Here is a 57671-nt window from a genome sequence, read left to right on the forward strand (position 1 = left end):
CAACACCCGCACCACGCTGGCGACCTACGGCATCAATTTCATCAATGAAGATAATGCAGGGAGCAGACTTTTTAGCTTGCTCAAACATGTCACGCACTCGAGATGCACCAACACCCACAAACATTTCAACGAAGTCTGAACCTGAAATGGTAAAGAAAGGCACTTTAGCTTCACCCGCAATGGCTTTAGCAATTAGCGTCTTACCGGTACCTGGTGGGCCAACAAGTAACACACCAGTAGGAATTCGTCCGCCTAACTTTTGGAAACGCGTTGGCTCTTTTAAGTAATCAACCAATTCTTTAACGTCTTCTTTCGCTTCGTCACAACCAGCAACGTCAGCAAAAGTCGTTTTAATTTGGTCTTCGCTCATCAATTTGGCTTTACTCTTACCAAATGACATTGCGCCTTTACCACCACCGCCTTGCATCTGACGCATGAAGAAAATCCATACCCCGATAAGCAGCAGCATAGGGAACCAAGAGATAAAGATTTGAGTTAAGAAACCCGACTCTTCTGCTTCTTGTCCTTTCATCATAATGCCTTTACGGGCTAGATCATTGATCAAGTCAAGATCTGGCATTGGCATAATCGTGGTGAACTTCTCTCCAGTACGCTTTGTTCCTTCAATCGTACGTTGATCGCTTTTCACTTCGACAGTATTAATCTGCCCGTCACGAACATCGTCTAAAAAGGTAGAATAATCCATCTTCTGCTTGGTAGAAGAAGAGGGGGAATAGCCCTGAAACACTGCCATCAACACAACCGCGATGACAACCCAGAGAATTAAATTTTTAGCCATGTCACTCAAATTACTCGACCTCTTTTTAAAGTCTTTCGAAAACTAATGTTAGAGTACTTACGATAGATTACTATAACTTGTACCCCGTCGCCACAAGATAGACCTCACGTGATCGTGCTCGCGATGAATCCGGCTTACGTGTTTTAACGGTTTTAAATGCTTGTTTAACTAATTTCATGTACTCGTCAAAGCCCTCCCCCTGAAAGACTTTAACAGCAAAACAGCCATTAGGTGCCAAAACTTGATGGCACATATCTAATGCGAGTTCGACTAAATACATAGCACGAGGTTGATCGACCCCGCCAGTACCACTCATGTTTGGCGCCATATCAGATAATACGACATCCACTTTAGCATCACCAACTCGCGTCAGCAGCGCTTCAAGTACGTTCTCTTCGCGGAAATCACCTTGTAGGAAATCGACCCCAACAATCGGGTCCATAGGTAAAATATCGCACGCGATCACTTTACCTTTGTCGCCAGCAAGTTTAACAACCACTTGCGACCATCCTCCAGGTGCTGCGCCTAAATCGACCACAGTCATGCCGGATCGTATAAGTTTATCTTTCTCTTGGATCTCCTCTATCTTAAAGGCCGCTCGCGACCTAAAGCCGCGCTTTTGCGCTAACTTGACATAGTGATCATCGAAATGTTCTTGCATCCAGCGTGAAGAGCTGGCGGTTCGTTTTTTACCTGACATTTAAAATCCGCAACAATTGAGAGTTACACAAAGCATATATAAGGGTAGAATAGCGGCTTTTCAACAGTAACTCAGCATAAAGTTGGTATAAATGAACTTAACAACCAAACAAAAACAGCACTTAAAGGGCTTAGCGCATAATTTAAAGCCTGTAGTGATGCTTGGTGGCAACGGCCTGACTGAAGGTGTACTGGCTGAAATTGATAGTGCACTCTCTCATCATGAATTGATCAAAGTGAAAGTAGCCTCTGGTGACAGAGAGCTTAAAAATGCAATCGTCGACGCCATCGTACGTGAAACCCAAGCTGAAAAAATACAGCTTATCGGTCACGTCTTAGTACTGTTCCGACAGTCTGAAGAAATGAAAATTGCTGTGCCTAAGGCAAAGTAATTAGCAAAGTTTCTTTTAAAAAAGAAAAGTTTGCAAGATAAATAAAAAAAGCCGCTGATTATTCAGCGGCTTTTTTTTGTGTTTTTTTATGGAGCGTCACATATAGGCTTTACTTTATAATGCTCGGAGTTAACTTTCAGCAACTCAGGCAAGCTGGTCCCGATAGAAATTGACGAGAAGGTACCAATCAGAATGCCAAGAAACATTGCTATCGAAAAACTCTCTAAAGGGCCACCGCCCATTATCCACAATGCAGAAACGGTGATTAATGTTGTGCCACTCGTCACCATGGTGCGAGAGAATGTCGCCTGTACCGCTCGACTGCATACCGCTTCAACCGCCATTTTAGGCTTAGAGGTTAATAGCTCTCTGATCCGGTCTGCGATAATAATAGAGTCATTTAGCGAATACCCCAAAATAGCTAACACTGCTGCGAGTACAGTAAGGTTAAACTCCATCTGAGTTAACGCAAAGAATGCCAAGACAAAAGCCACGTCATGAAATAGTGCCAATAGTGCACCACTGGCGAGACGCCATTCAAAACGAAAACTTAGATAGCCGAGGATACATAACATCGCAACCAAAAGTGCTAAGCCTCCCTGCTCTGCTAACTCTTGGCCTATTTGCGGCCCAACGATACTCGAATTGAGCACTTCTATATTATGAGTCAATGGCGCCAGAACACGGGTGATACTCGAACTAGATTCAGCGTTAACTTGGCTATATCTCAGCACCCAACGTCCAGCTTCACCCGCCGAAATAACACTCACATCTTGATCTGAGTGTTGCGCTAGTAGCTCACTTATCTGAGCGGCCTTGATATTGCTATCAAGCTTCACCTCTGTAACCACACCGCCGGTGAAGTCTAAACCCCAATTAAAACCATTAACCAAGATAATTCCGACGGAGCAGAACATTATCACTAAAGACATTAGGCTAGATAAGTAGCGCGCTTTAGTTAACTTACTCAATTTTTTAAAATTCATATTACACCTTCACATCGCGACTAAAATCGCGTCCATAAACCCAATTAACTAATGCTCTTGAAGCAAAAATACCGGTGAACATACTCGTTAATAACCCCAGCCCTAAGGTCAAAGCAAACCCTTGAATAGGACCATTACCGATTGAGTACAACACTATCGCGGTGATCATCGTGGTAAAATTGGCATCGATGATGGTGGACAAAGCGCTGTCAAAGCCTCTATCAATCGCATGCGCAAAGCTCTTCCCCTCTTTTAACTTATCTTTAATCCTTTCAAAAATAAGTACATTGGTATCAACCGCCATACCAACCGTTAATACCAGTCCCGCAATACCGGGTAAGGTCAACACTGCCCCAGGGATCAACGCTAACAGGCCAAATAGCAAAACCATGTTTGCAACTAACGCAATATTTGCTATCCAACCGAGTCGACGATACCAAAGCCCCATAAATAACAAGGTAAACGCCATTCCTAAAGCAAGTGCCGAAAAGCCATTAGTAATGTTTTCTTCGCCTAAGCTCGGGCCAATAGTACGCTCCTCAACGATAGTCACTGGCGCAGTCATAGAGCCTGCTCGAAGTAATAAAGCCAGCTGCTGTGCACTGGCATAGTCACCCGCACCCGTAATGCTAAAACGATCACTAAGCTGAGACTGAATCGTTGCTACACTAATCACTTCTGTGGTTTGCCTTATCTGGCCTTTATCATCTCGGCTATATTCACTGTATGAGGTCGCCATTGGTTTGCCGATATTGTCACGAGAGAAGTTCGACATGATTTTTCCACCTTCACGATCGAGGTGAATAACGACTTCCGGTAAGCCCATTTCACCTAAAGATGCCCTAGCATCAATGATGTGCTCGCCACCTAAAACTGGCTTCCTTGCCACATAGACTGGTGCTTTCTGCTCATCAGATAACACTTTGGCATTCACAGAGCCCGGTTGCATAACCTGATAAAAGGCTAGGCTCGCCGTTGCGCCAATGACCGATTTAGCGGCTGCTGGATCTTGCACGCCTGGCAGCTCAATTCTTATGCGGTGCTCGCCTTGACGCTGCACAACAGCTTCAGTTATCCCGAGCTGCTCAATACGGCTGCGCATAATTTGCAGGTTTTGTTTTACGATCAAATCGCGAATATTAATTTTTTCACTCGCTAATAGATCCACATTAAGCGCACTATCCCCCGCATTCGTTACCTGCCAATTTGGATATTGCTGCTTAACGAATTGTCTTAGCGCCTGCCTTTGGTTTGGATCTGAGACTGAGATGTTTACCTTTCCACTCGAGTGTTGCTGAACCTTGGCGCCATAAAGAGACTCCCCGCGAATAAATTGCCTCACTGATTCAACAAGAGCGTCGTAATGCACTGTGTAAACAGGTTCAATTTCTACATCAAGTAAGAACTGCACTCCACCTCTAAGATCTAAGCCAAGTTTAATTGGCGAAAAGCCTAGAGATAGCAACCAATTGGGTGCATCAGGTGCCAGTGTTAGAGTCAACTCTGAAGGAGCTGCAACTTGCTCGGAGAGCATCGTTTTAAGCTGGGACTGCTGCGAGTTATCATCGAGTACGATCAGTGTTTCCCCCTTAGCTTGGTCAATACGTTTGACGTTAACGCCCTGGGACTCCAGCAAATGGTGTAACGCTAAAGAGTTAACTTTTAGACCCGCTTTCGCACCGATTTGCACGGCGGCATCTTCACCATAAAAAGTGGGCAATGCACTGAATAACATAATGATAATAGTGACTAGTAACAGCACATACTTCCATGCACTGTAATGATTTAAAATCGTCGATTTTTTATTTTCTCTCATATTGTCTTGCTCTTTATATTCACTAGTAACGCGATAAATATTGGCAGTTATCCCAGTAGGTACTGGCAAATGCAATATTGCTTTATTAGCTATCGAGAGAGTGATTTAGTCCAAGCTTACTTGGCATCAAATTCCAATATAAAAATCAGACGCGGATATATAATCGACATAAAACGTCAATTTCAAACGTCTAAAACAGATATTGATGACAATTAGGCAACAAAGGACAAATACAGTTTCACCAGTGACCGCTCACATCTATTCACGATGGAGCGCTAAGTGTAAATTTGACTTTGGAATAACTGCTAGCAACCGTTCTCGATAGTTAAGCCAACGGGCTTATCGATACTTAGCTAAGGGAGCGGGAGTGAGAAAAACGGTAGAGTAAATTAGATTCTTTCCATGCAGAAAGTCGATGAGAAGCGCTTTCAATATGCAGCAACCAATCCACGGTAGGCTTGACATCTATTCGATATCCAACAGTTAAAGAAGGGATCGGGGGGGATAAAAACTCAAAGGCTAACAGATAGCTTGGACGATTTCGTAGCGGATCGTGTTGCGAAAAACTGATAAAACGTTGCGACACCAACGGGGCATATTCAGAGCCGTCGCCTTCAGTCTGCTTGGCTTGCTTGTTTTGAAACCTTAAAAGCATATTGCTGGATAGATTATGCAACTGCTGGCTATCTGGAGCGATCGAAGTGTGACTATAAAATCCAAGCGCCACTTCAGACAGAGTAAGATCTAAAGTAACAAAGCCGATGTCATTATTTTGATTTGGCACTGATGCACTCGCAGACATAGGAGTGAGAAATAATCCCCCTATGAATAGCAAAATGAATCCAAACCGCCAAAATAACTGCACTATTTTTTGCCTATATTCAGGTATATCTATTAAGATTTATATACTAAGCGTAGCGCTCAGCTTATACAAACTTTTAATAGCATCACAATAAAAATCTCATAAAAAAACCGCTAAACAGCGGTTTTCTTTAATATCTAATCAATTAAGTTAGATATATTGGACTTTAATAATTTCAAAGTCGTTGGTACCACCGGGTGTAGTGATCGAGATTTCATCATCAACACTCTTACCAACCAAACCACGTGCGATAGGTGAGCTCACTGAAAGTAAATTCTCTTTCACATTAGCTTCATCTTCACCCACGATGCGATAGGTCACTTCTTCATCAGTATCGACGTTTAAGATCGTCACTGTAGTACCGAAAATAACTCGACCTGTATTAGGCATGTCCGTCACATCAATAACTTGTGCATGAGACAGTTTACCTTCGATATCACGAACTCGAGCTTCACATAGCCCTTGCTCTTCTCGAGCAGCGTGGTATTCAGCGTTTTCTTTCAAATCGCCTAGCTCACGTGCTTCACCGATTGCTTGTGCAATTTTCGGACGACGGTCAAATTTCAAAATCTCTAATTCTTTACGTAGTCGTTCAGCACCGACGACTGTCATTGGAACCTTACTCATAAGCTTCTTTCGTCTCCTTTAAAACAAAAGCAGTCCTCGCTGACGGGTCAATTTGTCAACGTGGCAATAATCTGTGGAATTGCGCTATTGTAAACGCTGAGGGCAAAAGTTGCACCTGCAGAATTTATAGAGCTTACTCAACCTTGGCAATACTTACTAGCAAAGTCAGATAAATCTTTATTAATCGAGAGTCCGTTCACCTAATTTGCACCTTTACTTCTACCTCAGCTTTATTCGCCTGCGCTGAGCGCTAGTAACATAGAAGTTGTACCGGGGTTTCTATCCATATCTATCGTTTCGGTATAATCCCGTAAATAAATCATAAAAAAGGCCGCAAAAAATGCGGCCTTTTTTGCATCACTTAAATTTACTTAGTAATACGTTTATGTAGCTCTTGCACTGACGTCACATTTGAACGGGAATCGGCAGCATGCGCCATACACGTTGCAAATGCAGCATTCAATGTCGTGGTGTAATTCACTTTATAGCGCAGTGCACCGCGGCGAAGTTGACGTGAATCTTCAATCGCCTTACGACCTTCAGTGGTATTAACAATGTAGGTATATTCGCCATTCTTAATACGGTCAAGAATATGCGGACGACCTTCGTGTACCTTGTTCACTAGACGTGGGTTAATACCCGCTTCGCCTAAAATAACTGCAGTACCGTGAGTCGCATCAATTTCATAACCCAGCTCAATCAACTTAGCGGCTAAATCGGCAACGCGCGCTTTATCACTGTTACGAACAGACAATAATGCACGGCCTGATTTTGGCACTTCACACGTCGCACCAAGCTGCGCTTTAGCATAAGCTTCGGCAAATGAGTCACCCACACCCATCACTTCACCGGTAGAGCGCATTTCAGGGCCGAGCAATGGGTCAACACCAGGGAACTTATTAAACGGCAATACCACTTCTTTTACAGAGAAAAACGGTGGGATCACTTCCTCAGTAATATTCTGTGACTTAAGGCTTTGACCCGCCATAACACGTGCCGCAATCTTGGCTAACGGGACGCCTGTCGCTTTCGATACAAAAGGAACGGTACGCGCTGCACGAGGATTAACTTCAATCATGTAGATTTCGTCATCTTTGATGGCAAACTGTACGTTCATCAAACCGATAACGCCAAGTTCCATGGCTAACTTACCCACTTGCACACGCATACGATCTTGAATATCTTGGCTCAAGCTATATGGAGGTAAAGAACAACCAGAGTCACCAGAGTGAACGCCCGCTTGCTCGATATGTTCCATGATAGAACCGATAACTACAGTTTCACCGTCACAAATTGCATCGATATCGACTTCAATCGCATTATCAAGGAATCTGTCTAGCAATACTGGTGATGCATTTGAAACACTCACTGCTTCATTGAAATAACGACGCAAATCTTGTTCATCATAAACAATCTCCATTGCGCGGCCACCCAATACATAAGATGGACGAACCACTAATGGATAACCGATACGCTCGCCAGAGATCACAGCGCCTTCAACGGTCGTTACCGTATCATTTTCAGGTTGCTTCATGTTTAAACGCACAATCGCTTGCTGGAAACGTTCGCGGTCTTCAGCACGGTCAATGGCATCTGGACTGGTACCAATAATGGGTACGCCAGCGGCTTCAAGATCACGGGCTAACTTAAGCGGTGTTTGACCACCGTACTGCACGATAACGCCTTTTGGCTTCTCGATACGCACGATTTCAAGTACATCTTCAAAAGTAATAGACTCAAAATACAGACGATCTGAAGTGTCGTAATCGGTAGATACCGTTTCAGGGTTACAGTTAACCATGATGGTCTCGTAACCGTCTTCACGTAACGCTAACGCCGCGTGTACACAACAGTAATCAAATTCAATACCTTGACCGATTCGGTTAGGTCCGCCGCCCAATATCATGATTTTTTCACGATTTGATGGGTTAGCTTCGCACTCTTCTTCATAAGTTGAGTACATGTATGCGGTATCGGTTGCAAACTCAGCGGCGCAAGTATCAACACGCTTGTAAACCGGATGAATTTCAAAACGAGTACGTAATTTACGCACTTCAGTCTCGCTAACACCGGCAAGCGCTGCTAAGCGCGAATCGGCAAAACCCTTGCGTTTAAGCTTACGTAAAGTATCTTTGTCTAAACCCGCAAAGCCCGCTTCGGCAACTTGTGTTTCAGACTTAAGTAAGTCTTCAATTTGCACTAGGAACCAAGGGTCAACATTGGTTAAACCAAAGATATCCTCAACCGACAAACCTAAACGGAATGCATCAGCAATATACCAAATACGCTCTGCACCAGGTTCTTTTAGCTCATGACGAATACGCGACATAGCATCAGGTTCAGTGATATCAATCTCTGGACAAAGACCGTTTTTACCAACTTCAAGACCACGTAGTGCTTTTTGCAGTGACTCTTGAAAAGTACGGCCAATCGCCATCACTTCACCGACTGACTTCATCTGTGTTGTTAGACGGTCATTAGCACCGGCAAACTTTTCGAAGTTAAAGCGGGGTAATTTAGTCACAACGTAATCAATTGCAGGTTCAAAAGATGCTGGCGTAGCACCACCTGTAATGTCGTTGCTTAGCTCGTCTAACGTATAGCCAATCGCCAACTTGGCAGCGATTTTAGCGATAGGGAAACCTGTCGCTTTAGACGCTAATGCAGATGAGCGCGATACACGTGGGTTCATCTCGATGATAACCATACGGCCATCTTCAGGGTTGATACCAAACTGTACGTTAGAACCACCGGTTTCAACACCAATCTCACGTAGCACTGCAAGTGATGCATTACGCATCAATTGGTACTCTTTGTCAGTTAAGGTTTGTGCTGGAGCAACGGTGATGGAATCACCGGTGTGCACACCCATTGGGTCGAAGTTTTCAATGGCACAGACAATGATACAGTTATCATTACGGTCACGTACCACTTCCATTTCGTACTCTTTCCAACCAATCAAAGATTCGTCGATAAGCAGTTCGCTGGTCGGAGAAAGATCCAGACCTTGAGAACAGATATCTTCAAATTCTTCTTTGTTGTACGCGATGCCGCCACCGCTGCCGCCCATGGTGAATGATGGGCGAATAATACATGGATAGCCGACTTCTGCTAATACAGCGCGAGCTTCATCCATATTATGAGCGATACCGGCACGAGGACATTCAAGTCCAATCGACTTCATCGCCTTATCAAAACGGCTGCGGTCTTCCGCTTTATCGATTGCATCGGCTGTAGCGCCAATCATATCGACATTGAACTCTTTTAGTACGCCACGGCTTTCAAGCTCGAGAGCACAGTTAAGTGCAGTCTGGCCACCCATTGTTGGTAAGATCGCATCTGGGCGCTCTTTAGCAATAATGTTGCGTACTACTTCCCAGTGAATCGGCTCGATATAAGTTGCATCGGCCATCTCTGGGTCAGTCATAATCGTTGCAGGGTTAGAGTTAACAAGAATAACTCGGTAACCCTCTTCGCGTAGGGCTTTACAGGCTTGAGCGCCTGAGTAGTCAAACTCACAGGCTTGGCCAATAACAATTGGTCCAGCCCCTAGGATAAGAATACTCTTTATATCGGTACGTTTTGGCATTGCTTAAATCTTCTCCCGGATGAGGTTACTACTTGGCGTTCTGGCGATACAGTTCAATCAAGTCAATGAAATGATTAAACAATGGCGCGGCATCATGTGGTCCAGGGCTTGCTTCAGGGTGACCCTGGAAGCTAAACGCTGGCTTATCAGTAAGGTGAATACCTTGCAAAGAACCATCAAACAGTGACTTGTGAGTCACTTTAATATTGGCTGGCAGTGTTGTTTCATCTGCAGCAAAACCGTGGTTTTGACTGGTGATCATTACATTGCCTTGCTCGATATTGCTCACTGGGTGGTTTGCACCGTGATGACCAAATTTCATTTTCAAGGTTTTAGCGCCTGAGGCTAATGCTAATAACTGGTGACCTAAACAGATACCAAAAACCGGAATTTCAGTCTTTAAAATCTCTTGAATCGCCGTAATTGCATAGTCACATGGTTCTGGGTCACCAGGACCATTTGATAGGAAAATCCCATCTGGGTTCATCGCTAACACTGTCGATGCAGGTGTTTGTGCCGGAACAACAGTGACGTCACAGCCACGGTCGACTAACATGCGCAAAATGTTACGCTTAACACCGTAATCATAAGCAACGACTTTATACTTAAGCTCTGCTTCAGTCTTATCAGACGGTAAACCGCCCACAAGACGCCAGCTACCGCTACGCCATTGATAGGCTTCAGTGGTGGTGACTTCTTTGGCTAAATCCATGCCTTTTAAACCAGGGAACGCTTTAGCAGCTGCTAGCGCCTTGGCTTCATCTAAGTCACCCACAAGAATACATCCTGCTTGGGCGCCTTTTTCTCGTAAAATACGAGTCAATTTACGGGTATCAATATCCGCAATACCAACGACGTTGTTGGCCTTTAAGTAGTCACTTAAAGATTGCTGATTTCGAAAATTACTTGCGGTAAGCGGCAAGTCTCGAATAATAAGACCACAAGCATGAACAGATGACGACTCAGTGTCTTCATCATTGGTGCCAGTATTACCGATATGTGGGTAAGTTAAGGTTACGATTTGACGTGAATACGATGGATCAGTCAAAATTTCTTGGTAACCAGTCATTGAAGTGTTAAATACCACTTCACCAACAGACATCCCTTCAGCACCAATTGCAGTGCCAGAAAAAACGGTTCCATCTTCAAGTACGAGTAAGGCAGACTTTGTCAACGCGACCTCCGGAAAGAGCCAAATCATTGAAATACAATGTTTTTTGTGTTTTTTTAAAATACCAACTTTCGATAAAATACGAAATTTTGACAAATTCCGCCGAGTTTATATGGAAAATGGGTATTCGTCTATAGCGGAACTGTGCTTTTAACAAAAATAACTGTTCGCGCAAAAAAAAACCGCTAATAGCGGTTTTTAATATTTATTGTTTTAGGCCAAGGACTTGCTGCATATCATAGAGCCCTTCGCCCTGAACGACCAACCAGGATGCAGCCCGCATCGCTCCATTAGCAAAGGTCATTCGACTCGATGCTTTATGGGTTATTTCGAGTCGCTCGCCAATATCGGCAAACATTGCAGTATGTTCACCAACGATATCGCCAGCGCGTATGGTAGAAAAACCAATGGTTTCTCTATCGCGCTCACCAGTGATTCCTTCTCTGCCATATACGGCACATTTATCCAGATCACGGCCTAACGTTTCAGCGATGACTTCACCCATTTTGAGTGCAGTCCCTGAAGGGGCGTCTTTCTTATAACGGTGGTGGCCTTCGATAATCTCGATATCACTATAATGACCCATCACTTCGGCAGCCACTTCAAGCAGCTTCCACATGAGGTTTACGCCGACAGCCATATTAGGCGCCATCACAATTGGCACTTGTTTAGAGTATGCTGAAATTTGCTCTTTTTGAGCATGATTGAATCCGGTTGTGCCGATAACAATAGCTTTGCCATTGTTAGCACACCAACCAGCATGGATGACACTAGCTTCAGGCGAAGTAAAGTCGATGAGCACATCAAAATCATCAACGGCCTTGTCTAGTGAGTCGGTAATCGCAACATTCATTGCGCCCACACCTGCAAGTTCTCCCGCGTCAACACCCATCAACGTAGAACCCGCACGCTCAATCGCAGCACCTAACAAAATGAGATCATTCTGTTTAGCCGCTTCAATAAGAGTACGTCCCATACGACCACTGCCGCCGGTAATAGCCACTCTTACTTTTTCAGTCATCTCGGTCACTCCTTACAAATGTCAAAAAAAAGCCTAAGTATTAACTTAGGCTTATTGGCTAACTTAGATAATATCTAACAATTCAACTTCGAATACCAAAGCTGAATACGGTGGAATTGAAGCACCCGCTCCACGCTCACCGTATGCTAGGTGATGCGGCACGAACAACTTCCACTTAGAACCGACAGGCATTAGTTGTAATGCTTCAGTCCAACCAGCGATAACGCCAGACACTGGAAATTCAGCAGGCTCGCCACGAGCAACTGAACTATCAAATATATTACCAGAGATGAAAGTACCGTGGTAATGAACACGTACAGTTGAATCATAATCAGGCTTGTCGCCATTACCTTCAGCAATAATTTCATACTGTAGGCCAGATTCAGTGGTCAATATTCCGTCACGTGCAGCGTTATCAACTAGGTACTTATCACCCTCTTCTGATGCAGCGGCAGCGGCAGCTTCTTGCACTTTCTGGATGCGTTGGCTGATTTCAGTAAATGCGACTTGCATATCTTGCATATCAACAATACTTTCTTTACCTTCAAAAGCGTCAGATAGACCCAATTGAGCAGCTGAAATATCGATACCCTCAAATGAGTTAGCAGCGAGTTGCTCACCTAGTTGACGACCAACACCGTAACTTGCTTGCTCTTCAATTGTACTGAACTTATCAGACATAATGATTATTCTCTTAATGATTCAATGAATTTTCGCGCGAAACCTTAGCATATTTTCTGTGATATAGCCCTAAAAAGCGCAGCTATTTTGGCCTTTGACAAGTATCTTTCACACTAACACGGTTAGCCTCATAAAGATGTTGAGCTTTAGCCTGCATTTCCTGTAATGATTCAATGCGCTGGCCATATGATGGGTGGGTAGATAGTAATTCAGGACCTTGTTCACCACCCGCTTTGGCCATATTACGCCACAGTGCTACACTTTCTGCAGGATTAAACCCTGCAGAAGCCATCAATTGTACCCCCATAATATCGGCTTCACTTTCTTGCTCTCGACCATAAGGCAACATATACCCCACTTGAATGCCTAAATCTAAGGCGGCCATATACCCCTCTTGATTTGAAACACCACCAACATCTAGAGCAAGATCCGCAAACTGCATTCCTATTCCAGTCATTTTCGCGCGCGATACTTGCTCATTGCTATGATTAGCCAGAACATGGGCAACTTCATGGCTAATAACCGTCGCCAATTGATCTTCATTGATGGCAACGTTGAGTAAGCCAGTGTAAACACCTATATGCCGACCAGGCAGTGCAAAGGCATTCACTTGTTTAGAGTCGAACACAATAACCTCCCAACGCTGACCTTGCTCTGGTAGTGCCCGTGTAATTCGAGCCGCCACACAATCAACAAATTGGTTCAGTTGAATATCATCGCTAATTTTTTCTGTCTTTTTAAGTTCAACAAAAGATGAGTCCCCTAGCTGCGACATCTCTTGAGCAGAAAACAGCAGTGTTTGATTTCGGCCTGTCGGGGAGTGATGCGTCGCGCAACCTGATATTAGCAATAAGGCGCTAACAATTAGGAGTAATCCTTTCATCGTGGGTTAAATCCATTATTTTTAAGTAAAAAAAAGCCTCGCTATGCGAGGCTTTAGTCGTTCTAAATCGGCCAGTCGATGACTTTTATTAGCTATTCAGATCTTGGAAAAACTTTTTAACACCGTCAAAAAAACCGTCAGCTTTAGGGCTATGTTTTTTTGATTCGCCAGTGAGTGTATCTTCGAATTCACGAAGTAACTCTTTCTGACGCTCATTAAGGTTAACCGGAGTTTCCATTACAACCTTGCATAACAAGTCACCAACAGCGTGACTGCGTACAGACTTAACGCCTTTACCGCGCATACGGAACATACGGCCTGTTTGCGTTTCGGTTGGGATTTTAAGATTAACCTTACCGTCTAATGTCGGTACTTCAATCTCGCCGCCCAACGCCGCCTTGCTAAATGAAATTGGCACTTCGCAATAAAGGTTATTGCCATCGCGCTGGAAAATAGCATGTTCACGTACACTGACCTGAACATATAGGTCACCAGCAGGTGCACCAAACTCACCCGCTTCGCCTTCGCCAGTTAAACGAATACGATCGCCGGTATCAACCCCTGCTGGGATCTTAACAGCCAAGGTTTTGCTCTTCTCAACACGACCTTCGCCATGACACTTATTACAAGGATCTTTAATGATCTTACCGCGACCATGACAAGTAGGACAAGCTTGCTGAACCGCAAAGAACCCTTGACGCATCTGCACTTGGCCTTGGCCATGACAGGTACCACAAGTGGTTGGTGATGAGCCTTTCTTAGCACCACTACCATTACAAGGTTCACACGCGACCAATGTTGGAATGCGCAGTTCTTTGCTTAAACCTTTAACCGCTTCTTCTAAAGACAGTTCAAGGTTGTAACGTAGATCGCTACCGCGTGCAGCTTGACGTTGTCCGCCGCCGCCACGACGGCCACCACCGAAGATATCACCAAATACATCGCCAAACACGTCGCCAAAATCAGCACCGCCTTGACCGCCACCACCACGATTAGGATCAACACCAGCATGACCAAACTGATCATAGGCGGCTTTCTTATCGCTGTCGGTAAGGATTTCGTAAGCTTCTTTAACTTCTTTAAAGTTAGCTTCTGCTTCTTTATCACCTGGGTTGCGATCTGGGTGAAACTTCATTGCTAAACGCTTATAAGCTTTTTTCACTTCGCGTTCGCTGGCGTCACGTCCGACACCTAATACTTCGTAAAAATCTCGCTTTGACATAATCTCATGCTTTCTTTGCTGGAGTTACACGAACGGGCGTTAGAGTTTCCTCATAACGCCCGCTAGAATAAATTAGGAGTTATCCGGCATTATTTTTTGTCGTCTTTCACTTCTTCAAACTCAGCGTCAACAACATCATCAGCTGCGTGAGCGTCTTGTTGAGCTTCGTCTGCGCCTTCTGGTTGACCTTGCTGTGCTTGCGCTTTAGCTTGGGCAATTTCCATTAGCTTAGAAGAGGCTTCCATTAGCTCTTGAGTCGCTTTTTCAATCGCTTCTTTGTCATTGCCTTTAGTGGCAGTGTCAACAGCAGCCATTGCAGCTTCAATCTTCTCTTTTTCGTCAGCAGGTAATGCTTCACCGGCTTCTTCGATTTGCTTCTTCGTTGAGTGAACCATGCCATCGGCTTGGTTACGCGCTGTGACTAGCTCTTCGAACTTAGCATCTTCATCAGCGTGAGCTTCAGCATCACGAACCATTGCTTCAACTTCTTCATCACTTAGACCTGAAGAGGCTTTAATCGTAATGTTCTGTGCTTTGCCCGTTTTCTTGTCTGTCGCTGAGACATGCAAGATACCATCGGCATCAATATCGAAAGCAACTTCAACTTGTGGCATGCCACGTGGAGCTGGCTCAATACCTTCTAGGTTGAATTGACCTAGAGACTTGTTACCGCTTGATTGCTTACGCTCACCTTGAAGTACGTGAATAGTCACAGCACTTTGGTTGTCGTCAGCAGTCGAGAACGTTTGTGACGCTTTAGTCGGAATAGTGGTGTTCTTCTCGATAAGCTTAGTCATTACACTGCCCATAGTCTCAATACCTAGAGACAGTGGCGTAACGTCTAGTAGCAATACGTCTTTAACGTCGCCAGAAAGTACGCCCGCTTGAACAGCTGCGCCAATAGCAACAGCTTCATCAGGGTTAACATCTTGACGTAGCTCTTTACCAAAGAAAGCAGAAACTTCTGCACGTACTTTAGGCATACGAGTCTGACCACCAACAAGAATCACTTCGTTGACATCAGAAACTTTTAAGTCAGCATCTGCTAGAGCAACCTTTAGTGGCTCAAGCGTGCGAGTAATCAAGTCTTCAACCAGTGACTCAAGTTTTGCACGAGTGATCTTAACCACTAAATGCTTAGGACCTGTTGCGTCAGCTGTGATGTAAGGCAGGTTAACTTCAGTTTGAGTAGTGCTTGAAAGCTCAATCTTCGCTTTTTCAGCAGCTTCTTTAAGACGCTGCATCGCTAGCGGATCGTTACGTAAATCAAGACCCTGTTCTTTTTTGAACTCATCCGCAAGATACTTAATCATACGGTTATCAAAATCTTCACCACCTAAGTGAGTGTCACCGTTAGTCGCAAGCACTTCGAAAGTCTGCTCGCCATCAACGCTGTCGATTTCAATGATAGAGATATCAAATGTACCACCACCTAGATCGTATACAGCAACGATGTTATCGCCTTGCTTCTTATCAATACCGTATGCAAGTGCAGCAGCAGTAGGCTCGTTGATAATACGCTTAACTTCTAGACCAGCAATACGGCCAGCATCTTTAGTTGCTTGACGCTGTGAATCGTTAAAGTATGCAGGAACAGTAATAACAGCTTCTGTGACTTCTTCACCTAGGAAATCTTCTGCTGTCTTCTTCATCTTCTTCAAGATTTCAGCAGAGATTTGTGGTGGAGCCATTTTCTTGCCTTGGGCTTCAACCCAAGCATCGCCGTTATCTGCGCCAACAATTTTGAATGGCATGATGTCAACGTCACGTTGAACTTCGTCATCTTTAAAACGACGACCAATAAGACGCTTAATAGCATATACGGTGTTCGTTGGGTTTGTTACAGCCTGACGCTTTGCAGGTTGGCCAACGAGAGTCTCATCTGCAGTGTATGCGATGATTGAGGGTGTAGTACGATCGCCTTCAGCATTTTCTAATACGCGCGCTTTGCCGCCATCTAATACTGCAACACAAGAGTTTGTTGTGCCTAAATCGATACCAATAATTCTACCCATGGAGTCCTCCGAAATATGTCTTAACTAAATTTGTTATCTGGTAATAGAAATGGGGTCAGACTGAATCGTTTTCAAGTCTTACATGTTGTCCATTTCGTCTCTTGGTTACCTATATTGGGACGTTTGAAACGAATACAAGGGAAAAATGTAAATTTTGTCATTTGATTACAAATTTTTGATCTCACACTCTGTTTAAACCCGTTACCGATGTATAATGCATACAATCGAAGAAAGTGTCGTTCAGTTTAACAAATGTGATAACTGAACAAATGAATGTAGTCTCGAAGTAGAGTGATTAAAATTGAAACAGTCCCATCAAGCATATGCTTTCGGCATAGGTGCGATATTGCTATGGTCAACCGTAGCGACGGCTTTTAAAATAGCCCTGACACATTACACCCCTTTACAGCTGGTATTTATTGCTGTTACGACCTCTATTGTGGCGCTCGGAACCATCCTGGTGGCACAAAATAAATTATCGCTGGTTAAGAAGCAATTTGTCAGCCGGCCACTGTTTTATTTACAAACCGGTTTGCTCAGCCCTTTCTTGTACTATTTAGTATTATTTAAAGCCTATGACCTATTACCCGCACAGCAAGCATTGTCGCTTAATTACACTTGGGCTATTTTGCTGCCTTTACTGTCAGTGCCTTTATTGGGGCAAAAGCTAAGAAAGAGTGATCTCGCTGCAGCCCTCGTTGCCTACTTGGGTGTATTTACCATTGCAACTAAAGGCAATTTGACTGGGTTTGAATTTGAAAGCACCACTGGAGTGGTTCTCGCGCTAACCAGTACGCTGCTATGGTCTCTCTATTGGATCGTCAACACCAAAGATAAAGGTGACCCTGTGGTGAGCTTATTACTCAGCTTCCTTGTTGGGTTGCCATTTATTGTCACGGCACTGATGATGACGCAGACCCTGCCGACTTGGAATGTAGAAGGCATGTTAGCCGGTATGTATGTTGGTCTGTTTGAGATGGGTGTGACCTTTGTTCTGTGGCTTATTGCGTTGAAGAAAGCACTGCGGACCGCCAGCATTACCACACTGGTGTTTATCACTCCCGTGTTATCGATAGGCTTTATCGCTTGGATCTTGCATGAGAGTATCGAACGTTCGACTTATATAGGCTTAGGCTTGATCTTATCCGCTCTCGCACTACAGCAAGTACTTCCTAAGCTTGGCCAGTGGCGCAACAAAAAACGGGTGCCAGTGCAGTAACATCATCAGCCCCCCTTCAAATGAAGAACACCCATATGAAGAATTCACAAACCGGCGACTATGCCGGTTTTTTTATGGGTAACTCTATCGAACAGCGGTTGAATACCTTGCTGCTATAGCTTAACGACCACGATTTCACCGACGCCAACATCAACTGACAACGTTGACTCTCCGATCAAATTTTTGTTTGAATATGACTGGGCTACCAAGTTTTCTGTTACTGCTAAGTGCTTTCCCTGCTCCGAAATTGAAACTTCGCCGATACCAGAGCCAAGCTCTACCGTATTAAATAACGTTTGATGCTCAACTCTTGCACTACCGATCCCGAGCGCGATATCAATGTTACTAGACAAGCCCGTGACTTCAATGTCACCGATGCCGACCTCCAATGATAAAGCCGCTTGTTTTGGCAAATAGACTATCCATTGTTGCTCTATATTGTCTTGCTCACTTAGCGTTAAAGTAATTTCACTAGCCGTGGCAGTGGATTCAATCGATACGGCATCCAGATCGGTATCGCCCCAGAAAAATAACCAGTTAGTGTCTGCGCCCTCAACGATGACTTCAATTTTTATCTCATCGTTATCAGTGGCAATAAACTTTGCAGAACCAATGTCCATATCTAAATTAACTGACTGGCCGTTATAAGCATAAGTCTGGTTAAGCGTTCGTGTTTCTGCTGCTAAAGTGCCCGTTGATACCATCGCCACTAAAAGACCCATTGATGCCAGAATGCCTGTTGCTCTTTTAGTCTTAGTTTTTATTATCGTCATGGTAAAATCCTTTTGATGTGATTCATTTTTACTACTAACAATGAATTGCAATCTACAGGCCAACTTTAAACACGATATATATCAATAAGATAATAAAATAGAGATTCCATGTTTATTGTAACAGTAGTCTTATACACTAATTAATCGCTATTTTTACCCGTACTGCAGCGTATATAAATAGGTGAAAAAGATAAGCTATATGGAATAGAAGGGTTTATATGGCGCGCAATACCATTGAGGTAAATAAAAAGGCCGCATTAGCGGCCTTTAAAAACCAATGAGTGATTACCCTCTTACGGTGTAATCTCCCCAAGCTAACCACTTATAGGTTGTCAGCGCTTCAAGCCCCATTGGCCCACGAGCATGTAACTTTTGCGTGCTTACAGCAACTTCAGCGCCAAGGCCGAACTCACCGCCATCAGTAAATCGGGTACTTGCATTGACGTAAACAGCTGCAGAATCTACCGCGTTCATAAATTCACTTGCGGTATGAATATTGTCAGTCAAAATGCCTTCAGAGTGGCCACTTGAATATTGACGGATATGCGCAATGGCTTCATCAAGCGTGCCAACAACTTTTATCCCCAGATTTAACGACAACCATTCGGTTGAATAGGTCTCATCTGTGGCAGCTAGCACTTGTTGCTCGTGCATCGCCATAACAGCTTGAGTTTGCTCACAGCCATAAAAGCTAACACCTTGTGTTGCCAAGTGCTTGCATAAAGCCGGGATAAAACGCTGTGCATTTTGTTGGTGCACCAATACTGTGTCCAAGGCATTACACACCGTTGGGCGCTGTACTTTGGCGTTTTCTACAACGGCAATCGCTTTTTCTAGATTGGCCTCTGCATCAACAAAAAGGTGACAGATCCCGATGCCGCCTAAAATAACCGGAATAGTCGCTTGCTCAGCACATAAGCGTTGTAAATTTTGCCCGCCTCGCGGCACGATCATATCGACATATTTATCCAGCTTTAATAAGCCTGTTACCAAACTTCTATCGGGATTATCGATAAGCTGAACACTGTCTTCAGGTAGCCCTTGCTCAACCATTGCGCTGCGAATAACTTTGCACAATGCTCTGTTTGACGCCAAGGTTTCTTTGCCGCCACGCAGTATCACTGCATTACCGGTTTTTAATGCTAAGACGGCGATATCAACGGTGACGTTCGGCCGTGCCTCATAAATAACGCCTATAACTCCCAGTGGCACGCGACGACGAGATAAGCGCAGACCATTATCAAGCACTCGGCTATCAATCTCGCTACCTACTGGATCGGTTAACCCCATCACATTATCAATATCGGCAATGACGCTGAGTAACCTATGCTCATCCATTAACAATCGATCTATCATCGCTTCAGACAAGCCGTTAGCTTGTGCCTGTTCGACATCTTTTTGATTAGCAGCAATAATGTCAGACTTTGCATAGGTTAGCTTACTGGCGATACAACGTAATAAAGCCGTTTTTTGTACGCCTGTTAAGCTCGCTAACGCGTAGCTTGCCGTTTTTGCCTTTTGGCCTAGGCTGTTTAAAAATTCACTATTATTCATAACACCACCATATCGTTGCGATGAACCACTGCATCACCGTAATCATAACCGAGCACCGACTCGATGCTATCTGAATGTTTGCCCGCTATCAGGCTTAGATCTTTAGCACTATATCGACTCATCCCTTTCGCGCAGACTTTACCGCTGGTATCAGTAAGCTCAACAGTATCGCCTCGTTGGAACTGCCCTTTTATGCCAGTAATGCCCTTAGACAGCAGGCTTCTGCCTTTATGAGTGACCGCTTCCACCGCACCGGGATCCAGTATCAATTGTCCACGCGTAGCGGGGCCCGCAAGGATCCATTGCTTGCGACTTTCTAATGGATTTTCTAAGGCGGTAAAATGGGTACCCACGGGGATTGAACACACCACTTTTTGAATAACATCTTTATGATGTCCCGACGCAATCACCACCTCAACGCCTGCTCGCCTTGCAATATCTGCCGCTTCTAGCTTAGTCGCCATTCCGCCCGTACCAAGCCCGGAAACCGCTCCACCAGCAAGCATGCGCAGGCTGTCATCGATAGTATCAACTTGCGTGATTAACTTTGCATTGGGGTCTTTGCGAGGATCTGCGTCAAACAACCCTTTTTGGTCAGTCAATAAAATAAGTATGTCGGCATCACAAAGCAAAGCTGCTCTGGCCGATAGATTATCGTTATCACCGACTTTAATTTCAGCGGTTGCGACGGCATCATTTTCATTGATGATCGGGATTATGCCATGGGCTAACAGTGCATTTAACGAGTCTCTTGCATTAAGGTAGCGCTCCCTGTCGTGCAGATCTGCTCGGGTCAATAGCAGTTGGCCAACGTGTAAACCATAAATACTGAATAACTGAGACCATGCAAGGATCAATTGGCTTTGGCCAACGGCTGCCAATAATTGCTTACTCGCGATGGTATCGGGGAGTTCGGGGTAACCTAAGTGTTCTCTTCCTGCGGCGATAGCACCAGATGTACACAGTACAACCTCGACACCAGACTTCATCAAACTGGCCATTTGACGTGCAAGTTCAACTAAATGTGCTTTGTCTAACTTACGGCTGCCCGAGGTCAGCACACTCGTTCCCAGTTTTACCACCACACGGCGATAAGCAATCTCACTTAAGTTCATTATTATCTAGCTAAAATGCATTGAATAAACCTTATACCCAATCTCGGTTTGAATTGGTAGTGAGTACCCACAAAGAGCCGTAAATAAATAAGATGAATTGGATATATCTCATATTATTGGTATTTAACCTGCCATATATGGCCAAAAGAGACGTAAATGTTAAAGCTGGCAAAAAAGCCACGCATAGTGCGATTAAACTTATTGGCATTTTTATTTCTGGCCTATCTTGAGGCAGACGCTTGACCATCCGAGGGAAATACCGAGTTCGTCAAAGCTCATATCATGAGCTAAAGAAGCATAAAAAAATCCGAGACCTAGAGATAGGACTCGGATTCTTAAGCATCTAGAAGATCAGTCAACCGCTCGATAAATCATTAAATAAACGGCATTACAGTCACATGACTGACTTTCTAATGGACTCAGCTAAACGGGTAAATGTTAAGCTTCTTCGATGACTCCTTCATCACCTTTGCCCTTTGTCTTAATCATCACCAATGAGGTAATGACAGCTGTAGAGACAAGTCCCGCGATGGTTGAAATAGTGATAGGCAGCCCTGCACCTAAGGTGTGTGAGCTCAACAGGAAGCTAATCACTACCGTCGTCATGAACATGGCCGGTGCCGTACAGATCCAGTGGAACTTGTTGTGTCGCAGCAAGTATGCAGAGGCAGTCCATAGCATCATGACCGCAGTAGTTTGGTTTGCGACACCGAAGTAACGCCAGATAACACCGAAGTCAACTTGAGTCAGAATTGCACCCATGATGAATAGGGGGACGGCTAGCATTAAACGCTTAGGTAATTCAGTCTGTGGGATCTTGAAAAATTCAGCCAAGATTAAACGAGCCGAACGAAAGGCTGTATCGCCAGAGGTAATTGGCAGAACAATAACGCCCAAGATTGCCATAAAGCCACCCACAGTGCCTAGAAGCCCAGTTGATGCTTCATATACAACGTTTGCTGGGTTACCCGCCATCCCTTCGTTAAGGCCTTCAACACCACCAAAGAAAGAGAGAGCAATAGCACACCAGATAAGCGCAATGACACCCTCACCGATCATAGCGCCGAAGAAAACAAAGCGACCGTTAGTTTCACTTTCTACACAACGAGCCATTAAAGGAGACTGAGTCGCATGGAAGCCAGATACCGCACCACAGGCAATAGTAATAAACAATGCAGGCCACAAAGGCATATCATTGGGATTAAGGTTAGTCAGAAAATCACTGGCTTCGAAGCCAGGTAATAATGTGTATTCACTCGAGACCATGATGGCAATCGTCAGGCCGATTGACATAAAGAGCAGCAGCGCACCGAAGAATGGATAGAGTCTACCGATAATCTTATCGACAGGGACAATCGTAGCGATAAGATAGTAAGCAAAAATAACACCGAGGAAGATTGATACGTCCCAACCGGTAAGCTTTCCTAGTAGTCCAGCAGGCGCTGAAATAAATACCACACCGACAAGCAATAATAAGATGATGGCAAATACGTTCATAAAGTGCTTAGCACCTTTACCTAAATATTTACCCGCCAGGTTTGGTACTGACTGGCCGTTATTGCGAACAGATAACATACCCGAGAAGTAGTCATGAACGGCACCAGCAAAAATACAACCAAAAACAATCCATAACATGGCAGCTGGGCCATAAAGAGCACCGAGAATAGGGCCAAATATCGGTCCCACACCTGCGATATTGAGCAGTTGAATAAGGTAGACCTTACCCTTAGACATTGGCACGAAATCAACACCGTCTGTTTTAGTAAATGCCGGTGTTTGGCGTTGAGCATTGATACCGAAGACCTTCTCTACGAAAGCCCCATAGATAAAATATCCGCCGATAAGTAGGCCGACACACATTAGAAACCACATCATAATTACACTCCCCCATTTTGAATTGCAGTCAGTGTAAAGAGGTTTGTCATTTAGAAAATGGGGAATCAGGTGAGTGGTCAAATGGAGAGGGTTAACGGTTTTATATTGACCCTAAGTGGTTTTGGCTTGTTACAGAACTGACGCTTTTTTTCTGCCTAAATGTTAAACCACCTAAAAGCTGAGCTTAATAAGCGCCAGCTGCGATCGTTGCTTTCGACAAACGTTTCAATCATACGATTCGGCTAAAAAACCCAACAGACTATAGAAAACCGAATATCTGCTTCAGTGGTTTTAAGTAACGCCTTGAAACAGGCACTTTAGCGCCTGAGACTGTCGTAACTTCGGCTCCGGTTTCCTGGATCTCTATTTCAGATATTGCTTCAGGGCTTATCAGGTACTGTCGATGACATTTGATTAATGAGGTTTTTTCTTCCAGTACTTTTAAGGTCAAATGTGTATGTACTTGCTCCTTATCAGTTGCAACATTAACACCACAGAGATCGCTAAATACAAACTCTACCTCTTTAATCGATATCACCTTAAGCTTACAGCCGCTATAGCAAGGCAGATGAGTTAGCTGCTCAGGTGTAAGAATACTGACAGATCTTGGTTTAAGATCTTTTCTGACTCGATTTAATGTCTGTTGAAGCCTTTTTTCATCGATAGGTTTTAACAGATAATCGAAGGCGTGATTATCGAAGGCCTTGATGGCAAATTCATCGTAAGCGGTTACGAAAACAATACGTGGCATGATGTCGGGATCAAGCATGCCAATGAGTTCAATACCGCTGATCCTTGGCATTTGAATGTCCAGAAAAATCAACTGCGGCTTAAGCTTTGTGATCATCTGCAATGCTTCGATAGCATTACTGCATTGGCCGATGATCTCTATATCTGAGTTTTCACTCAGTAGGTCGGCTAACTCTTCTCGAGCATAATGCTCATCATCGATAATAAGTGATGTGATCACGTTTCGGTTTCCGTATATGGTAGCTTAATACTGACTCTGGTGTATTCATCTTTGCGACAATCGACATCTATACCAAATTCAGATCCAAACTGATTTTGAATTCGTTTATGAACCAAATTCATCCCCAGCCCTTCCGAATTGTTATCTAACTTGTATAGCCCTGCATTATCAATTACCTCTAATATTAATAAATCATCGTGGATCTTGCCAGTAACGCTTATAACACCCCGTTCTAGCATATGGCTGGTACCATGCTTAACTGCATTTTCAATGATGGGTTGTAACGTAAATGCGGGAAGGCGAAAAGGGAGTAACAGTTCAGGGATATCTATCTCAACGTTTAGCTTATCGATAAAGCGTGCTTTTTCGATGGTCAGATATGAATCTATATGCTCAAGTTCGTCAGCAAGAGTCACCAGTCCAGTGGTACGTTTGAGGTTAATTCTTAAAAATTGAGATAATTGTTGGATCAACTGCCTTGCCTTTAAGGGATCTCTTTTTGTGATGGCGGCAATGGTATTGAGCGCATTGAAGAGAAAGTGAGGATTAACTTGAGCCTGTAATAACTTCAGCTCTGCTTGAGTGAGCAGATTTTGTTGACGTTCGAAGTGACCAAATAAGATTTGGTTCGACAATAATCGACCAATTCCTTCACCCAGTGTGCGGTTAATGTTAAGAAACAGCTTATTCTTTGGCTCGTAAAGTTTAATGGTTCCAATGACCTCATTTTCATAACGAAGCGGGATCACTAAGCTGGAGCCGAGTCTACATTGTGGCGAGACAGAACAGGAGTAAGCCGTATTGACCCCATCGGCAAACATGACACAATTATTATCAATGGCATCTTGAGTTATTTTCGATGATATCGGAGTACCAGGAATATGATGGTCGGCGCCGGTCCCGACAAAGGCCAACAGGCGCTCTCTATCGGTTATCGCAACCGCTCCTACATGGGTTTCTTCAATGATTATTTGGGCTACCTGAGCACTGCTTTCTTGATTGACCCCCTTCAATAACACCCCGACGCTTCGCTCGGCTATTTTTAAAGCTTGAGTTGAGAATGTAGATGAGAGTTTGTCGAACATGGTTTTTTGATCTCTTACCATACTCATAAATAGGGCTGCACCAATAGAGTTGACTAAGAGCATTGGTAAGGCTATCTGTTTGACCAGTGCCCATGCATCATCAAAAGGTTGAGCGACGAGTAAAATCACTCCCATCTGCAGCATTTCGGCACAAAAAGTAACTAGGCAGACCAACAAAGGGGCGTAAATCAGTTCACTTTTATCTTGCCCACGTAAATAGAGACTAATTATGCCCGCTGAAAACCCTTCTAGAGTCGTAGAAATTGCGCAGGCCACATCGGTAAAACCTCCTAGGCTGTAGCGGTGTAATCCTCCGGTAAGTCCTACTAAAAAGCCTGTCACTGGACCGCCTAAAAGTCCGCCTAAGACGGCTCCCATAGCACGGGTGTTGGCAATAGCATCGTTTGTCTGCTCACCAAAGTAGGTTGCCATGATGCAAAAACCTGAAAAAATCAGGTAGATGAATATTTTGTGAGGCAAGCGGGTTGCAGCTTCTGCAAAAAACTTGAATAAAGGGGTCTTACTGACAAGATAAACCATCACCAGATAAAGGCACATCTGTTGGGTTAAAAGTAAAATCAACGACATGATAAGTATTCCAATGAGTCATTCTTGGCATTCAATAGCAAGATAGGCAGGATCTCAATTCAAATTTTGCTTGAGATCTCTCTGTGAGTGTAAGGTCAAAGTCCAACTTTCAAAAATCATTTATTAACGATATAAATAATTTATGAGACAACCTATACCGAAATCAGTAGATAGCCATTAAGTCATGGCATTAATGTTAACCCTAGGGAAAGCGATTAGCAAAGAGGCGTAAACTTTAAAGCAGGCAAAAAAAAGCCACACAAGGTGGCTTTATCATTTATCGTGTCAAATGGCAGTCACTCTTCAGCTTCCGTGACTCTTAGCCATACATAAACTTAGCCACAAACAGCGCTGCTAGAATAACCACGCCAACACTTAAATCTTTATAGCGGCCGCTCATCAACTTAATCACAGCGTAAGAGATAAAGCCCATGGCGATACCGGTAGCAATTGAAAACGTCAGTGGCATTAAAATACAGACCACGACTACGGGTGCAGCTTCGGTAATATCTTCCCATTCGACATGCACCAGTCCAGACATCATTAAAATGGCCACATAGAATAACGTTCCGGCGGTGGCGTATGCAGGCACCATCCCCGCAAGAGGTGAAATAAACAGTGACCCCAAAAAGAGTAAACCAACCACGACCGCGGTTAGGCCAGTTCTGCCGCCCGCGCTCACACCCGCCGTACTTTCAATATAACTGGTGGTGGTAGAAGTCCCGAGCATCGCCCCCGCAATAGTCGCTGTACTGTCCGCCGTTAGCGCTCTATTTAATCGTGGTAATTTACCTTTGTCATCTAAAAACCCCCCACGCTGCGCGACAGCAATTAACGTGCCTGAAGTATCAAACAGGTCGACAAATAGAAATGCGAATACCACCGACAGCATACTCACTTCGAGCACACTCGAAAGATCCATCTTCATAAAGGTAGGCATTATTGAGGGCGGCATAGCCACCACCCCTTGATACTGCACATCGCCAAATAACAGCCCAAGTCCAGTCACCGCTAAAATGCTAATAATGACCGCAGACTTCATCCCTCTATGCACCATGGCAATGATCAAGAAAAACCCAAGTACTGCCATCACCGCAGGAAATGCAGTCACATCGCCCATGGTCACCAATGTTGCAGGGCTTGCCACCACAATCCCAGCACTTTTCAAACCAATTAGCGCTAAAAACAAGCCGATACCCGCCGCAATCCCTAAGCGCAAAGACATAGGAATACTGTTCACAATCCACTCACGAATACGCACAAGTGACAGGACTAAAAAGCAGACTCCCGAAAGAAACACAGCGCCTAACGCGGTTTCCCACGAATAGCCCATTTCGCCAACAACGGTGTACGTAAAAAAGGCGTTTAAGCCCATTCCTGGCGCGAGTGCGATCGGATAGTTAGCCACTATTCCCATAATCAAGCAGCCAATAGCGGCCGCTAAACAGGTGGCCACAAACACTGCACCATGGTCCATTCCTGCATCGGCTAACATCATCGGGTTAACAAATATAATATAAGCCATGGTTAAAAAAGTGGTTAACCCGGCAATAACCTCTTGTTTTAATGACGTTTCATTTTCTTTCAGTTTGAATAGTTTTTCTAGCATGGAACAAGGTTCCTTGATTTTATGATGTAGGCACTATTGTTATGACTAATGTTAACGCACCGTTAACAAAGCCTATTTTTAGCCGATTATACGGGCAGATAATAATTCAGGCTAGCTATTTACCATACGCTAGAAGAGCCTAATTTTTATGCCCTTTTCGCATAAGTTCCCTCCAGCCTCTCTTAGCTAAAAAGCAAGGTTTCATTAATGAGTCGGTGACAATCACCATATCATCGCTGGCGTTGTATTTAGCGAAGATCCTCTACAAATTCTTACGCTAAATTCACAGTTCCAGATTTACGGATAACCTCTGGTAAAGCATATAACCAGAAGTCACTACTTGGGATTGGGACAGTGATGCTTGATTTCGAGGCAAAGCGAGAACATTTTTTGGTTAGATTGAATACCAGAGTAAAAAACTTGAGCTTAGCTAATAACAGGCCTTGAACTGAAAATTCAATACAAAGCCATTTATGCACTCACTAACTTTTGATAACTTGTTGTTATTGCTCTGATACTTTTAGGACAATTTTACCTACGTGTTTCTTTTTCAAGAAAATGTCTTGAACCTTATTTATCTCTTTCAGTGGAAAAGTTTGTGCAATGATTGGGTTAATTTTACGTTGTTCGATATAGCTAACTAAGTTTCGGAATACTTCAGGTTCAAGCACTGTGCAGCCGAAAAAGCTTAGATCTTTTAAATACAGCGTTCTGATATCCAACTCAACCAAGGCACCTCCAATCGCACCAGACACGGCATATCGGCTGCCTGGTCTTAACAATCGTAAAAACTGCGGCCACTGCTTTCCAGCAACGAGATCGATAACGACATCAAGACTGTTTTCACCTAGATTCTCGATTAAGTCAGCATCGCGTGATATGACTTGGTCAGCTCCCAGATCCAGCAGTTGTTGGTTTTTGCTTGGGCTGGTAATAGCGATAACATACGCTCCGCGAGCTTTAGCAAGCTGAATGGCTGCTGAGCCAACACCGCCAGAGGCACCAGATATCAACACTGTATCATGTGAGGTGACGTTTGCTCGGGTAAGCATATTCTCTGCTGTTGAATAAGAGCAAGGAAATGAAGCCAATTCGATATCAGTAAGAGCGCTATTCACTGCATAGGCATGCTTGGCTGTGACGACAGTATATTCAGCAAACCCTCCATCACATTCTGAGCCATAGTACCAAGGAGAGTTAAGTGGCTGACCGTGGGCTTCGCTAAGACAAGGTTCGATAAGAACTCGTTCACCTATACGTTCTTTACTGACGTTATCACCTACGGCGACTATAGCACCGCAGACATCTGCACCTTGAATACGAGGAAAAACCATCGCAGTACCAGACCAGCCTACATCAGAGCTACAACCATCCTTATTCGAGTACCAGGCAGTTCTGGTGTTGATGTCGGTATTGTTAACACCAGCAGCAGAGACACGGATCAGTACCTCATTTGAAGTGGGCGTGGGTACAGGAATATCATCACGGTATTCGAGCATTTCTGGGCCACCATGACCAACAAGCTGAATACCCTTCATTATTTTTGGAATAGTAGTCATCATGAATGTTCCTCTAAAAGTTGTAATAGCGCCTTTTGGGCTGATGTTACCGCGTTTCGCCCCAGCACGGGCCATGCGCTTGATACACCTTCATGCAGTAAAAAAAGAGCCGTTGCAAGATCTTCTCTCTGGCTTTGGAGGCCTAAGAACTGGCGAACATCTTCTTTGTGTTCTTTAACGGCTTTGTTAATAATTGGATTGTCGGGAAAGGCCGCAATAGCGCTCATAGACAGACAGCCATGTGGTGAAAATTCTTTCATCCATTGTTCAAGTTTATTAAAAATATGCACAACAGACTCAACACCACAAGCAGGCGACTCGTTAAGCAGAAAAGTGAGGTATCTTTGATGACGATACGTCAGCGCACCGACGATCATCGCTTCTTTGGACGGGTAGTGTTTGTATAGGGTTCGCAAGCTGACATTACACGCAGTCTTTAACTGAGCAACGCTCGGTTCGGCGAAACCATATTGACTGAACGCCTCTTCAAGACTAGCGGCAATTTGTTCTCTAAGCATAATGACCCTATAGGTAGAATGTTCGCTCTACCTATAGGGTAGAGTGTTCACTCTACCCCTGTCAATGCATTGTGTTAGATAATAGGGATGTACTGCTGAATTTGGCTTGCTTTGGGTACTTTCGTTCGTCACGGATAAACTGTCTGACATGAGTTATTATAGTGCAAATAGGCTGACACTATCTGGCTGTGAGTTAAAACCCTAAATGGAAAAGGGCAATACTGAGTTACCTTCAGCTCAAAACGCTCCAATTGCCTACAGTGAGCGCATGTACAAACGCAACTGAATCTCGTTGCAACTCTTTATTATAGGGAGAAAATTCCAAATTCTGTAGGGAATAGAATGGGCCTTGATTTCAACTGTCTTGGACGCATCTACACAGGGTTAGAAAAGCGCAAACCATTGGCATTTGAGCTTCATATAGGAACTTAATGAAATGATATTTCACCCGACTGACAAACTAAACTCATGACTTAAAGATAACAATCTTCCTCGTTGGAAATTTTTGATTTTCAGACAATTTCGTCAGCACGCTGAGGGTTCTACTCTTATGAAATCAAGAGCAGGTACAAGCGCTTTATCCCTTGGCTCAGGTGTGGGCGAACGCCACGACTTTGATTTAGATTTAGACAAAACAGCTGATAGAGCAGTCAAATCGTTTTGGGTCACTTCCAAGTTAGACATAAATTCACAGTAGCCTAAATGAAAACACCAATAATCAAGTGTAGATACGGCCTTGACCGTCCATGACATGGACGTCATGGTCGAGCTTCCAAGGATGGACTTGCAGCGTGTTAAGGCTGTGTCTGCAATATGCCTGCTACTTCTCGTTTAATAAACGAGAAGTAGAAGCAAAGAATTTACCCTTTGCCAAATTGTAGGCAAAAAAAATGCCAGCTCAAAGAGCTGGCAGACATATTCAAGTGTTCCAATCGGAAATCGGTTAGCGCGCTAGCGTTAATCAATGGCGTATCAACAAGGTCAATACACAACTTGCGTCTAAACACACCCAGAAGGTGCTATAAGGTTGATGGATATGGAACTACTTTAAAGGAGGGTTAGCCCTAAAAAGTCATGGCGAATAAACCGCCACGCAAAACATCTGTATTTAACCAAGAGCTTTGCGAATAAATAGTACTACTAGCTGTAAATAACATAATCATTACTCCTAAACAAAGTTGTAAAAAATACTCAAATCAATTTAATTACGGGGTTGAGTCCAATTAAACTGATGAGTCAACTTGTCGCTCGATTCCTTGGAGAATTATCCTTCCTGGATAGACTAACCTTGGTAGGCATTCACCCTAACCAAGAGTTGCTATTATAGGTTTTTGTAATTTAATTACAACTATTAATTGCGAATAATGCCAAAAATAGGCTTTAAAGGTAATTTAACCACACCAATTGTGTGCCTAAGTCACAAAAACAGCTGCTTTTGTAAACCAACGCCTAAATGTTAACAGTTTAGGATCAAAAAAATTACGATTAAACAACGATAATCACTAACGCTCAACCTGATGAATTCCTGTATAGCAAACCAACAGATAAAAAAAAGCCCACTCTATGAGTGGGCAAGACGTATTCAAGTGTTCCTACTGGAAATTGGTTAACGCGCTAGCGGTAATCAATTGCAAATTGATACTCAATTCACAACTTGGTCTATAAGCACCTAAAAGGCGCGATAAAGATGATGAAAACTAAAAGCCTACAAGAAGGATTAGCCCTTGTATGCCATGGTGTATATACCACCACGCAAAGCATCTGTGTTTAACCAAAAGCTCTGCGAATAAATAGTGCTACTCATTGTAAAAGACATAATCAATACTCCTAACTAAGTTGAATTCCAAATACTATGCTTGTTGTTACAACCCATCTTGGGTTAAGCAAAGTCAACTTGTCGCTCGATTCCTTGGAGAATTATCCATCCTGGATAGACTAGCTCGATTAGGCACCTGCCTAACCAACGAGAATCATTATAACGAAATGTAATTTTATTACAAGTATTTCCATCAAAAAAGCCAATAGAGCACTTTTTACGTAATTTAATTACACTAATATCCAGTAAAAAGCCGACATTTTAGTCGGCTTCTGAAAATTACTGACTATCGACCATATAGTTAAATAGCCCGACCAAAGGCGTTGCCGTTGGGCTGCCGTATTGTGGGTGCCCTTCTGTGGCACTGCCTGCAATGTCTAAATGTGTATAAGCGATAGGCTTGTCACTATTCAAGCCATGACGGCTTAAACCCGATGCTTGGATTAAAAATGCAGCAGGATATTGATGCCCTCGCGCAGTAACCGAAGAGGGAGCATTATTTGACGAAAGCATATCTGCAGCGCCAGATGGGTCCACTATTTTGCTAAAGTCATCTCGACGCAATTGTGACACTTCTATAGGTTCGCCCCAAACAGCCGCTTTTTGCTGCATACGTTCAGCCACATTTGCTTGCTTAGCCACACTATTTTCTACCGCCGCGGTATAACCACCAAAACAACGAACGACATGTCCGGTTAACGTCGCCACTGAGAACATTTCAGGATTCACCGCAGACTCCGCTTTAATACGCAGATGAGACAGCAAGTCGGCTAAAACAAGTCGCCCTTCGGCATCGGTATTACCAATTCGAACCCGCTTACCGGCATGGCTGGCGATAATTTCATCGGTGACAAACGCTTCGCTACCAATACTATTTCGCACTAAGCCTAACTCAGCAACAATGCGTATGCCTTTAGGTTTAAGCATACTCACGGTTTTCATTAAGCCCGCAACGGCAGCAGCGCCACCTTTATCTCGACTCATGCCAGCCATTCCACCAGCAATCTTTATATCAGCACCGCCAGTGTCGTAAATAACCCCTTTACCTGCAAATAGGAAGGTACGCTGAATATCGCCTTCACCGACATATTCAAGCTTTAGCACCCGGGGTTGATGTCTTAGCACCGCAAAAGATGAACGGCCAACTGCACATAACAGCGGGTAATCACGCTCTAGAATATCTCTGTCTTCTACAACAGATATTGTTAAGCCACTATCAGTAAACGCTGCCAAACAATAATCAGCAAAAGCGGGTGCTGACATACGCTCGGGTTCGGTACCACATAGATCTCTCGCAAGAGTACGACCCTTTTCAATCGCGGTTAACGTCGCAGCATTATGCGTATCACTCAATAAACCAATGCACTCTAACTCCTCATCCGCCCCACCCGCTTCTCGCAGCTCTAACGCTTGCCATAGTTCTTGACCACATGCTAACGCAGCAACTTCGCCCGATTTTTGATAGCGTGCATCAGCGATACCATTAACCAGCAATAACGGCCGTTTTGCCCCCGCCTCTTTGGCGACTCTAATACCACTGCGTGCGGCATCGGCAAAGACGCGGACATCTTCATATTCATCAGCAGCTTTTTTCACTGGCGCAATCACTAAGCGTCCACCCGCCATACCTGGCGCAAACAACAATGTCACGGACTTGCCGACACGTTGATCGACTTTTTGGCCATGATCAGCCAGCATTGCTACTTCATCTACTTTTATCGATTTAAGATCCGCGGAAACCACCACCAGCGCATCCCAACCGTTACCTTCAAAAATTGCCTCTTTATCGACAACATCAACAAATTTTACAGCAGTCATAACCCTTCCTTTTTATTTTTAATTGTTGGCATTATTGTCCTATTGAGCGCAGATTACCAACGACTTAATAGTGCTTAAAAACTGATCTGGCAACTTCTGCTGACAGTCATCTGGTAAAGCGGAGTAAACCCCTCTTGCGCAAACAAAGACTATGGTAGAATATTGCCATTTTCAGCCTCCAGCGCACCAGCGCTCTAGTGATAATCTTAGATATAGAGGAATTTTCTGTGACCGCACTAAACCAGCTACAACCACAAGCACTATGGCAATGGTTCGAACAAATCTGTGCCATTCCACACCCTTCAAAGCATGAACAAGCGTTGAGTGAGCACATTCAAGCATGGGCAAAAGACAAGCAGCTTTCCGTTATTGAAGATAAAGTCGGTAACTTGATCATCAAAAAACCTGCAACTGCGGGCATGGAAGATCGTAAAATAGTGGTACTGCAAGCCCATATAGATATGGTTCCACAAAAGAATGCCGACAAAGTGCATGATTTTGAAAAAGATCCTATCGATGCTTACGTTGATGGTGACTGGGTTAAAGCGAGAGGCACTACGTTAGGTGCTGATAATGGCATCGGTATGGCTTCAGCATTAGCGATTCTCGGCGCTAATGATATTGCCCATGGTCCACTTGAAGTCTTATTGACTATCGATGAAGAAGCTGGAATGACAGGCGCATTTGGCTTAGAAGCTGGCACACTTGAAGCTGAAATTCTTATCAACACAGACTCTGAGCAAGAGGGTGAGATCTACATGGGTTGCGCCGGCGGCGTTGACGGTCAAATCAGTGTTCCTATGGTGTGGCAATCTCCAGAGCCGACTAACTCGAGCTTCACGTTATCGTTAGCAGGTCTTAAAGGCGGTCACTCGGGGGTTAACATTCATTTGGGTCGCGGTAATGCGAATAAATTACTCGCTAGATTCCTATTCGATCATAGCGATGAGCTTGCACTTGAGCTAACTAACTTCACTGGTGGTTCACTACGTAACGCTATTCCGCGTGAAGCACAGTTTAGCTTTATGATCCCAGCTGAAAACGTGACAGTGCTGCAGCAACGTATAGCTGAGTTCCAAGCCTTAGTTCGCCAAGAGCTAGCGATTGCAGATCCTGACACTACGTTGACATTGACTGAGATCCCAGCCGAAACAAAGGTGATGAGTGAAGACTCACAACAGATCTTAATTGATATCCTCAATGCCTGCCCTAACGGCGTAGTGCGTATGAGTGACGAAGTTGCAGGCGTAACAGAAACCTCGCTTAATGTCGGTGTCATCAGTACTGAAACAGATTCTGTTCAAATACTTTGTCTTATCCGTTCATTAATCGACTCTGGCCGCGAAGAGATAGAAGGCGTATTAACCTCTTTGAGTAATCTTGCGGGTACCAACGTTGAATTTAGCGGTGCTTATCCTGGTTGGAAACCTGACAACAGCTCACCAGTAATGGAAAGTGTTCGGGCAACGTATGCCGACATCTATAAAAAAGAGCCAACGATTATGGTGATCCATGCTGGTCTTGAGTGTGGTTTATTTAAAAAGCCTTACCCTGAGATGGACATGGTTTCTATTGGTCCGACCATTCGCTACCCACACAGCCCAGACGAAAAGGTTAACATCACCACCGTTGGCCAATATTGGAAACTATTGTTAGCGGTACTTGAACGCACACCCGTTAAAGGCAGCTAAATTAGCCTGTAACCTGTGCGGTGAGTCAAACGCACAAGCTAAAAAGCCGCTAACTGTTTAGCGGCTTTTTTCGATGAGTACTTTGCAGTATTCTAACATTGACCAACAAAGGCATTAAAATAAGGCGACTAACATACTCGTTCTACAGCCCTTGTTTAAAAGTCCTTGGTTTAAACCATTTGATTAAAACCCTAAGTCCATCTGTGGAGCAACCGTTTGCACCTCATCGTCAGTCGATGCGCTAGACGCCAACCCAACGGCAACGCCTAACAAACGAATACCTCTACCTTGCTGCCTTTCCAAGGCTTGCCCTAATAACTGATAAAACAAATTAACCGAGACCTCATCACTACGGTGCTCTATGGTAGTTTGTTTAAAATCATCAAACTTAAGCTTTACCACTTGTTTATGAATGGTACGCTTTTTGGCACTGCGACCCACTCTGGCCCCTAACTCTTGAATCAGTTGCGGCATAACGGCTTTACACTGCTCTAATGTATGTATGTCTTTGGCTAATGTTGTTTCTACCCCAACTGACTTACGTTCTCTGTTGGACGAAATACCACGGGTATCTATGCCTTTTGCCCTTTCTATCAACACAGAACCAAACTTTCCAAATCGCTCTACTAGCTTATTATCCGGATAGGCTTGCACATCACTACAGGTATGTAGGCCGATATCAGCTAACTTTTTAGCGGTGACTTTACCTACCCCTGGAATTTTAATCAGTGGCAGTGTTTTAACGAACTCTTCAATCATTTCAGGACGGATAACATATTGGCCATTAGGTTTATTAAGATCGGATGCTATTTTTGCTAAAAATTTAACTGACGCTATTCCTGCGGAGGCTGTAAGCCCCGTTTCCTGAAAAATATCTTGCCTGATGGCTTCTGCAATACGCGTGGCAGAGCCTTGGCAATGAGGGCTGTCAGTCACATCGAGATAGGCTTCATCTAAAGACAGTGGTTCAATAAGACTGGTATATTTAGCAAACACCGCGCGAATTTGACTGGAAACGTCTTTATATACCTGCATCCTGCCAGGCACTAAAATGAGATCAGGGCAAAGCTTGAGTGCATAACCTGATGCCATTGCTGAGCGCACGCCAAATTTTCTGGCCTCATAGCTACAAGTACTGATAACACCACGGCGATCACTCCTTCCCCCCACTGCAATGGGCTTGCCTCTCAGCTCTGGAAAATCACGCATCTCTACTGCAGCGTAAAAGCAGTCCATATCGACATGAATTATTTTTTGCAATCTTAAGCCCTCTACAGAAGATATTACTGTATATAAAAACAGTACTCAAGCAAAGTTAACTAAATAGTGCTTTCAGCGGCAGTGGATACGTATTAATGGCTTATGATTGGATCAAAAAAAGGAGCCAATGGGCTCCATTTTTGGGTTTAATCTCGAGCTTTATCTCATGCTCAATACTGCAGAGTACTAGGGGCTATTGATCTTTCGAGCTTGGTTTTTGTTCGAATTCAATGCTTTTAGTACAAGGCTTGAGCGATGCTGCTTAGCTGGCTAAGCGAAAAGCTCGTAACGCATTCTAGTCATAAAGGACTAAAATCACTGAAACGAACCCGAAGGGCCGCGCTTCTTGGCCATTTTTACTGTGTTGTAAGTTATTTGTGGAGAATGACTAAACGACATAACCTCCGCCTTGTCAAAATCGCCAATAAACTGCGGCAAAAACAACCGTGAAAGATCAACAGCCCCTAGATTTTGAACTGCTTAATATTACTCGACAATGACTCTGTTACCCGAGCAAAACTGTCAAAGTTACGTGATAGCTCTTCGCTTGCCGCCAAAGAATCATCTGATAAAGCACGAACATTTTCAACATTGCATGCCACCTCTTCAGCAACCACCGCTTGTTGGCCAACAGCCGCCGATATCTCGATGGTTTGCTGCTGAATAGCGCCAATAGCACCGGTAATGCTATCGAGCGCCAGCTCAACTTTAGCGGTGAGATCCTGACCAATATTAGCCTGCTCGACTCCCGCTTCCATCACTTGCTCAGCTTCATTAGCATTTTGCTGTAGCGTCTGAATAATCTCTTGGATGTTCGCGGTTGAATCTTGAGTGCGCGAGGCTAATGTGCGCACCTCATCAGCTACAACCGCAAAACCACGCCCTTGCTCACCAGCTCTTGCAGCTTCAATAGCAGCGTTAAGTGCTAACAAGTTGGTTTGTTCTGCAATGCCTCTGATGACATTGAGGACTTCACCTATTTGCTCAGAGCGGGTGCGTAATTGCTTAACCACTTTAGCGGCTTCAATCACCTGCACCGATAAAGACTGCATACCTTGAGTCGCTTGCGCAACGATGGCTCCCCCCTCTATCGATTCAGCTTGTGCCTTATCGGCAAAGTCGCTAGCACGTTGTGCACTTGCTGCCATCTCTTGGCTAGTATGCGCCATCTCGGTGGCAGCAGTTGCAACAGAGGCTATCTCCGCTTTCTGCTGCGCGACGGAGTTAAGCGCTCGTTCGCTGACTTCAGACGCAGCTGAAACGCCGTGTTCAACTTCTAAAGTTAAGTCTCGAGTATCTTGTAGCATTCCCTGAACTTTTGCGGCGAATCGATTGAATGCATCACCCAGTTGTCCAAGTTCATCCTCTCTGTCCATTTGGATACGCTTAGCTAAATCATTATCGCCTTCAGCAATATCTTCCATCGCTCGCAGTAAGTTATTGATCTGTTTTCTAAACGGAAGCAACATTCCCCACACCGTTACACCGACAAAAAGCATGATCAAACAAGAGAGTAAAATTGAGTTGATAATAGCATCGGTCACTGGAGCCTCAATGACCGCCGTTGGCAACATGAACGCCAAATGCCATTTCTGTTCGGGGAAATCCCCCCCCACTTCCACAAAACTCACTCTTTGCTGCTCACCTTTAAAAGTGACTTCGGCAAAACCAGAGGTTTGTGATTGCATTTGTTGGCTTAAGGTACTAAAGCCTTTGGTGTCTCTAAATTGGCTATCCACTTTTTCAACATCAGAGCCAGGTGGGAATTGTTCAGTAAAACCAGGAAAGTAGACCAATTTACCCGCATCGGTAATTAAGAAGGCTTGGCCTGATCCTTGGTATTTAATCGGCGCTAGTAGTTCACTACCTATGGTGTCGATTAATATGTCCATCCCCCCAATGCCGATAAACCGACCGGACTGATCTTTTACAACTGTTTTCACTGTTGCCGAGATTGATCCGTCGTTAGCATCTACGGCTGGATCACCGACAAACATGCCGTTTTGATCAATCGCTTCTTGCCACCATGGGCGTTTGTTAGTGTAGTACTCACTATCGTTGTAGCGACCATTAAGGTCAAAGTACTCAAAGGTATTAGCGGAGCCGAAAAACACCGACTTAATGTCGCTGTCTTTATCGGAGAAAAATTTAAAGTAGTCAACAATAGCTTGGTATTGTTTATCTGAAGAGAGGTCTCTTGAACGACTATCATATTTACCGAACCATTCTAACACCATAGGATCAGCAAAGACGGCGTGGATCAATTGACCTTTAGCGACAAAATAGCTGCGAACTTCGTTAGATTTAAGTTGTACTAGACCGCTTAGGTCGTTGTCGATTTGCTGACGGGTACTGGCACTTTCATTCTTAACTAAGAACAATGCAACGAGGGTAAAAAGTACCGCCAAAGCCCCAACAATTGCCACAACTAGCTGCATACTTAGCGAGCGTTTAAACCAATGCATCCTATATCCCTTTATAATTATATTTTTTTAGGAATAATGAATTTAACAGAAATTTGACAAGATTAAAGCACAAAGTACAACATTAATTACTAGCAGCTTAATTAGGGGCTAACTGAGAACGAAGAGGATTAATCGCGGTAGCCAATAACATTAGCTAATGATATGCAAGTGAAAAACTATAATATTGTTTGTTACTGTGTAATAGCAGAACAAGATGTTTTAACAAAAAATTTGGACAGTTCTAGCACTAAACAGAGCACAATTGAAGAGACCTAAAGATTAAAATAGAGTTGTCAGCATTGACAGCTCATCTGCAGAAAGAGCAGATTTAGTCGTGTTAGCTTTGTGCATTGCCTGTGAACGACGATTTCCAGACTGAGCCAACTCAAGTTGTTGCTCTAGTCGTTCAATCTTACCAAGAAGACGTTCGATTGTTAGCTGATTTTCACTTTCGTATGTGTTGCTATTGCCTGTAATCATCATAATCTCTCCTTTCTTCTCAAGTTGTGTTCACGTTATCTATTAAAATAACTATCGAATTAATCACACTACTGGACTTTAATATTAGTCTAAAAAACCAACAGTGCCACTAATTATGGTATTAAATTTGAGAATAATAGTAACTTAGAGAAGCTGAATATTCACTGTACAGCAGTGGATAAACCACAAAGATGGGCAATATAAAAGTCTAGGCAATAACGATAGAGAGCATTAGGCACCATCACTAGTCGAAGCTCAGGTGCCTACTAAGTCATCTATCTATTGTAAAAATAGCAGGCTACATTTTACTTTGTAGATAATTAGGTAAACCGACTTTATCAATCAGGCCTAACTGTTTCTCTAACCAGTACATATGGTCTGATTCGGTCTCTTCGAGCAAAACCTCTAAAATCTCACGACTCTGGTAATCTTTTTTCTGTTCGCATAATGCAATTGCCACACGCAAGTTATCAGCGACTTGATACTCGTATGCTAAGTCATTCTTGAGCATCTGTTCGGTATCTTTTCCGATATTGAGCGGCTCGCGACTGGCAACATCAGGAGTGCCTTCTAAAAACAAGATACGTTGCACTAGCTTCTTAGCATGTTCACGCTCATCATCAGATTCATGAGAGATCCGTTCATGCAGTTCATTCAGGCCCCAATCTTCATACATCAGTCCATGTACGAAATATTGATCCATTGCTGACAACTCACCGGTGAGCAGTTTGTTTAATGTGTCGATAACCTCTTTATTGCCTTTCATAAAAGTCTCCGGTTAGTCCATTTTCGATTGTAAGTAGTTTTGAATGCCTGTCAGTGAAATAAGCTCTAATTGGGCTTCAAGCCAATCCAAATGCTCCTCTTCATCTTCTAACAGATCTTCTAACATGTCGCGGCTGACATAGTCTGCTGACAGTTCGCATAGAGCAATTGCTTCTCGCAATGAAACAAGTTGCTCTTCTAGCATCACTTTGTCGCATTCCAACATCTCTTGGCTATGCTCACCAATACGGATTTTGTCTAATTGCTGTAGGTTTGGCAGCCCTTCAAGGAACAAAATACGTTCAATAACCTTGTCGGCATGCTTCATGTCTTGGATTGATTTTTTGTAAGCTTTTTCATTTAGCTCACCCAATCCCCAGTTTTTAAACATTCGGGCATGGAGGAAGTATTGGTTGATTGCGGTCAGTTCACTGGTCAGCACTTTATTTAACTGGCTAATGACCTTGGGTTGTCCTTTCATCTGCTCATCCTTAGTAAAATTGATCTATATCAATAACCACAGCCTAGAGCAAAAAACATACAAAAACAAATTAACCTTATATTTCAATTCTTTATGAAAGGTAACCATTATCATTAGCACTACAATTCCTAATTGGCGCGCACGTCGTTAATTCTCGATTTAATCGAACAAAACTAGTGTATTGAATCGGGAGAGCTGTGAGTTTACCGATCTTTAAAGTGGATGTTCAGCTGTTAGATAGCAGATAAAAGTGTCTAGCGCTAACAATAAAAGATATAAAAAAGGCCCCTCAAGAGGAGCCTTAATAACCATCGCCAACACGAACTTAGATAATTCTGTTCTGTTCTAGTTTTTCGCGACGTTCTTGTTCAGCCATTTTGGCCTTACGTTTATCACATGGATCATCACAATCACATGCTTTCTCAATTCCTAGCGCGCCTAGACCACCGCAGCTTCCTGCCACCACCTGTCTCTTAACAAGATAGCCTATCGACATTAAGAAAAAAAATGCGAGTAACGCGACAAATGCCGCTATAAATGTGCTCATATTCGACTCCAACTACTGAGTGACGAAAGGTTTAAAAGCCTCACTATAAAAAACTTTAAAGCCATCTTCCTGCTTTTCTATTAGCATTATCGCAAGATGCTCGCGATTAGCAAGTTCTAGTGACGCCTGAGTCCCTAAAACCATCATCGCAGTAGCGTAACCATCAGCAACCATAGACTCGGCATGCAGCACAGTAACAGATGCTAATTTGTGGTCAATTGGGTAGCCACTTCGTGGATCAATTAAATGAGAGAAGCGTTTGCCCTCCTCTTCATAATAGTTACGATAATCTCCAGAAGTTGCCATTGCCATATTTTCAAGTGAAATAACTTGCTGAATACCACTGCTGGTATCACCTGGTTGCTCTATTGCAATACGCCACAAAGAACCATCAGCTTTTGTTCCACGCAGGCTAATCTCACCACCAATCTCAACCAAATAACCCATGGGTTGATACTTGTCTAATAGTGCAGCTATTTTATCAACACCAAAGCCTTTTGCAATCGAAGACAGATCGACATATAGATCAGGATTTTGCTTACTCATCTTATTGCCGTTTAACGATAGATACTCTATGCCTGTACGGCTTTTTGCATCGTTTATCATCTCTGCAGACGGAATAGTCGTTGGCCGTTTATCGGGTCCAAAGCCCCACAAGTTAACAAGCGGGCCTAAAGTAATATCAAGCGCGCCATCGGTAATCTTGTAGAGCCTAAGTCCTTCTGCCACCACTTTAGCGGTATCAGCAGAGACTTCCATCTGTACATTACGTGTCAGTTGATTAAATTGAGACAACTCAGAACTTGGTCGGTAGGTTGACATTTGGTCGTTCACTTTTTCAAGTGCCATATCAATTTCAGCCTGCAAGAGTTGAACATCTGGTAGCAACTCGCTGCGCACAACTTTAATATGATAAGTTGTGCCCATTGTGTTACCAGACAGTGAAATTACTTCAGTAGGTTTACTACATCCTGAAATAAAAAAGGCTAACCCAATAAGGGCCAGCCAGTTTACTAAGGTCTTAAACATTATGACCTAGATCTCCAATTAGAGAGGGGGTTAGCCACCGAAGTCATCGAGTAGGATGTTTTCATCTTCGACACCAAGATCTTTAAGCATGCTAATAACAGCAGCGTTCATCATTGGTGGGCCACACATATAGAATTCACAATCTTCTGGTGCATCATGATCACGTAGGTAGTTTTCAAACAACACGTTATGAATGAAGCCTGTGTAACCATCCCAGTTATCTTCAGGTTGTGGATCCGACAGTGCGACATGCCACTTGAAGTTATCATTGTCAGCCGCTAGGCCATCAAAATCTTCAACATAGAACATTTCACGACTAGAACGGGCACCATACCAAAAGCTAATCTTACGCTTAGAGTTAAGACGCTTAAGCTGATCGAAGATATGTGAACGCATTGGCGCCATACCCGCACCACCACCGATAAAGACCATTTCAGCATCAGTTTGTTTCGCAAAAAACTCACCGAATGGACCCGAAATAGTGACCTTATCGCCCGCTTTTAGGCTAAAGATGTACGATGACATCTTACCGCAAGGCAGCGTAAGGTTACGCGGTGGAGGAGACGCAATACGTACGTTCAACATGATGATACCTTCCTCTTCAGGATAGTTCGCCATTGAGTATGCACGGATTGTTTCATCTTCAACTTGAGACTCAAGGTTAAAGAAACCAAAGTGTTCCCAGTCACCACGGTATTCTGCAGGAATATCGTAATCTGCATATTTAACGTGGTGCGCTGGTGCTTCAATCTGGATGTAACCACCAGCACGGAAAGGTACTGAATCGCCACCAGGAATTTGCAGCTTAAGTTCTTTAATGAAAGTGGCTTTGCTATCGTTTGAGATAACTTCACACTCCCACTTCTTAACACCGAAAATCTCTTCTTCTAATTCGATTTCCATATCAGCTTTAACGTTTACCTGACAAGATAAACGGCAGCCCTCACGAGCCTCACCTTTGCTAATATGATCCATCTCAGTCGGCAGAATATCACCACCACCTGATTTAACGTGTACTTTACACTGACCACAAGTACCACCACCACCACAAGCAGACGAGACGAAAATACCGCTCTCTGCTAATACACCTAGTAGCTTGCCACCTGCAGCAGTTGTAATTGCTTTTCCTGCATCATCGTTGATGCCGATGATGACATCTCCGCTTGGTACTAGCTTTGATTTGGCAAATAAAATAACCAAAACTAAAACCAATACAATTGCGGTAAACATACTCACACCGAGATATACATCGATTGGAGTAGATTCAAGAATACCCATTAACTTATCCTTAAAGGTTCAAATTAAGACGTCGTTAGGTGCCTCTTTACAGAGACACACCAGAGAACGACATGAAACCTAGAGCCATTAAACCTGCGGTAACAAAGGTAATACCTAGTCCGCGAAGCCCATTAGGAACATCAGCATATTTTAACTTCTCACGGATACCAGCAAGCAAGACAAGTGCTAATGCCCAACCGATACCAGAACCAATACCAAACACTAAACTTTCAGTCAGGTTGTAGTCACGCTCAACCATGAAAGAGACTGCACCGAAAATTGCACAGTTAACAGTGATTAGCGGTAGGAAGATCCCCAACGCGTTATATAACGGTGGAAAATACTTATCCAATGCCATCTCAAGGATTTGCACCAAAGCTGCGATAACACCGATAAAGGTGATGAACTTCAAGAAGCTCAAATCCGCATCTGGAACACCCGCCCAAGCTAAAGCACCTGGAGCAAGAATACCTTGATAGATAATTTGGTTAACGGGAACTGAAATTGCCAGTACCACGATAACGGCAACACCGAGTCCCATAGCAGTTTTAACTTTCTTTGATACTGCTAAGAAAGTACACATACCGAGGAAAAAGGATAACGCCATGTTTTCAATGAAAACAGAACGAATTAGTAGACTAATATAATGTTCCATTATGCTTATCCTTTTGCTTCTACTTGCTCTGGCTTCATAGTACGGATAATCCAGATCAATGCACCGATCAGGAAGAACGCACTAGGAGGCAGAAGCAATAGGCCGTTAGGCTGATACCAGCCACCGTCTGAAATCTTGCTTAAGATTTCAATACCGAACAATGAACCGTTACCAAACAATTCACGTACGAAGCCTACAGACAATAGAATTGCACCGTAGCCTAGACCATTACCGATACCGTCCATGAAACTCATCAATGGCGGTGTCTTCATCGCATAAGCCTCAGCGCGGCCCATCACAATACAGTTAGTAATAATCAAACCAACGAATACTGAAAGTTGCTTAGCAACATCGTAAGCATAAGCTTGTAGTACTTGGTCAACCACGATTACCAGTGACGCAATAATCGTCATCTGCACAATAATACGCACACTACTTGGAATGTGATTACGGATCATTGAGATGAACAAGTTAGACAGTGCCGTTACCGCAGTAAGTGCAATGGTCATTACAATCGCCGTTTCCATTTTACTGGTAACAGCTAGTGCACTACATACACCCAGAATTTGCAAAGCAATTGGGTTATTACTGATGATAGGTCCGGTTAGAACCTGTTTAAGTTCTTTAGCATCAGCCATTAGCTAATCCCTCCATTGCGAGCTTTTTCGATAAAGCGAGCAAAGCCCTCTTCACCTAACCAGAATGTCAGAGAATGCTGTACGCCATTACTTGTCAACGTCGCACCAGACAGTGCATCAACACCGTATGGAGAAGCGGCAACAGTCGGGTTTTTAGTGACACTGATAGCAAGGTTGCCCTTTTCATCGTATAACTTCTTACCCGTCCACTTAGCAATCCACTGTGGGTTTTGCACTTCACCACCGAGACCTGGCGTTTCACCAGAACCGGTAAAGCTGTAATAAACCAAGCTACGAATCGTATTTAGATCAGGCTCAACAGCAAGGAAAGCAAACATCGTTGACCACAAGCCATAACCTTTAACAGGAATAATCACTGTCTGTAGTTGCTGGTTGTCATCACGAACAAGGTAAACCACGGCATTATTTGCAACACGCTTAACTGACGCTATGTCATTTTGCGGTACAAAAGAAGTCGTTAGAGTACGCGCTGCTTTTTCTGCATCAAAAGTATCTGCATTACCTTCAACCCAGTCACCCGTTTTAAGATCAACGAGTTTAGCCTCTACATGCTTATTGTATATTTCAAGAACCTGCGCCTTCTCAACTTTACCGTCTTTAGTATTAATCAGACCAGCAGCTTCAAGAATATACTTTTGCTTATCAAGTAATTTGTTTTCTTGCTGAATCGGTTTCAATAATACTGCGGCCGTCGAAACGAACATAGAGCAGATGAAACATAAGCCAACAACAACAAACAGTGTTCTTCCGAACGAATCTTTATTACTAGCCACGAGCAATCCTCCGCTTGATATTCGACTGAACCACAAAATGGTCAAATAATGGAGCAAATAGGTTAGCGAATAAGATGGCCAACATCATGCCTTCTGGGAAAGCAGGATTGATAACACGAATAAATACCGCCATAGCACCGATTAAGATACCGTAAGCCCATTTCGCATTATTAGTGAAAGACGCTGAAACAGGGTCTGTCGCCATGAACATCATACCGAATGCAAAACCACCTAACACTAGATGCCAATACCAAGGCATGGCAAACATTGGGTTAGTGTCGCTACCAACCGCGTTAAGGAGAAATGAAACGGCAATCATACCGGCCAAAACACCACCCACGATACGCCATGAAGCAATACGGGTATAGATGATAACTGCGCCACCAATCAAGATAGCCAGTGTCGAAACTTCACCAACAGAACCTGGAATGAAACCGAAGAACGCGTTCCACCAATCTTGAGTAATTCCATATTCCAATGTGCCTTGCGCCGCTTGGCTCAGTGCAGTTGCACCAGAGAAGCCGTCTGCAACGACCCAAGTAGTATCGCCAGACATGTTTAGCGGATAAGCAAAGAATAGGAATGCACGACCTGCAAGTGCTGGGTTTAAGAAGTTACGACCAGTGCCACCAAAGATTTCTTTCGCCACAACCACACCAAAGGTGATACCTAAAGCAACCATCCATAGAGGAATTGTTGCAGGCAGTGTTAGTGCGAAAAGAATCGAGGTAACAAAGAAGCCTTCGTTAATCTCATGGCCACGTACTGATGCAAATAGCACTTCCCAAATACCGCCGACAGCGAATGTCACTGCGTATATGGGTAGGAACCAACAAGCGCCATACCACATCAATGCGGCCACACCTGAATTTGCAGTCAATTCAGTACCAAACAACCCGAACAAAGCAACCTGCCACGTATCAGGAGAGCCAAAGCCTGCTGCTAACGCGTCTTGTGCTTGTAAACCTACGTTGTACATACCGACAAACATAGCTGGGAATGCACATGCCCAAACCATAATCATCATACGCTTTAGGTCCAAGTTATCACGAACATGGGTACGACCCTTGTTCACCTGACCTGGCGTATAGAAGACAGTATATGCAGCTTCAAAAAGCGCATAAAACTTCTCGTATTTACCGCCTTTTTCAAATTGCGGTTCAATATTTTCGAAAAACTGTTTTAAGCCCATTAGCCTTCCCTCACGATCGTATCTAAACAGTCACGTAGATATGACGCATAGTCATACTTACCAGGACATACGAAAGTACACAGTGCCAAATCTTCTTCATCTAACTCCAATGCACCTAATGTTGCAGCGCCATCGTAGTCACCAGAAACAAGATCACGCAGTAGCATAGTCGGAAGAATATCCAGCGGCATAACTCGCTCATAGTTACCAATCGGTACCATAGCGCGGTCAGAACCACCGGTGCTCGTTGTCATATTAAACAAACGAGAAGATGAAAGATGCCCAAGAAATGCACGAGTGATAGAGAACTTATCGCTGCCAGGCATAGCCCAACCAAATAATTCTTTCTCAGTGCCTTCTTCTAACAAGCTAATTTGGTTGTGGTAACGACCAAGATAAGCATGAGGACCAACGGCAATACGTCCACTCAAAACGGAACCGGAGATAACACGTACGTTACCTTCGCTTACTTCATTTTGAATCAACTCAGCCATGGCGGCGCCGACAACAGTACGAACTAATCGAGGCTTAACCGCTTTAGGGCCTGCTACAGATACCACTCGTTGAGTGTTTAACTCACCAGTAGTAAATAGCTGACCTATCGCGATAACATCTTGATAGTTAATCTGCCATACGGTTCTATTAGCAGAAGCTGGTAATAGGAAGTGTATATGAGTACCTGGCAAGCCTGCTGGGTGTGCCCCTGCAAACTCTTCAACTTGAGCATTAGCAACAGGAATATCAGCGCCTGGTGCTTTACAAAGGTAAACTTTACCTTCGGTTAACTTTGAAAGTAGCGTTAAGCCATGTTCAAAATCAGCTTTATGCTCAGCAATCACGACAACAGGATCTGCTGCCAATGGTTGAGTATCAATCGCGGTGACGAAAATACCGGCTGCAGTTGAATCAACTGCGGGTACTCTACTGAAAGGACGCGTTCGCAAAGCCGTCCACAAACCTGACTCGATCAGGTTGTCACGAACTTGCTGAGTCTCAACTGATTCTATTGCAGTGGCGTCAAATTTAGCAAAAGAGATACTGTCATCCCCTTCTACATCAATAACAACAGACTGCAGAACACGTTGAGCGCCCCGGTTAACTTCGGAAATTGTGCCACTGGCTAAAGCAGTATATTTCACGCCCAAATTCTTTTTATCTTCAAAAAGAACCTGACCTTTTTTAACTTTATCGCCCACTTTGATTTTCATCGTAGGACGTAAGCCAATATACTCTTCACCCAAAATAGCTACATGGTTGATGGCCGGGCCATCATAGATAACTTGCTCTGGCCCACCGACTAGGGGTAGGTCCAATCCTTTCTTTATTGTAATCATATCCACAAGCACTACGTTATGAAGGAAAGACAATGCGCCGCGTTCCTGCTAAACACACAAGTTTTAAACAAACCTTTTTTTCGTGTTGAGCTAGCGCAGATTTATCACAGAAATGCGATCGCAATCACGCTGGTCGCGCGCATTTTACCCCAAATATCACTAGGTCGCCATGAAAAATATGCCTGTTTTAAAAGGTTGCCGACGTTTTAATAACAAACATCCCGAATTGATGAGATGTTTAGGTTTCAATTAGTTGCCACCGATCTCCCTTTATCCATAGCTATAAAGGGGTTAATCGATTTTAATTGAGAAAAATGCAACTAACATTAGGCGGATATGATTAACAACGGTCTTGAATTCAAATGCCGATTATTTAATCGACACCTCTTTGTCTCATTGGACAATATGACCAAAGAATCAGACAATTGCAGCTTGAATTCGACCTTAATATAGACAATGTGTGATTTACATTCCCCGCTAAGCAACTCAAATAGCTTTTAAATCGATCGCTAAGTAGCCAGTTATTATGCCTCGGTCGCAATTTAACAAGTTAACGGTCAAAAAAGCCTATCGACGCACTATTAACTGATGACTAAGCAAAAACAACAAAAGCGGCTAAAGCCGCTTTTTTAACATCACCGACACGACTAATATTACAAGCCGTTTAAGATCTCATCGCTCAAAGTGAGTTCATCGTTACGGTTCACATTTATCCCTGCAGATATGATGCTGCGAGCAATCTCTTTGGCTTGTTCTAACGAATGCATCTCATAAGTACCGCATTGGTACTCATTGAGCTCGGGGATCTCAGATTGCTCAACCACGGCAAGTACATCTTGCATGGCCGCCAACCAAGCATCAGCCACAATCGACTCTGTTGGTGTACCGATAAGACTCATGTAAAAACCGGTACGACAGCCCATAGGTGAAATATCGATAATCTCGACATTGCCGCCATTTAGGTGATCACGCATAAAACCGGCAAAAAGATGTTCAAGAGTATGGATGCCTCTTTCACTTAATATCTCTTTATTTGGTACACAAAAACGCAGATCAAATACCGTTATTGTATCGCCCTTAGGCGTCGACATTGATTTGGCAACGCGAACTGCTGGTGCATTCATTCGAGTATGGTCAACGGTAAAACTATCTAATAACGGCATATTAATCTCCAAATTTGCTCTTTGTTTACCATCGAGCACGGTGTAGGTTACTGCCTTAATCGACTGTAAGGATTTATTGGTATCAGCTGATACTTACGTACCCCAGCGTAGTAGTCAATATTAAGCACCATTAACTTTTTTCATTATTGAGCCTTGCAGAGACGGCTTTGCCGTTGCTTTCTTTGACCAAGTCGCAAGTTAAGCCATCACCTCTGCAGCAATTAACTTATCAATAACCCTAAGATTACGGCTCATGCAGCCTGGGAATCGCCGCACTTAGCGGTGTGATGCACACCAAATGCTAAGTCATAGTAAAATCCGCCGACTCTGTAATACCAATTGCATTAAAAGTTTGACCATTGCGCGGGAATTCAAAGCCCTGTAAACAAGATGGGGGATTGAAGCAGGAAATAGACAAAGTAAGCTGCCAACAAAGTTGAGCAGATGTCATCGAGTAAACTAGAACAAGGTCAAAACACATTCATAAATAAAAGCCAGCATCTTTTATTTAACATTTCAGCGCCTTAAACCAAAAAATCACAGCGCTATGCTGTGATTTTGTAAACGCGTTTTACTAATTGTATGACTAATACTAGCCTTTACATTTAGGAGAAGCAGGTACTGCAGATTCAAGCGCCCACTCTTCAGGTGTAAATGTATGCATAGAGAGTGCATGTAAGCCTTGAGAAAACTCTTCTGCTAATGCCTCGTTTACCGCTCGGTGACGCCCAATCAGACGTTTACCCACAAATTCACTGCTACTAATAATCACTTTAAAGTGAGTTTCTGAGTTTGGCGGTACGTGATGGTTATGGCTTTCATTGATCACTTCTAAGTGCGAAGGTGAAAGTGCTGCGGTGAGTTTTTCGGTAATGATCTGTTCAACTGACATAACGATGTTCTCAAATGGCATAAATGCGATTGCGGCAGATTACTGCCATGAGAAGTAAAGGTCAACTCTAGCCTGTTTACGGATACGGTGACACGCACATTAGCCTTATCGGATAGTTTGCAGCAAAGCCGAGTCAGTATCACCGTTTAATTCAACAGCAGAGCTGTCGATAACAACGTCCTTTAAATAATACTCACCCTTAAATCGTTAGATATTCCTTCCAACAGTTCAACCACACTCTCGTTGCTTACCTCATTTGGCAGTAATACGGTAAGCTTTGAAGTAAATACTGTCTGCCCGATAGTCGACACATGCACCCGGTTAAACTCCATATGCTCAATGCCAAGATCTAGATTAACTAATACATCCACGATCTCTCGCGTCAAGCCAGGACGATCTTTACAATCCACATTAAGATGAAGCTCCCTAACATTACTCAACGGAGCTGCATTGGATGCTTCAAATAAAAAAGTGAGTTTGGGAAACTGTCGCTCAAACTGAACTTTTAAAGGCTGTGACATGTCATCTTCAATAGCCACTTTTAACAAGGCCGCAAAATGGTGATCAACCTTAATAACCTTGCTGGTTATCCACTCACCACCGGCTTGCCGTGTTTCTTCAGCCAGGGCTTTAATCACACCAGGAGTAACAGCGCCTAACACTGTTGCAATAAACATCTTTTTCATCGAAAACTCCTTAACCGTCATAAGTGAAGAGCCCTCAGCCCATTTCACAATTTAATAGCAGTTAACGTTAATAATTTTATACGTAACTACAACTCCTTGTTCCAGCATAGAGTAATTATTAAGCGTAGAGTGCGAACCTGCTAACAAAACGGTATAAATTTGACGAAGAGTTACTCGTCACAAATGAAAGTGAGGTATTAGCTGCCTAAAGGTAAAATTGATTCTGCTTTGCGACACTCGTAATCGTTTGGGTAACGCATGTTCCCATTGTGCCTGCATTGGCCAGTGCATGATGAGTAGATCACCACTATTTAGCGCCAGTACTATTTTTTCTTTCGTACGTTTGTGTCGCAGAAAAAAGTCTCGGTTTGCACCTAATGTCACCGAGGCGATATCACTTCCTGCTTCAATCTCTTTCTCATCATCGCTATGCCAGCCCATCGACTCAGTGCCATTTTCATAACAGTTAACCAGCACGCCATTACTCATCAGAGAGAAATCTCGGTTTAGCTTTTGTCGCAATTTATCAGCATATTTTGGCCATGGTAGAGCTTCGATAAACAGGCCTGAGTAAAAGTAATCGCAGCCCTTGTCTGCAAACCAAGCTTGGCTTCGAGGGATAGGATGACTTTTACCGTATACCACCAATTCTGGCCGACTCATCGGATATTGCCTCGCCTCAATCAATAGCGCTTGTTGCTGAGCCTCATTAAGGTACCCCTTGATTAATGTATAAGGTGCAGACACAGGTTTTGCTGATCGATCCGCCTGCGCAAAATTCTCCGCCGTCTTTGACTTATCTACGCTCGATGGTGTTTGTTCATCAAAGCCAAAGCCCTCTTGTTTCATCCTTCCTTCTCCTTCTCATACTGCTTTTAAAGTCATCAAATGTGCTAGAAAGCTATCATTACACCTAACATATACCTAAGATCATAAATCTGCGATAATACGCGCCCGCATTTATTTGGTACTTATTGGCATATGACGACACAATTTTCAGTATCGAGCATCGATCTCGAACTCTTCCGTTACCCTAGCAGACAAGAGTCTAACCTGCAGGCTTGGGACGCTGCCGATGAGCACTTAGTAAAGCATCTAATCGACACAGAGCAAGCGGCGGTCAACACCACGATTGTAAATGATGGCTTTGGTGCGTTAACTGCAGGTTTGTTATCCATTAACCCTCAGTGGCCACTAACGCTAGAAACAGACGCAAAAACCAGTTTACTGGGCACAAGCCAGAACCTAACGCGCAACCAGCTCAGTGAAGATAGCCTCACATGGGTTAACAGTCGTGACGAGTTGCCGCAAGGCATCGAACTGGTGTTAATGAAACTACCAAAGAATCTTAACTACTTTAGCCACCAGCTAAAGAGATTGTCACATGTCCTGCCAGCGGGAACGCCCGTGCTGATAGGGGCTAAAGCTAAATCGATTAATAAGTCACTGCTAGAAACCATTAGCCGTAATCTTGGTGAGGCTAGCGCTAGCCTCACTTGGAAAAAGACCCGCGTTATTACCTGTATCGCAGATGGTAAAGCACGTACCTTACCCACCACCACAAACTGGTCAGTAGACGAGTGTCAGCTGCAGATAAGTAATTTGAGCAATGTGTTCGCCGCTAGCAAACTTGATATAGGCGCACGGATCATGCTCGACAACATGCCTAAAGGTGATTTTAAATCGATTATCGATTTGGGCTGTGGCAACGGTATTTTGGGCTTACACGCTAAACAATGTTTTCCAGAAGCTTACATACACTTTATTGATGACTCAGAGATGGCTGTCGCATCGGCGAGAGACAACTGGGCATTGAATGATTTGGATAACCCCACTCTGATTGGCGAGCAAGCCACTTTTGCTTGGGATGATTGTCTAACACACATGAGCGAAGGCTTCCGCCCAGATTTAATCTTATGTAACCCTCCTTTTCACCAAGGTGAAGCGATTACCGATCATATCGCATGGCAGATGTTTTTAGATGCATTTAGACGTTTAAAGAATGGCGGGATCTTACATGTGGTAGGTAATCGACATTTGGCTTACCACGTAAAGTTACAGCGTATTTTCAAGAATTGTACGACGGTGGCATCAAATGGGAAATTTGTGATTTTACAGGCACAAAAAATCAGTAAAAAAGCGCAAGAGCCTGAGCTTGAAGTTGAAGTTGAAGTTGAAGTTGAGCTTGATACAGATAAAATGTCTGATACACCGCACCCGCAAAGTGCCCTGTACGGTAAACCTAACGCTTAGGCTTATTGGCATTAATACACTATAGATAGACAATAAAACGGTGAGCGATTAACTCACCGTTTTTTATTGCGTAAATTAAGACAATTAACTTATCCCATCAGCACTGGCTACAACCTATTTAGCGTCGGTAGCCGACTTTACTGCAACGAGCGGCTCTTGTGGCTCATCGCTGTTAGTATTCTGACTCTCATTATAAACATCTAACCTTGTGATTTGCGATTCAGCCGTCGCGGGCGGCGCAAACAGTATTTTAAAACGCTGCATTGGACTGAGGTTTGCCGCGAAAGTGTCTTTAAACATATCGCGCCACTCTGTAAAGGTGACCACTAACGGATTAAAGCTATTGATAGGCTTGGTAATGCCGTACTCAACCGTTTCGACTTCCTTTTCAAAAGTACCAAATATGCGGTCCCAAATAATCAGGATCCCAGCGTAGTTTTTATCGATGTATTGCGGATTACGCCCGTGATGCACTCGATGGTGCGAGGGCGTATTGATCAGCCATTCCAAAATCCCCAGAGACTTTACCGCTTGAGTATGGACAAAAAACTGCAACCCTAAATTAAGTAGTACCACAAACACCACCCAATTAGGATCAAAGCCGACCACCACTAACGGCAACCAAAAGATCCACATCCCTGCTAACGGATACATTAAGCTTTGGCGAAATGCGGTACTAAAGTTCATGTTCTCCGAGCTATGGTGAGCCACATGAGCTGCCCACATCCAGCGAATTCGATGGCTGGCACGATGGAACCAATAATAGCAAAAATCTTGAGCAACCATCAATGCGACAAATGTTGCGCCATTCATCTCTATATCAAATAGCCGCCAACCAAAAAACACCAAATAAAGCTTGGCGATTAACAGTCCTGTAAGGATATCTGTTAACTGATGCATACCTGCCAAACCAAAATTACACAATACTTCTGGCAGATGATAGCGCGCATTAAGCGGTAATCGATTTTGCCTATCGCCGACATACCATTCTAATAAAATACAGACGAAGAAAATCGGTGCCAATACCAGCAGCAAAACTTCAGGGTGGGAGATCAGTGAATTAAAATCCATCTTATATTGTCCTTCTATAGTCTCTAGTTATTACTCACCCCCTAAGAAGCAGGATTGTTCAGCTTAATTACCAACGGGCGAAGTGATCTTCGGTTAAACCCAATACATTGGTTAATGGGTGCTGATTGCCCAGGTTATCCGTAATAAATCCGTTAAAGTGCCCGAGGTACTGCCTAAAATTGCTTTTAATTAGCCATAAGTTTAGCTTTTCTTGGCGACAATTTTGCGGGGTAAACGTGAGCTCAACCTGGCCATTGTCGGAATAGATCCGCCACTGCCGTGCTTGCTCCCCTTTTATCCGCTGTCGCGTAAACTCAAAATGCACTGCACCGAGCAGATGTCGCTCGCCATTAAGCCAAAACACATTTTCATTGCAACCGGTCTCATTCACGCCAGCGGCTAAGTTAAGTCCTAAACTACCTTCATCAGTTAAACTGTTAATACTGGCCCAGCGCCAACTAGTTTCACGACGCATGAAACCGGCACTAAAATCATAGCCCGCCGTCACCCTTTGCAATGGTTGTGGCTCATGATTAATCAGCAAGGTACCTTTTACATTCAGTGCATTGTGTTTTTGGGTATAGGTCCAGCCGCTATAACCTGTTGGGTTACACATGGCCATAGGTAAGCTCAGCGGTTCAGGTTGCAAATATAAATCAGCTTCAATGCCTAACGTATCGAGTTTTACACGCCAGCGACCCTGCTCAATATCAAATTCAACGGACCCTTTAACGCTTTTTATTTTCGCGCCGCCCTGCATAGGGGAAGCTGACATCTGATAGCCCATCCCCAAAGGTTTGAGCCAGCTTGTTTCAATCAACTGGTTTTGCTTAATGTCATACAAATAGCAAAACGCACTACCCGCATAACGAATATCAGCCAGCGCAACGCCAATGACATAATGGGGAGTCACAATACTGACAAACTGAAATTGCTTAAAGTCGAAATATTTAGCCCACTGTGATGCAGGCTTGTCCATTTCGTTAAAGTAACGGAATTTATCAGCCGCTAAATTGACAACCGGGCCATCGAAATGCCCATAGATCGCGCAGCCTTTATCATCGATAAGACTTTGGGGAGCTGTAGAACTGGTAAGAACTTTTGGTGTCCATGGCACACGATTCGCTGACATAACGCGTAAATCCGTAAGAGTAGATTTGACCTTTTACTCTAACTGGAACTGACGCAGGTTAAAAGCTGTTCAAGGTTTTTTTGTTAACGAACTGTAAATCAATTAGGTCTATAGCCTATAGAAAGGATGGCGGTTAGAGGAGGGGATAAATATAAAGTGGCAACTCTCTATCAGCAAATAGCGCCTTATATTAAAGACGCTATTAGCATTCAATCTACGCTTCTAAAATTGGTAACTGATACCAAAGTTAACGTTTTGAGCCGTTAACGCTTGAACGGGAATATATTGGTACTCAATATTCATACCAAAGCCCGAATGAAAACGAACCTCCCACCCTACAGCCGTGTATAAATCAACATCATTTTCATTAGAATGTTGAAGTTCGTCATTGCTCCAACTACTTCCCCATTCATAGCTCAGCTTATTAGCGCTCCCCCCTAACTTAGCATATAAGCTGTTTCTTTCAGATAACATATACTTTCCATAGAGAGTGGTTCTAAAACCTGAATATTCGATATCGTTAATCTGGCCAAAAATACTCCCAAAAGCACTGGCTAATCCGCTACTACCGGCAAAATACCCCGCCTCGATACCGAAATTGTCATGCCACATGTAGCGATAGTAAATATCATAAACAACGTTATCACCACTGGTTGAAGTGTCCTTCTCGAATCCATCAATTTCATTACCGCCATAGCCCACACTACCGCCTATAATATGTTCGCCTTCAGCAGCCATTGCGTTACAACTCAATAAACCCGCGACCAGGATTGTTAAAATACGCATATTTGTTCCCTTAATACACTTTACAAAGATAGTGAAATCCACTAATCCATAGAAATAAACAGTTCACTTATACTAAGCCGCCATATTACAACAACTTTTATTGCGTCCGCCATAACAAAAACGGTCAGAAAAACTGATGTACTAAAAATCCACTCTGACTCTGGAAATCAGATCATCTTCTGGTATGCTGGAGCCAACCCAATTTTTGACAAAAATAGTGATAATGAAACCTCAACTTTTGATAATTGCAGTTGCTTTTTCCGTTATAGGCTGCGCGAGCCAGCCCCCAACACACATTGCGTTAAATCCAGAAATCCCCAGTATTACGCAACAGACAGGTGCCCTACTGCCAATCGCGATAGAAACTATCGATACCCGTTCAGCTAACTTCATCGTGCGATTTAATGATGGCGACAATGCAGCGCGCTTAGTGAGCCCGAGCGAAGCACCACGAGTACAAATGGATCAGGTCTTTAGAGATGGCTTTTCTCAAGCAGGTTATCATGTCGACCCAAGTTCGGTTAAGCACTTACAAATCCAAATAGAACAGTTATTAACAGATGTAGATGAAGGTACTTTTGGTTTTGAAGCTAATAGTCAGATCATCATCAATGTCATTGCTCAAAATACACATCAGTCGCTGACTAAACGCTATCGAGCAAAAGGCATGTTAAAAGGCCCTTTTAGTGCTGATTTCGCCACCCTTGAACTTGAAATGAACAAGCTACTCGGTGAGCTCACTCGTGACATTATTAATGATCCAGAACTGAATCAGTTCATACAACAATAACGACAACGAGGAAGATTATGAAATCTTGGATGATAAATTGCGTTAGCTTAGTCGTGTTATTACTCACGCCGTTTGCCCATGCTGTCGATATTCAACCTAATACGCTATATCCCGAGGTTGAGTTTGACACCAGCATGGGAAAAATAGTGGTTGAGCTCGACAGAACCCGCGCACCACTGACCGTTGATAACTTTCTCACCTATGTTGTAAAAGGCCACTACGACAACACGCTATTTCACCGCGTTATTGCAGACTTTGTCGTGCAAGGAGGAGGCCTTGATTTAAATAAAGATGAACGTCCAACGGATAAACCCATTGTGAATGAGTCTGGCAGTGGCTTATCCAACTTAACCGGTACTATCGCAATGGCGCGGGAAGCTGAGCCACACTCAGCCACCAGCCAATTCTATTTCAATATCGCCGATAACGAAAAGCTCGATCCTTCATCGCGCCGTTGGGGCTATGCCGTTTTTGGTGAAGTCACGTCAGGCATGGAAGTTCTCGCGGCAATGGCTTTGGTGCCAACAGAGTTTAACAGTAAGCTTAAATGGCCCGACTTTCCTATCGAAGACATAGTATTAAAAAAAGCGACTTTGCTGCCTAGAAAGTAACAAATGTAAATTTTGAATTATTTTGAATTATTTTGAATTATTTGAGCAAAAGCCCTAAATTAGATCCTATACTTGCAGAGTAAGTAATAAGGAGGCGGTTCAATGACACCAAATGAGTTCATTGATGATAAAGCGCCCCAGCTGGCTTTTTATGGAAAAGCGTTTTTAAGTAATCAACTCGATTTCAATGAAATCCAGCTATATCTATGGGACACCTTAGAAGAATGGCAGATGTATGACCATCAGGGTGATGCGCAAACGGATATGGAGCGTGTGTTTTGGCACCTACTACATTCCTTCGACAAATGGCCCTTTTGGGCAATTAGAGGTAATCAGTTCTTGAGGCAGCAAGTCGATGACTGCTGTGACTATCTCAGTATTGGTGGAGAAATTCCTCAAGGATGTGTGGGCGTTAG

General features: G+C 43.6%; 50 protein-coding genes (2 of these 50 running past the window's edge). 7 read left to right on the plus strand and 43 right to left on the minus strand.

The window, feature by feature from the left end; all coding sequences use genetic code 11:
* Both ftsH and rlmE read right to left on the minus strand, forming a co-directional pair.
* Positions 1-808: the 5' end (the start) of an ATP-dependent zinc metalloprotease FtsH gene (gene ftsH, locus CXF86_RS09020; protein ID WP_180961038.1), read on the minus strand. The gene continues 1145 nt to the left of window position 1, outside the view; only the first 808 of its 1953 coding nucleotides appear in the window; its start codon is at positions 806-808; its stop codon lies off the left edge, out of view.
* A 61-nt stretch (positions 809-869) separates the two neighbouring features.
* A complete protein-coding gene (gene rlmE, locus CXF86_RS09025; protein WP_101089991.1) occupies positions 870-1499 on the minus strand; it encodes a 23S rRNA (uridine(2552)-2'-O)-methyltransferase RlmE in 630 nt (209 codons plus the stop codon).
* A gap of 91 nt (positions 1500-1590) precedes the next feature.
* Between rlmE and yhbY the strand changes: the two genes are divergently transcribed.
* Positions 1591-1890 (plus strand): ribosome assembly RNA-binding protein YhbY, encoded by a 300-nt coding sequence (yhbY, locus tag CXF86_RS09030; protein ID WP_101089990.1) that lies wholly within the window; start codon positions 1591-1593, stop codon positions 1888-1890.
* Between the two features lie 86 nt (positions 1891-1976).
* Here yhbY and secF read toward each other — a convergent pair whose 3' ends face one another.
* The 11 genes from secF to dnaK form a co-directional block, all read right to left on the minus strand.
* Entirely contained in the window at positions 1977-2876 is a 900-nt protein-coding gene (gene secF / locus CXF86_RS09035; protein WP_102038811.1) for a protein translocase subunit SecF, read from the minus strand.
* 1 nt (position 2877) lies between these two features.
* Entirely contained in the window at positions 2878-4692 is a 1815-nt protein-coding gene (gene secD / locus CXF86_RS09040) for a protein translocase subunit SecD (RefSeq protein WP_102038812.1), read from the minus strand.
* A 349-nt stretch (positions 4693-5041) separates the two neighbouring features.
* Positions 5042-5557 (minus strand): hypothetical protein, encoded by a 516-nt coding sequence (locus tag CXF86_RS09045; RefSeq protein WP_257982845.1) that lies wholly within the window; start codon positions 5555-5557, stop codon positions 5042-5044.
* Between the two features lie 147 nt (positions 5558-5704).
* A complete protein-coding gene (greA, locus tag CXF86_RS09050) occupies positions 5705-6181 on the minus strand; it encodes a transcription elongation factor GreA (protein WP_101089987.1) in 477 nt (158 codons plus the stop codon).
* A 367-nt stretch (positions 6182-6548) separates the two neighbouring features.
* A complete protein-coding gene (gene carB, locus CXF86_RS09055; protein ID WP_101089986.1) occupies positions 6549-9770 on the minus strand; it encodes a carbamoyl-phosphate synthase large subunit in 3222 nt (1073 codons plus the stop codon).
* Positions 9771-9798: 28 nt separating this feature from the next.
* On the minus strand, positions 9799-10971 hold the full coding sequence (gene carA, locus CXF86_RS09060; protein ID WP_101090038.1) for a glutamine-hydrolyzing carbamoyl-phosphate synthase small subunit: 1173 nt from the start codon (positions 10969-10971) through the stop codon (positions 9799-9801).
* Positions 10972-11146: 175 nt separating this feature from the next.
* Complete coding sequence (gene dapB / locus CXF86_RS09065) at positions 11147-11962, minus strand: 4-hydroxy-tetrahydrodipicolinate reductase (protein WP_101089985.1); 816 nt, start codon at positions 11960-11962, stop codon at positions 11147-11149.
* A 63-nt stretch (positions 11963-12025) separates the two neighbouring features.
* A complete protein-coding gene (locus tag CXF86_RS09070; RefSeq protein WP_101089984.1) occupies positions 12026-12643 on the minus strand; it encodes a BamJ family beta-barrel-assembly machinery protein in 618 nt (205 codons plus the stop codon).
* A gap of 82 nt (positions 12644-12725) precedes the next feature.
* Positions 12726-13526 carry a M48 family metallopeptidase gene (locus CXF86_RS09075; protein WP_101089983.1) on the minus strand — a complete coding sequence of 267 codons (801 nt, stop codon included), beginning with the start codon at positions 13524-13526 and terminating at the stop codon, positions 12726-12728.
* 88 nt (positions 13527-13614) lie between these two features.
* The gene (dnaJ, locus tag CXF86_RS09080) at positions 13615-14748 is read right to left on the minus strand and encodes a molecular chaperone DnaJ (protein ID WP_101089982.1); all 1134 of its coding nucleotides are present in this window, start codon (positions 14746-14748) and stop codon (positions 13615-13617) included.
* 89 nt (positions 14749-14837) lie between these two features.
* Positions 14838-16763: a molecular chaperone DnaK gene (dnaK, locus tag CXF86_RS09085; RefSeq protein WP_102038813.1), complete on the minus strand. Its 1926-nt coding sequence runs from the start codon at positions 16761-16763 to the stop codon at positions 14838-14840.
* A 301-nt stretch (positions 16764-17064) separates the two neighbouring features.
* Here dnaK and CXF86_RS09090 point away from each other — a divergent pair, with 301 nt between their 5' ends.
* On the plus strand, positions 17065-17982 hold the full coding sequence (locus CXF86_RS09090; protein WP_101089980.1) for a DMT family transporter: 918 nt from the start codon (positions 17065-17067) through the stop codon (positions 17980-17982).
* Positions 17983-18095: 113 nt separating this feature from the next.
* On the opposite strand, the gene CXF86_RS09095 is transcribed toward CXF86_RS09090, so the two are convergent.
* The 10 genes from CXF86_RS09095 to CXF86_RS09140 form a co-directional block, all read right to left on the minus strand.
* Entirely contained in the window at positions 18096-18755 is a 660-nt protein-coding gene (locus CXF86_RS09095) for a hypothetical protein (RefSeq protein WP_101089979.1), read from the minus strand.
* Between the two features lie 285 nt (positions 18756-19040).
* Positions 19041-20309, minus strand: a complete 1269-nt coding sequence (locus CXF86_RS09100) for a glutamate-5-semialdehyde dehydrogenase (protein WP_101089978.1) — start codon at positions 20307-20309, stop codon at positions 19041-19043.
* On the minus strand, positions 20306-21424 hold the full coding sequence (proB, locus tag CXF86_RS09105; protein ID WP_101089977.1) for a glutamate 5-kinase: 1119 nt from the start codon (positions 21422-21424) through the stop codon (positions 20306-20308). Before proB ends, CXF86_RS09100 begins: the two co-directional genes overlap by 4 nt.
* A gap of 438 nt (positions 21425-21862) precedes the next feature.
* Positions 21863-23299 carry a carbon starvation CstA family protein gene (locus CXF86_RS09110; RefSeq protein ID WP_101089976.1) on the minus strand — a complete coding sequence of 479 codons (1437 nt, stop codon included), beginning with the start codon at positions 23297-23299 and terminating at the stop codon, positions 21863-21865.
* A 259-nt stretch (positions 23300-23558) separates the two neighbouring features.
* Complete coding sequence (gene btsR / locus CXF86_RS09115) at positions 23559-24269, minus strand: two-component system response regulator BtsR (RefSeq protein WP_101089975.1); 711 nt, start codon at positions 24267-24269, stop codon at positions 23559-23561.
* On the minus strand, positions 24266-25942 hold the full coding sequence (locus CXF86_RS09120) for a sensor histidine kinase (RefSeq protein WP_102038814.1): 1677 nt from the start codon (positions 25940-25942) through the stop codon (positions 24266-24268). The genes btsR and CXF86_RS09120 overlap by 4 nt, the downstream gene beginning before the upstream one ends.
* Before the next feature lie 319 nt (positions 25943-26261).
* Entirely contained in the window at positions 26262-27551 is a 1290-nt protein-coding gene (locus tag CXF86_RS09125) for an NCS2 family permease (RefSeq protein WP_101089973.1), read from the minus strand.
* Positions 27552-28054: 503 nt separating this feature from the next.
* Positions 28055-29110: an alcohol dehydrogenase family protein gene (locus CXF86_RS09130; RefSeq protein WP_219622725.1), complete on the minus strand. Its 1056-nt coding sequence runs from the start codon at positions 29108-29110 to the stop codon at positions 28055-28057.
* The gene (locus CXF86_RS09135) at positions 29110-29628 is read right to left on the minus strand and encodes a TetR/AcrR family transcriptional regulator (protein WP_101089971.1); all 519 of its coding nucleotides are present in this window, start codon (positions 29626-29628) and stop codon (positions 29110-29112) included. The genes CXF86_RS09130 and CXF86_RS09135 overlap by 1 nt, the downstream gene beginning before the upstream one ends.
* 2095 nt (positions 29629-31723) lie before the next feature.
* Complete coding sequence (locus CXF86_RS09140; RefSeq protein WP_102038816.1) at positions 31724-33262, minus strand: M17 family metallopeptidase; 1539 nt, start codon at positions 33260-33262, stop codon at positions 31724-31726.
* A 227-nt stretch (positions 33263-33489) separates the two neighbouring features.
* Here CXF86_RS09140 and CXF86_RS09145 point away from each other — a divergent pair, with 227 nt between their 5' ends.
* Positions 33490-34953 carry an aminoacyl-histidine dipeptidase gene (locus tag CXF86_RS09145; protein ID WP_102038817.1) on the plus strand — a complete coding sequence of 488 codons (1464 nt, stop codon included), beginning with the start codon at positions 33490-33492 and terminating at the stop codon, positions 34951-34953.
* Between the two features lie 183 nt (positions 34954-35136).
* On the opposite strand, the gene dinB is transcribed toward CXF86_RS09145, so the two are convergent.
* The 17 genes from dinB to CXF86_RS09230 all read right to left on the minus strand — a co-directional run bounded on the left by dinB (position 35137) and on the right by CXF86_RS09230 (position 51461).
* Positions 35137-36213: a DNA polymerase IV gene (gene dinB / locus CXF86_RS09150; RefSeq protein WP_102038818.1), complete on the minus strand. Its 1077-nt coding sequence runs from the start codon at positions 36211-36213 to the stop codon at positions 35137-35139.
* Between the two features lie 464 nt (positions 36214-36677).
* Positions 36678-38678, minus strand: a complete 2001-nt coding sequence (locus tag CXF86_RS09155) for a methyl-accepting chemotaxis protein (protein WP_101089967.1) — start codon at positions 38676-38678, stop codon at positions 36678-36680.
* Positions 38679-38957: 279 nt separating this feature from the next.
* Positions 38958-39161, minus strand: a complete 204-nt coding sequence (locus tag CXF86_RS09160; protein ID WP_101089966.1) for a hypothetical protein — start codon at positions 39159-39161, stop codon at positions 38958-38960.
* Between the two features lie 295 nt (positions 39162-39456).
* Complete coding sequence (gene bfr / locus CXF86_RS09165) at positions 39457-39924, minus strand: bacterioferritin (protein WP_101089965.1); 468 nt, start codon at positions 39922-39924, stop codon at positions 39457-39459.
* Positions 39925-39936: 12 nt separating this feature from the next.
* Positions 39937-40404 (minus strand): bacterioferritin, encoded by a 468-nt coding sequence (gene bfr, locus CXF86_RS09170; protein ID WP_101089964.1) that lies wholly within the window; start codon positions 40402-40404, stop codon positions 39937-39939.
* 325 nt (positions 40405-40729) lie between these two features.
* Positions 40730-40951, minus strand: a complete 222-nt coding sequence (nqrM, locus tag CXF86_RS09175) for a (Na+)-NQR maturation NqrM (protein WP_101089963.1) — start codon at positions 40949-40951, stop codon at positions 40730-40732.
* Between the two features lie 12 nt (positions 40952-40963).
* Positions 40964-41980: an FAD:protein FMN transferase gene (locus tag CXF86_RS09180; RefSeq protein ID WP_101089962.1), complete on the minus strand. Its 1017-nt coding sequence runs from the start codon at positions 41978-41980 to the stop codon at positions 40964-40966.
* 30 nt (positions 41981-42010) lie between these two features.
* On the minus strand, positions 42011-43258 hold the full coding sequence (gene nqrF / locus CXF86_RS09185; RefSeq protein WP_101089961.1) for an NADH:ubiquinone reductase (Na(+)-transporting) subunit F: 1248 nt from the start codon (positions 43256-43258) through the stop codon (positions 42011-42013).
* A 46-nt stretch (positions 43259-43304) separates the two neighbouring features.
* The gene (nqrE, locus tag CXF86_RS09190) at positions 43305-43913 is read right to left on the minus strand and encodes an NADH:ubiquinone reductase (Na(+)-transporting) subunit E (protein ID WP_101089960.1); all 609 of its coding nucleotides are present in this window, start codon (positions 43911-43913) and stop codon (positions 43305-43307) included.
* A 5-nt stretch (positions 43914-43918) separates the two neighbouring features.
* Positions 43919-44551 (minus strand): NADH:ubiquinone reductase (Na(+)-transporting) subunit D, encoded by a 633-nt coding sequence (locus tag CXF86_RS09195; RefSeq protein WP_101089959.1) that lies wholly within the window; start codon positions 44549-44551, stop codon positions 43919-43921.
* Positions 44551-45345, minus strand: a complete 795-nt coding sequence (locus CXF86_RS09200; protein ID WP_101089958.1) for a Na(+)-translocating NADH-quinone reductase subunit C — start codon at positions 45343-45345, stop codon at positions 44551-44553. The genes CXF86_RS09195 and CXF86_RS09200 overlap by 1 nt, the downstream gene beginning before the upstream one ends.
* On the minus strand, positions 45338-46537 hold the full coding sequence (locus CXF86_RS09205) for an NADH:ubiquinone reductase (Na(+)-transporting) subunit B (protein ID WP_101089957.1): 1200 nt from the start codon (positions 46535-46537) through the stop codon (positions 45338-45340). Before CXF86_RS09205 ends, CXF86_RS09200 begins: the two co-directional genes overlap by 8 nt.
* Entirely contained in the window at positions 46537-47871 is a 1335-nt protein-coding gene (locus CXF86_RS09210; RefSeq protein WP_102038840.1) for a Na(+)-translocating NADH-quinone reductase subunit A, read from the minus strand. The genes CXF86_RS09205 and CXF86_RS09210 overlap by 1 nt, the downstream gene beginning before the upstream one ends.
* A 653-nt stretch (positions 47872-48524) precedes the next feature.
* Positions 48525-49034, minus strand: a complete 510-nt coding sequence (gene luxS, locus CXF86_RS09215; protein ID WP_101089956.1) for an S-ribosylhomocysteine lyase — start codon at positions 49032-49034, stop codon at positions 48525-48527.
* A 592-nt stretch (positions 49035-49626) separates the two neighbouring features.
* Positions 49627-49926, minus strand: coding sequence for a BolA family protein (locus CXF86_RS09220; RefSeq protein WP_101090036.1), 300 nt, complete (start codon positions 49924-49926; stop codon positions 49627-49629).
* A gap of 182 nt (positions 49927-50108) precedes the next feature.
* The gene (locus CXF86_RS09225; protein WP_101089955.1) at positions 50109-50612 is read right to left on the minus strand and encodes an ACT domain-containing protein; all 504 of its coding nucleotides are present in this window, start codon (positions 50610-50612) and stop codon (positions 50109-50111) included.
* A gap of 177 nt (positions 50613-50789) precedes the next feature.
* On the minus strand, positions 50790-51461 hold the full coding sequence (locus tag CXF86_RS09230; RefSeq protein ID WP_101089954.1) for an alpha-ketoglutarate-dependent dioxygenase AlkB family protein: 672 nt from the start codon (positions 51459-51461) through the stop codon (positions 50790-50792).
* A 132-nt stretch (positions 51462-51593) separates the two neighbouring features.
* Here CXF86_RS09230 and CXF86_RS09235 point away from each other — a divergent pair, with 132 nt between their 5' ends.
* A complete protein-coding gene (locus CXF86_RS09235) occupies positions 51594-52865 on the plus strand; it encodes a methyltransferase (RefSeq protein WP_102038819.1) in 1272 nt (423 codons plus the stop codon).
* A gap of 114 nt (positions 52866-52979) precedes the next feature.
* Here CXF86_RS09235 and CXF86_RS09240 read toward each other — a convergent pair whose 3' ends face one another.
* From CXF86_RS09240 to CXF86_RS09250, 3 genes are all read right to left on the minus strand, one after another.
* Positions 52980-53936 (minus strand): sterol desaturase family protein, encoded by a 957-nt coding sequence (locus tag CXF86_RS09240; protein WP_101089952.1) that lies wholly within the window; start codon positions 53934-53936, stop codon positions 52980-52982.
* A 67-nt stretch (positions 53937-54003) separates the two neighbouring features.
* A complete protein-coding gene (locus CXF86_RS09245; protein WP_102038820.1) occupies positions 54004-55068 on the minus strand; it encodes a DUF2804 domain-containing protein in 1065 nt (354 codons plus the stop codon).
* Positions 55069-55290: 222 nt separating this feature from the next.
* Complete coding sequence (locus tag CXF86_RS09250) at positions 55291-55854, minus strand: porin family protein (protein WP_102038821.1); 564 nt, start codon at positions 55852-55854, stop codon at positions 55291-55293.
* A gap of 223 nt (positions 55855-56077) precedes the next feature.
* On the opposite strand from CXF86_RS09250, the gene CXF86_RS09255 reads away from it, so the two are divergent.
* From CXF86_RS09255 to CXF86_RS09265, 3 genes are all read left to right on the plus strand, one after another.
* Positions 56078-56644 (plus strand): YajG family lipoprotein, encoded by a 567-nt coding sequence (locus tag CXF86_RS09255; protein WP_101089949.1) that lies wholly within the window; start codon positions 56078-56080, stop codon positions 56642-56644.
* 29 nt (positions 56645-56673) lie between these two features.
* Positions 56674-57255, plus strand: coding sequence for a peptidylprolyl isomerase (locus CXF86_RS09260; protein WP_232775180.1), 582 nt, complete (start codon positions 56674-56676; stop codon positions 57253-57255).
* A gap of 102 nt (positions 57256-57357) precedes the next feature.
* On the plus strand, positions 57358-57671 hold the 5' portion of the coding sequence (locus CXF86_RS09265) for a hypothetical protein (protein ID WP_101089947.1). The gene runs 7 nt beyond the window's last position; 314 of the gene's 321 nt are visible here — the first part of the coding sequence; it begins with the start codon at positions 57358-57360; its stop codon lies beyond the right edge, outside the window.

It is taken from the genome of Shewanella sp. GutCb (assembly GCF_002836135.1).
In the GTDB taxonomy this organism is placed as follows: Bacteria; Pseudomonadota; Gammaproteobacteria; order Enterobacterales; family Shewanellaceae; genus Shewanella.

What these genes read in the sequence shown, in the direction of transcription:
- rlmE (WP_101089991.1), bottom strand. Translation starts at nt 1,499, where the DNA reads ATGTCAGGTAAAAAACGAACCGCCAGCTCTTCACGCTGGATGCAAGAA.
- yhbY (WP_101089990.1), top strand. Translation starts at nt 1,591, where the DNA reads ATGAACTTAACAACCAAACAAAAACAGCACTTAAAGGGCTTAGCGCAT.
- secF (WP_102038811.1), bottom strand. Translation starts at nt 2,876, where the DNA reads ATGAATTTTAAAAAATTGAGTAAGTTAACTAAAGCGCGCTACTTATCT.
- secD (WP_102038812.1), bottom strand. Translation starts at nt 4,692, where the DNA reads ATGAGAGAAAATAAAAAATCGACGATTTTAAATCATTACAGTGCATGG.
- greA (WP_101089987.1), bottom strand. Translation starts at nt 6,181, where the DNA reads ATGAGTAAGGTTCCAATGACAGTCGTCGGTGCTGAACGACTACGTAAA.
- carB (WP_101089986.1), bottom strand. Translation starts at nt 9,770, where the DNA reads ATGCCAAAACGTACCGATATAAAGAGTATTCTTATCCTAGGGGCTGGA.
- carA (WP_101090038.1), bottom strand. Translation starts at nt 10,971, where the DNA reads ATGATTTGGCTCTTTCCGGAGGTCGCGTTGACAAAGTCTGCCTTACTC.
- dapB (WP_101089985.1), bottom strand. Translation starts at nt 11,962, where the DNA reads ATGACTGAAAAAGTAAGAGTGGCTATTACCGGCGGCAGTGGTCGTATG.
- CXF86_RS09070 (WP_101089984.1), bottom strand. Translation starts at nt 12,643, where the DNA reads ATGTCTGATAAGTTCAGTACAATTGAAGAGCAAGCAAGTTACGGTGTT.
- CXF86_RS09075 (WP_101089983.1), bottom strand. Translation starts at nt 13,526, where the DNA reads ATGAAAGGATTACTCCTAATTGTTAGCGCCTTATTGCTAATATCAGGT.
- dnaJ (WP_101089982.1), bottom strand. Translation starts at nt 14,748, where the DNA reads ATGTCAAAGCGAGATTTTTACGAAGTATTAGGTGTCGGACGTGACGCC.
- dnaK (WP_102038813.1), bottom strand. Translation starts at nt 16,763, where the DNA reads ATGGGTAGAATTATTGGTATCGATTTAGGCACAACAAACTCTTGTGTT.
- CXF86_RS09095 (WP_101089979.1), bottom strand. Translation starts at nt 18,755, where the DNA reads ATGACGATAATAAAAACTAAGACTAAAAGAGCAACAGGCATTCTGGCA.
- CXF86_RS09100 (WP_101089978.1), bottom strand. Translation starts at nt 20,309, where the DNA reads ATGAATAATAGTGAATTTTTAAACAGCCTAGGCCAAAAGGCAAAAACG.
- proB (WP_101089977.1), bottom strand. Translation starts at nt 21,424, where the DNA reads ATGAACTTAAGTGAGATTGCTTATCGCCGTGTGGTGGTAAAACTGGGA.
- CXF86_RS09110 (WP_101089976.1), bottom strand. Translation starts at nt 23,299, where the DNA reads ATGATGTGGTTTCTAATGTGTGTCGGCCTACTTATCGGCGGATATTTT.
- CXF86_RS09120 (WP_102038814.1), bottom strand. Translation starts at nt 25,942, where the DNA reads ATGTCGTTGATTTTACTTTTAACCCAACAGATGTGCCTTTATCTGGTG.
- CXF86_RS09125 (WP_101089973.1), bottom strand. Translation starts at nt 27,551, where the DNA reads ATGCTAGAAAAACTATTCAAACTGAAAGAAAATGAAACGTCATTAAAA.
- CXF86_RS09130 (WP_219622725.1), bottom strand. Translation starts at nt 29,110, where the DNA reads ATGACTACTATTCCAAAAATAATGAAGGGTATTCAGCTTGTTGGTCAT.
- CXF86_RS09135 (WP_101089971.1), bottom strand. Translation starts at nt 29,628, where the DNA reads ATGCTTAGAGAACAAATTGCCGCTAGTCTTGAAGAGGCGTTCAGTCAA.
- CXF86_RS09140 (WP_102038816.1), bottom strand. Translation starts at nt 33,262, where the DNA reads ATGACTGCTGTAAAATTTGTTGATGTTGTCGATAAAGAGGCAATTTTT.
- CXF86_RS09155 (WP_101089967.1), bottom strand. Translation starts at nt 38,678, where the DNA reads ATGCATTGGTTTAAACGCTCGCTAAGTATGCAGCTAGTTGTGGCAATT.
- CXF86_RS09160 (WP_101089966.1), bottom strand. Translation starts at nt 39,161, where the DNA reads ATGATGATTACAGGCAATAGCAACACATACGAAAGTGAAAATCAGCTA.
- bfr (WP_101089965.1), bottom strand. Translation starts at nt 39,924, where the DNA reads ATGAAAGGCAATAAAGAGGTTATCGACACATTAAACAAACTGCTCACC.
- bfr (WP_101089964.1), bottom strand. Translation starts at nt 40,404, where the DNA reads ATGAAAGGACAACCCAAGGTCATTAGCCAGTTAAATAAAGTGCTGACC.
- nqrM (WP_101089963.1), bottom strand. Translation starts at nt 40,951, where the DNA reads ATGAGCACATTTATAGCGGCATTTGTCGCGTTACTCGCATTTTTTTTC.
- CXF86_RS09180 (WP_101089962.1), bottom strand. Translation starts at nt 41,980, where the DNA reads ATGTTTAAGACCTTAGTAAACTGGCTGGCCCTTATTGGGTTAGCCTTT.
- nqrF (WP_101089961.1), bottom strand. Translation starts at nt 43,258, where the DNA reads ATGGGTATTCTTGAATCTACTCCAATCGATGTATATCTCGGTGTGAGT.
- nqrE (WP_101089960.1), bottom strand. Translation starts at nt 43,913, where the DNA reads ATGGAACATTATATTAGTCTACTAATTCGTTCTGTTTTCATTGAAAAC.
- CXF86_RS09195 (WP_101089959.1), bottom strand. Translation starts at nt 44,551, where the DNA reads ATGGCTGATGCTAAAGAACTTAAACAGGTTCTAACCGGACCTATCATC.
- CXF86_RS09205 (WP_101089957.1), bottom strand. Translation starts at nt 46,537, where the DNA reads ATGGGCTTAAAACAGTTTTTCGAAAATATTGAACCGCAATTTGAAAAA.
- CXF86_RS09210 (WP_102038840.1), bottom strand. Translation starts at nt 47,871, where the DNA reads ATGATTACAATAAAGAAAGGATTGGACCTACCCCTAGTCGGTGGGCCA.
- luxS (WP_101089956.1), bottom strand. Translation starts at nt 49,034, where the DNA reads ATGCCGTTATTAGATAGTTTTACCGTTGACCATACTCGAATGAATGCA.
- CXF86_RS09220 (WP_101090036.1), bottom strand. Translation starts at nt 49,926, where the DNA reads ATGTCAGTTGAACAGATCATTACCGAAAAACTCACCGCAGCACTTTCA.
- CXF86_RS09225 (WP_101089955.1), bottom strand. Translation starts at nt 50,612, where the DNA reads ATGAAAAAGATGTTTATTGCAACAGTGTTAGGCGCTGTTACTCCTGGT.
- CXF86_RS09230 (WP_101089954.1), bottom strand. Translation starts at nt 51,461, where the DNA reads ATGAAACAAGAGGGCTTTGGCTTTGATGAACAAACACCATCGAGCGTA.
- CXF86_RS09235 (WP_102038819.1), top strand. Translation starts at nt 51,594, where the DNA reads ATGACGACACAATTTTCAGTATCGAGCATCGATCTCGAACTCTTCCGT.
- CXF86_RS09240 (WP_101089952.1), bottom strand. Translation starts at nt 53,936, where the DNA reads ATGGATTTTAATTCACTGATCTCCCACCCTGAAGTTTTGCTGCTGGTA.
- CXF86_RS09245 (WP_102038820.1), bottom strand. Translation starts at nt 55,068, where the DNA reads ATGTCAGCGAATCGTGTGCCATGGACACCAAAAGTTCTTACCAGTTCT.
- CXF86_RS09250 (WP_102038821.1), bottom strand. Translation starts at nt 55,854, where the DNA reads ATGCGTATTTTAACAATCCTGGTCGCGGGTTTATTGAGTTGTAACGCA.
- CXF86_RS09255 (WP_101089949.1), top strand. Translation starts at nt 56,078, where the DNA reads ATGAAACCTCAACTTTTGATAATTGCAGTTGCTTTTTCCGTTATAGGC.
- CXF86_RS09260 (WP_232775180.1), top strand. Translation starts at nt 56,674, where the DNA reads ATGATAAATTGCGTTAGCTTAGTCGTGTTATTACTCACGCCGTTTGCC.